The organism is Rhizobium leguminosarum, from assembly GCF_002953715.1.
Classification (GTDB): domain Bacteria; phylum Pseudomonadota; class Alphaproteobacteria; order Rhizobiales; family Rhizobiaceae; genus Rhizobium; species Rhizobium leguminosarum_V.
This window is the reverse complement of record NZ_CP025017.1, coordinates 1-55907: the sequence shown is the minus strand read 5'-3', so window position 1 is coordinate 55907 and position 55907 is coordinate 1. Positions and strand designations below refer to the sequence as shown.

The following is a 55907-nucleotide window of genomic DNA, read 5'->3' as shown; positions in this document are numbered from 1 at the left end:
CGCGCCCGGATTTGCCGAGGTGATCGTCGATCCCGCGCCGATTCCGTCCCTTTCGCCGGTTTCGGCCTATCATGATATCAACCAGGGACGCATTGAGGCCGGCTGGCATTGCGACGGCAACAAGGTCACCTATGTGCTGACGCTTCCGGAAGGCTGCATCGGCCGGTTCCGGCCCGGAAAACGGCATCAAAACCCGTCGCTCAACGGAGAGCCTGTCGTCGAGGAAGCCGTTCTTCCCCCTGGAACGCACCAGCTGGTCTTTTCCCTACCCAATTCTTGAGGAGCATACACGTCACACCGTTCAGAGGAGGAAGGTCATGACATATCGGATAAAACTCATTCTTGCGGGCGCGTCCGCGCTTTTGGCACTGGTCGCGGCTGGTCCGTCGCATGCAGGCACCACGCTGTCATTCCTGATCGACAACAACCCGGACACCGTCGCGGCGGCCGAGGCACTGGTTGCCGCCTATCAGGCAAAGGCACCCGACGTGACGATCGAAATCGAGCCGCGGGCCGGTGGCGGCGAAGGCGACAACATCATCAAGACGCGCCTGGCGACGGGGGAGATGTCCGATGTGTTTCTCTACAATTCCGGCTCGCTGCTACAGGCGCTGAAGCCGACACAGACGCTTGTCGACCTGAGCGACCTGTCGTCGCAAGCGAAGGTCGACGAAGGTTTCAAATCGGTCGTCCGTGCCGATGGCAAGGTCTATGGCGTGCCCTTCGGCACGGCGATGGCGGGCGGGATCCTCTACAACAGGAAAATCTACCAGGACCTCGGCCTCTCCGTCCCGAAGACATGGGCGGACTTCATGGCGAACAACGCGAAGGTCAATGCTGCCGGAAAGGTCGCCGTGGCACAGACCTATCGCGATACCTGGACCTCGCAGCTGTTCGTTCTGGCTGACTATTACAACCTGCACGCGGCCGTACCGAACTTCGCCGCAGACTATACCGCCAACAAGGCAAAATACGCAGAGACGCCTGCGGCCCTGAAGGGCTTCGAACGGCTGAAGGACGTTCACGACGCCGGTCTGATGAACGAAGATTTTGGCGCGGCAAGCTACGACGATGGCCTGAGAATGGTGGCAACCGGCGAGGCAGCGCATTATCCAATGCTGAGCTTCGCGGTCGGCGCGCTCAAACAGAATTATCCCGAAAACCTCAACGATGTCGGCTTTTTCGCGCAGCCGAGCGACGACGCCGCAACCAACGGTTTGACGGTCTGGATGCCGCCAGCCCTTTACATTCCGCTGACCAGCCAGCACGCTGAGGAAGCACGGAAATTCGTCGATTTCGCCGGAAGCGTCGAGGCCTGCAAGATCATGGTGGAAACCAATGCCGTTCAGGGGCCCTCCCTGATCGACGGCTGCGACCTGCCAGCCAACGTGCCGCCTGCGATAAAGGACATGCTCCCCTATTTCGAGGCCAAGGACAAAACGACCCCGGCGCTGGAATTCGTGTCGCCGATCAAGGGACCGGCTCTCGAGCAGATCACCGTCGAAGTCGGCTCCGGTATTCGCCAGCCGGCCGACGCGGCAAAGCTCTATGACGACGACGTGCGCAAGCAGGCCAAGCAGCTCGGCCTGCCCAACTGGTAGCGGCCTTTCGGGTCAATTAACCTCGCTCCTACAGGGGCGAGGTTCCACCCGATCGAAGAGGTAGTCATGACCGAGACACGCCCCCGCTCGCGCAAATCGCCCTACCCGCTGTGGTTTTTCATTCCGGCCGCAATCATCTACGGCGTGCTGTTTCTGGTTCCCACGGTATCCTCTCTCTGGTTCAGCCTCACACGCTGGGATCTTTCGACCGCCGAATTCATCGGGCTCGAAAATTTTCAGCAATTCTTTTCCGAACCATTCCTGGTCAAGGGATTGGTCAACACGCTGATCTATGCCGTGACTACATCCGGCCTGAAGACGGGCTGCGGGCTGCTGCTTGCCGTGCTCCTGACCAGCAATATCTTTGCCCGCGGCTTCCTGCGCACGCTGGTCTTCTTTCCCGTCCTGGTCTCGACGATCGGTATCGGCATCACCTTCACGGTGATGATGCATCCGACCAAGGGCATCATCAATGTCACGCTCGAGACGCTCGGCATTCCCGGCCCGGGATGGCTCACCAATCCGGCGCTGGCGCTATTTTCGGTGGCTTTGGTCGATGTCTGGAAGGGTGTCGGCCTCGCCACCTTGATCTTCATCGCCGGGCTTGCCGCGATCAGCCCCGATTATTATGAGGCCGCGCGGATTGACGGCGCCACGCGTCTCCAGCAATTTTTCCGGATCACCCTGCCGCTCGTGCGTCCCGCCACTGTCATCGTGGTGACATTGTCGTTGATCGGCGGGCTTCGATCCTTCGATCTGATATGGGCCATGACCCGCGGCGGGCCTGGTTTCTCCTCCGATGTGATCGCCTCGGTCATCTATAAGCAGTACCAGGCGGGTTTCTACGGCCTGTCGACGGCCGGAAACGTCATCCTGTTTGCGCTGATCGCCGTAATCATCCTGCCATTCACCCTTTGGTTCAACCGGCGCGAGGTCGAGGAATGAGAAACGTCCGCCCTTACGTGACCGGCGCGATAGCCCTTGCGGTGGCGGCCGTCATCTTCGTCATGCCCTTCGTTTTCGTCGCTCTCCAGGCGGTCAAATCGAAATCGGAAGCGTCTCGCCTCGATTTCGAATTGCCCGAACATTGGCTGTTCTGGGATAATCTGGTCGCCGTCTTCAAGGCGCGCGACTACCAGCTCGCGCTCGCCTATTTCAACTCCACGCTGATCACCGTGGCCTCCGTCACGATCCTGATCCTGCTGTCGGCAATGGTCGGATATGTGATGCAACGCCGCAAGACCGTCTGGAACAAGGTGGCCTCCATTGCCCTGTTCATGGGTCTGATGATGCCGCCAGCCGTCGTGCCCACCATCGGCCTCTTGCAGGAGATCGGTCTCTTCAAGACCATGACCGGGATGATCCTGATCCAGGTCGCCTATAATCTCTCGTTCTCGACATTGCTCTACCGGTCATTCATTTCGACCATACCACGCGACCTCGACGAGGCGGCGCTGATCGATGGCGCCAAGCCCCGACAGATTTTCTTCAGAGTGATCCTGCCGCTGCTGAAGCCGGTGACCGTCACCAATATCGTCGTGCAGTCGATCGCGATCTTCAACGATTTTACCAACCCGCTCTACTACCTTCCCGGCAAGGAGAACGTGACCGTGCAGCTGACGCTCTATAATTTCCAGAGCATGTATACGAGCCAGTACAATCTCCTCTTCATGAATATCCTCCTCGTGACGATCCCGCCTCTGGTCGTCTTCATCTTCTTCAACCGGCAGCTCGTCGCCGGCATGACGGCCGGCGCAGTAAAAGGGTAACCGAATGGCTGAGCTCACTCTCAAGCAAGTTCGCAAGAGCTTTGGCGCCCTTGAAGTCATCAAGGGAATAGATCTGGAGGTTGCTTCCGGCGAGTTCGTCGTTTTCGTCGGCCCGTCTGGATGCGGAAAATCGACGCTGCTGCGGATCATCGCCGGCCTGGAAGAAGCGACCTCAGGCGCGCTGACCATCGGCGGCAAGGACGTGACCTATGCTGAACCCTCCGAGCGCGGCATTGCCATGGTGTTCCAGAGCTACGCGCTCTACCCGCATATGACCGTTGCCGAGAATATCGGCTTCGGCCTTTCACTCGCCCGCCGCCCAAAGGCGGAAATCGCCGCCAAGGTCTCAGCGACGGCTGAAACGCTGCAGCTCACCCAGCTGCTGGAGAGAAAGCCGAAAGCACTCTCCGGCGGCCAGAGGCAGCGCGTCGCCATCGGCCGTGCGATCATCCGCGATCCCAAGGTCTTCCTGTTCGACGAGCCGCTCTCCAATCTCGACGCTTCGCTCAGAGCCCAGATGCGTCTTGAGATCGCCGATCTGCACGCCCGCCTGAAATCGACGATGATCTATGTCACCCACGACCAGGTCGAAGCGATGACGATGGCGGACAAGATCGTCGTCCTGAAGGGCGGCGCGGTCGAACAGATCGGCAGTCCAATGGAACTCTACCGCAATCCCGCGACACCATTCGTTGCCGGCTTCATCGGCAGCCCGAAGATGAACCTCTATGGCGGCGAGATAGCGCGGCGAATGAACTGCACGACCTACGGCATTCGCCCGGAACATATCAGGCTTTCGGAAGGTGCCGGGCAATGGCAGGGCAGGATCCGGCATGTCGAGCGGCTTGGCGCCGACGCCATCCTCTACCTCGACGTCCCCGAACTCGGCGAGATGGTGGTGCGCGCCGAAGGCGAGACGCCGTTTGCGCCTGGAATGACGGTCTGGGCAAATCCGGTCGAAGGAGCGGAACATCGGTTCTGAAGATGGCGAGCGCGCTATCAGCTCCACGCAGTGAACCATCACGCGATGGAATCGTTGCCGCTCGATCGATTCAGCATATTCATTGGACGCGTCGGCCGCCGTACGGGATTCTTGCGGCATGACCCAGGCAACCCATCCGACATTGCTTTTTCATGTAGATCCGGCGCGAAACATGGCGCGCTTCTATCTTCTGGCCGTCGAACCGACCCTGTTCGGCGGCAGCTCGCTCATGCGTTGCTGGGGACGCATGGGGACGAAGGGTCAGATGAAGATCGACCTGTTCGATACCGCGGTCGAAGCCAGGGAAGCATCCCGGACGCTGCTGCACGGCAAGCTCAAACGCGGATATCGGCGGAATGAGGAAAATTCATAGGCCGGTTCAGAACCGCTCGGGACGCAGCGACGTCAAATCGATAGCCGGTCTCTGTCCCGCAACCAGCTGGGAAACCAGATAACCGGTCAAAGCCGACAGCGTCAGGCCGAGATGGCCGTGGCCGAAGGCATAGGTGACGCTGGGCAAACGGCGGGAGCTGCCGATCACCGGCAGTGAATCCGGCATGGACGGGCGAAAACCCAGCCACTCGTCGCTGCCCTGTCCGGCGGCCGGCAGCAGCATTTTCACGCCGTCACGGATCATCGCGGTCCGCTTGAGGTTCAACGGAGCGGCAAGGCCGCCGAGTTCGACGGTTCCGGCCGCGCGCAATCCATCTGCCATCGGCACCATGTAGAAGCCGTGTTCGGGATAACAGACCGGGCGCGACAGCAGATTGCCCGCTTGCGGGAACAAGACGTGATAACCGCGCTCGGTGTCGAGCAGGACGCGATCGCCTATCGATGCGGTCAGCTTGCGCGAATGAGCGCCGGCGGCGACGACCGCATGGTCCGCAAGGATTTGCTTGCCCGCGATCCGCAGGCAGATGCCGTTGTCGCGCGGCTCGATCACCGAGACTTCGCCGCGGACGATCTCTCCTCCGCCGTTTACAACAGCTTGGGCGAGCGCGAAGGCGAGTTGCCTGGGGCTGGAAAACACATAGGCGTCCCGGAACAGCACGCCCTTGTGGTAAAGCGGCGCAAGATTAGGCTCCATGCTCTTGATATCGGCGCGGTCCAGCCGGTCCATGGCGACGCCATGGCGTTCACGCAGCCCGTTTTCGGCGTCAGCCGCCCGGAATTGCGCTTCGCTCTTGTAGAGATACAGGCAGCCGTCGTGCCGCTTCAGCCGTTCGGCACCGGCCGCAGTCACAAGCGGTTGCCAGGCGGCATCGGCGTGAGAAAGCAGCATCGCCAGTGTCCCGGCGATCCGCTCGACCTCGGCTTTCGTGCTCGACGCCAGGAAGGCGCGCAGCCACGGGACCAGTTGCGGCAGGTATCTCCAGACGATCGCCAGCGGACCGAGCGGATTGAGCAGCATGCCCGGCACATGCCAGATGACGCCTGACGTCGCGACGGGAACGACGCCGTGCGGCGCAAAGGTGCAGGCATTCCCGTAGGAACAGGCCTGCCTGTAGGATGCATCGCCCAAGGGCGGCGCCGGATCGATAATCGTGACCCGGTGCCCCATTCTTTGCAGCCAGAGGGCAGAGCAGAGGCCGACCAGTCCGGCACCGACAACGGCCACATGCCGGCGCTCGGCGTCGGGCAAGGGCTGAAGCTCCGGCAGCGGCTTGTTCATCGCCTAGACCAAGCCTGCCAGAGCGCGGGGACGATCGTTCAGCGTGGCGGCAATGATGCGCAGGGCCGTTGCAAGTTCGTCGCGCGACGATGCGCAGCCGACATTGACGCGAACGGCATGCTCCACCGGCTGGCGGTCACAGGCAAAGGCGGTGGCGGCCATGACGGCAACCCCATGGGCGCGCAGATTGGCGGCAAAATCCTCGCATCGCCATGGCGCCGGCAGCCGGAGCCAAAGAAACATGCAGCGCGGATCGGCGGAGAAGGAATGGCCGGCAAGGATCGTCGTGACGATCGCATGGCGCGCGCGCAGCTCCGCAAGCTGGGCCTTCAGGATCGCTTCGGCCGTGCCATCTTCCAGCCAGCGGGTCGCAAGCAGCAGCGGCAGCGGAGAGGGCATCCAGGCGGTCGTGCGGACCGCCTCGGCGGACAGCAGCGCCCGGCCGGGCGGGCACAAGAGATAGCCGACCCGCAGACCCGGTGCCAGCGCCTTGGAGAGTGCTGATATATGGTAGGTTCTGCTTGGAGCAAGCGTGATCAGGGCGCTTGCGCGGGTCCCGAGCATCGGTCCATAGACATCGTCCTCGATGATGACGAGATCGTGCTTTTCCGCGACGTCGACCAATTCCCGCCGGCGAGCCTCGCTCATGGTGACGACGGTCGGATTGTGCATCGAGGGAACCGTGAAGACGGCGCGCACGCTCTCCCGGCCGCAGATATCGTCAAGCTCCGCCGCCGACATGCCCTGATCGTCACTTCCGATGCCGATAATGCGGAAGCGGAACATCTGGGCAAGCGCGATCAGGCCATAATAGGTCAGCCGATCGCAGACGATGGTGTCGCCGGGCTCTATCAGGCTGCTGATCACCGCCAGCAAAGCATGCTGGGCGCCACTGGTGACGACGATATCGTCTTCGGACGGATCGAAGCCGTTGAGCGATATCCACTTTCTCGCGGCGTGGCGCGCCCAGGCAGGACCTTCCGGCGGCTGATACTCCTGCATCTGGCGGAAGCGCCGGTCCGATGAAAGGTCCGGCAGGGATTGGGCGAGGCGCTGCTGGAAATCGTCGACGGCCGGCCGGTTGACCGTCAGGTCTATGACACCGGACGGGTTCGCCGCTCGGTCGACCCGCGGCATGGCGCCGTCGCCCATGACGATCGTGCCGCGCCGGGTGCTGCCCATCACAAGATTGAGGTTCTGCAATTCGCGGTAGGCGCGCGTGACGGTGGAGACGTTGAGCGACCGCTCCCGCGCCAGGTCGCGCTGCGGCGGGAGCTGGCTGCCGGGAGGCAAGGCGCCCGAACGGATCTTCGCCTCGAGCTCGCTTGCGAGCTCCAGATAGGCCGGTATCCGCGTTTCCCGCTCCTGATTTGTCCGGGTCACTTCCGATCTTTCAGACATACAATTCCTGTAATAGGGTCCAACTTCCATATGCCAGGCGCAGCGCATTTAAGCACAGATCCCGCGATTCAGCATGGTTTCGTGCGACATAGCATGCTTTTCCGGTGTTTTCGAGATCTGCAGCCGCCACCATACAAAATTATTTGTGTGGCTTGACAAGCGGAAACAGACCGAGACAATATGACCTTGCATCGAGACAAAGAGGCAGGGACCCGGCCGATGCAAACAGGAGGACTTCATGAGCGAGCGCTTCATTGCTTTCGACGGCGTGCGTAAATCCTATGACGGCGTCAGCTATGTCGTGCGCGGCTTGGACCTCGACGTCGCCAAAGGCGAGTTTCTGACCCTTCTCGGCCCTTCCGGATCCGGCAAGACCACGACACTGATGATGCTGGCCGGTTTCGAGGCGCCGACCGACGGGACGATCACCCTTGCCGACAACAGGATCGACAGTGTCCCGCCGCATCGCCGCAATATCGGTGTCGTGTTCCAGAATTACGCGCTGTTCCCGCATATGACCGTCGGCGAGAATGTCGCTTTCCCGCTGAAAATGCGCCGGCTCGGCAAGGCTGAGATCACCGAGCGGGTGCGCCGCGCGCTCGACATGGTGCGCATGGCGAGCTTCGAAACGCGGCGGCCCAACCAGCTTTCCGGCGGACAGCAACAGCGCATCGCGCTTGCCCGCGCCCTCGTCTTCGAGCCGCAGCTTGTGCTGATGGACGAGCCGCTCGGTGCGCTCGACAAGCAGCTTCGCGAGCATATGCAGCTCGAGATCAAGCACCTGCATGCCCGCCTCGGCATCAACGTCGTCTACGTTACCCACGACCAGAGCGAGGCACTGACCATGTCCGATCGGGTCGGCGTGTTCAATGACGGCATCCTGCAGCAGATCGCGCCGCCGCATGAGCTCTACGAGACGCCGGCAAACCCCTTCGTCGCAACCTTTATCGGCGAGAACAATGCGATATCAGGCGAGGTCGTCGCGATCGAAAATGCGGTCTGCCGAATTCGCGCGCCCGATGGTTCGATCATTACCGGCCAGGCCGGAGAAGGATTGAAGGAAGGCGCACGGGCAACGCTGGTATTGCGGCCCGAGCGGATTCAGCTGGCGCCCGCAGCCGAGGTTCCGAACCGGTTTACGGCGACGCTCAAGGAAATCATCTATCACGGCGATCATGTCAGGTTGCGCGTCTCAGCCTGTGGCTGCGACGACGTCTTCATCAAAGTGGCAGCCGCCCAGGACATTCCGGTTCATGCGCCAGGCGCGAATACCGTCATCGGCTGGACGCCGGAGGATTGCCGCGTCCTCGCGCTCTCCTGACCGGACATTCATTCTTTCGCAAACGCAGCTACAAAAAGGGGAACCACCATGATGCGTTTAAACTGCATGCTTCTCAGTTCCGTCATGACTCTTGCCATCGCAGGAGCCGCATTTGCCGAGGACACGCTGACCGTCACATCCTGGGGCGGCGCCTATACGAAGAGCCAGGAGGAGGCCTTCTTCAAGCCCTTCGCCAAGGAAACCGGCACCAAGATCCTCCAGGATGAATGGGACGGCTCGACCGCCAAGCTGAAGGGCATGGTCGAAACCGGCCAGGTGACCTGGGATGTCGTCGATGTCGAACCCAGCCATGCGCTGCAAGGCTGCGACGAAGGCTGGCTCGAAACGATCGACTATTCGAAGCTCGGCGGCAAGGACGCCTTCATCGACGGCGCCGCGATGGATTGCGCGGTCGCGACGATCGTCTTCGGCACCATCTATGCCTATGATGCCGCCAAGTTCCCGAATGGCGGGCCAACGACCATGGCCGATCTGTTCGACACGACCAAGTTCCCCGGGCCGCGAGCCTTGCGCAAGTCGCCGAAGACTACGTTGGAATTCGCGCTGATTGCCGACGGCGTCAAACCCGCCGAAGTGTACAACGTGCTCGGAACGCCGGAGGGCGTCGACCGCGCCTTCAAGAAACTCGACACCATCAAGAAGGATGTGAAGGTCTGGTGGACGGCAGGCGCGCAGCCGCCGCAGCTTCTCGCCGACGGCGAAGTCGTGATGACCACCGCGTGGAACGGCCGCATCTACGATGCCGTCAAGAACAGCGGCAAGAACTTCAAGATCGTCTGGGACGGCCAGGGAATGGACTTCAATCTCTGGGCCGAGCCGAAAGGCTCGAAGAACAAGGAACTGGCGGACAAATTCGTCGCCTTCACCGTCAATCCCGACGTGATGGCGCAGCAGTCCAAATACATCTCCTATGGCCCGACCCTGAAAGCGGCCATCGCCAAGGTTCCGGCGGATATTCTCGTCGATCTGCCGACCGCGCCTGACAATACGAAGAACGCATTTGTCGTCTCCTCCGAGTTCTGGGCCGATCATGATGAGGAGTTGACCGAACGCTTCAACAAGTGGCTCGCACAGTAACCTCGTCGGGCGGACGAGTGCCCCCTGGCTTCGTCCGCCCCTTTCTCTACCGCAGGAAGGCATGAGCGATGGTGATCGCGACAATGAATGAAGGCGACGGCTCGATGATTGCCGCCCGCACGCGGGTGAAAAGCCTCGGCAGTGCGAAAAGCAAGGCGCAGCTGAGGGCGCTGCTGCTGGTCGCGCCGCTGTTGATCTTCCTACTGCTCGTCTTCGTCCTGCCCATTGTCCTGTTGTTGACGCGCGCGGTCGACAACAGGGCGGCTTCCGCCGCCCTGCCCTACACGATGTCGGCTCTTTCCGGCTGGGATGAACAATCTGCGCCCGACGAAGCGCTGTTTGCCGCCTTTGCCACCGATCTGAAACAATCGCCGCGCGACCAGATCGCCGAGGTGGCCAAGCGTCTCAACTATTACGAGACGGGCATGCGCTCGATGCTCTTGAAAACCGCCCGCACGATCCGCGACGCGAAGCCGCCCTACAAGGCCGCTTTTGTCGCCATCGATCCCAAGTGGGAGACGCCGCACTACTGGACGCTCATCAAGAACGCATCGCCGCCCTTCACCGACTATTACCTGCTCGCCTCGCTCGACCTGGAGCGCGACGCGTCAGGCGCCATCGGCAGGGTCTCAGCGGAGAATGCGGTGCATGTCGATGTCCTGATCCGCACATTCATCGTCAGCGCTTCGGTCACCGTGATCTGCCTGTTTCTCGGCTATCCCCTCGCCGCCCTGATTGCCCGGTCGAAAGGGGCGGTAGCCAATACGCTGCTGATCCTGGTGCTCCTGCCGTTCTGGACCTCGCTTCTGGTTCGCACCAGCGCCTGGGTCGTCCTGCTGCAGGGACGCGGCGTGATCAACTCGGCGCTCATCTGGCTCGGCCTGATCGACCCCGCGCATCCCCTCGACCTGATCTACAATCGCATCGGCGTGCTGATTGCCATGACCCATATTCTGCTGCCCTTCATGGTGCTGCCGATCTATAGCGTCATGAAGAGCATACCTCCAGTCTATCTGCGTGCCGCCTCGTCACTCGGCGCGCCGCCGATATCGGCCTTTCTCCGCATATACCTGCCGATGAGCATGCCTGGTGTCAGCGCCGGCGGGCTGCTCGTCTTCATCCTGGCGCTTGGCTATTACATCACCCCGGCTTTGGTCGGCGGGCCGGGAGACCAGATGGTGAGCTATTTCATCGCCTATTACTCCAATCAGGTCACCAACTGGGGCATGGCGGCGGCTTTGAGCACCATCCTGCTGGTGGCGGTGCTGATCCTCTACGCCGTCTACAATCGCATCGTCGGCATCGACCGGCTGAGGATAGGCTGATGACGAATTTCCTTTCTTTCCCGCGGCTGTTTTCGATCCTCTTGTGGCTGGTTGGCGGCCTCGTGATCCTCTTTCTGATCGCGCCGATCGTGGCGATCGTGCCGCTCTCCTTCAATGCCGAGCCGTTCTTCACCTATCCCATGCCCGGCCTGTCGCTCCGCTGGTATCGCGAATTCTTCGATTCCAACGTCTGGCAGCTGGCGCTGAAAAACAGCATCATCGTCGCCGTCTTCGCCACGCTTCTGTCGACCTTTCTCGGCACCCTTGCCGCGATCGGCCTCAGCCGGCCCTCCTGCCCGGCGCGTGCAGCGCTGACCGCCATTCTGATTTCGCCGATGATCGTACCGGTCATCGTTTCGGCGGTCGGCATCTACTATGCCTTCGCGGCCGTCGGGCTGCTCAACAGCCTGACCGGGCTGGTGCTGGCGCATACGGCGATCGGCGCCCCTTTCGTGGTGATCACCGTGACCGCGACGCTCGCAAGCTTCGATCACAATCTGATGCGGGCGGCATCCAGTCTCGGCGCAGCCCCTGTTGAAGCGACGTTGCGCATCATGCTGCCGGTCATTGCGCCGGGGGTGGCGTCCGGCGCCCTCTTCGCCTTCGTGACATCATTCGACGAAGTGGTGATTGCACTGTTCATCGCCGGTTCCGAAGAACGCACGCTGCCACGCCAGATGTGGAGCGGCGTGCGCGAAACGCTGAGCCCGACGATCGCCGCCGTCGCCACGCTCCTCATCCTGTTTTCGACGCTGTTCCTCGCCACGATCCAATGGCTGCAGCGACGCGCCGAACGCCAGAAGATTGCGCATAGGGATTAATTCAGGGGGTTGAGCATGCAGATCGAACGCTACGAAACCGGAAAGCGGATGAGCCAGGCCGTGACCTGTGGCGGCTTTGTCTTTCTCGCAGGCCAGGTCGCCATCGACGCGCCGGGCACCTCCGTCCGCGAACAGACGACCAACATCCTGGCGCGGATTACGCGGCTTCTGGAAGGCGCGGGCAGCAATCCGACACGGATCCTCAGCGCGACGATCTGGCTTGCTGACATGTCCGAGTTCGAAGAGATGAATATCGTCTGGGATGCCTGGGTGCCTTCGGGCCATGCGCCGGCGCGCGCCACCGTCGAAGCAAAGCTCGCCGGGCCGGAATTCACTGTCGAGATCGGCATCATCGCAGCGATCGGAAACTGATGGTTCGTGCCTCCGTCATCTTGCGGGACGGATAGGAATTCGGAAAACTCAAGCTCTCATTTGTGGCAATGCATCGCCGGCCAATGATAGAAGCGGCGCATAGTCGGCTTCGGAAAGCACTGAAAAATCAACGAGCCCGAGTGTAGCGCGCATAGCGGCCAGCGATGGCTCCTTGATCGCGGCGCTAAGCGCATTTCGCAGGAACAGGACTCTGTCGTCCGATGCATCGCCTGAGGTGATGAATGGCAGACCCGGGCCTTTGGGCGTTTCGGCAATGATGCGGATCGCGTGGAGATGGCCGGGATCGAAGCGGCGAATATTCGCATAGGTGACGCAATCGATGGCCGCACTCTCCGCCCTGCCTTCGACAACGGCAGCAATGCTGCCGCGATGGCTGCCCGTTTCGATAATCCGGCCAAAGAAACGGCCGCTGTCGGCAAGCGGCGCGACCGCCGCGCGAAAGAAATTGCTGCCGGAATTGCTGTCAGGGCTATTGATCGCAGCCGTGGTGCCCCGCAAATCCTCGGGCGAGCAAACGGGAGAATCCTTGGCGACGACAATGAAGCTGCGCATCAACGGGCCGTCGCAGCCGGGATGGTCATAGATCGGCGTCGCCACCAGGCGGACCCTGCCGCGCAGGCTCTTCGCAAAGGGATAGCCGCATGCCTGCGACAGAAGCAGATCCGGCCGCAGCCAGGCTTCATCGTAGGGAACCGTCTGATCGAGCCTTTCAGGCAAGTCCTTGAGGCCGGCATTCGAGAGATAATGCCGGAGGAACGACCACAGCTCGGCCGTCGCATCCGCGAGCGGCTTCGATGTGACATACATGGCGATGCTGACGAGAGGCATCCGGTCTTCCCTGCGACGAGGCGCAAGCATCGACCAGATCAGGCAATGCCGCCGAGGCATACATATTTGAGCTCGGTATATTCGTCCAATCCGTGCCTCGACCCTTCGCGACCGAGACCCGACATTTTCACACCGCCGAACGGAGCCTCGGCCGTGGAGACAAGACCGGTATTGACGCCGACCATCCCATATTCGAGGGCTTCGGCCACGCGAAATACCCGCGACAGATCGCGGGCGTAAAAATACGAAGCGAGCCCGAACTCGGTGTCGTTTGCCTGTTCGATGACGTCCTCTTCGTCGCGGAAACGGAAAAGCGGTGCAAGCGGCCCGAAGGTTTCCTCGCGGGCGACCTGCATGCCGGCAGCAACATCGCGCAGGATCGTCGGCTCGAAGAAATGGCCGCCGAGCGCGTGGCGTTTGCCGCCTAAGACGATCCCGGCACCCTTTGAAACGGCATCGCTGATATGGCTTTCGACCTTGGCGACGGCATTGTCGTCGATCAGCGGGCCAAGCACGACGTCACGGTCGAGACCGTTGCCGACTTTCAAGCCCGAAACGGCCGCGGCGAGCTTGGCGGCAAACGCCTCGTAGACGCCGTCCTGGACATAAAGCCTATTAGCGCAGACGCAGGTCTGGCCGTTGTTGCGGAACTTGGCGATGAGCGCGCCTTCGACGGCAGCATCGAGATCAGCGTCGTCGAAGACGATGAAGGGTGCATTGCCGCCAAGCTCGAGGCCGAGCTTTTTGATCGTCGGCGCGCATTGCCGGTAAAGCAGTTCGCCAGTCCGAGTGGAGCCCGTGAATGTCAGAACCCGAACGTCGCGGCTTGCCGTCAGCGCCCCGCCAATTGCCGCTGCATCACCCGTGACGATGTTGAGAAGCCCAGGCGGTAGGCCGGCGCGCTCAGCGAGAACGGCGATCGCAATGGCGGAGAATGGCGTCTGTAGCGCCGGCTTGAGAACCACGGCACAGCCGGCGGCAAGCGCGGGGCCAATCTTGCGGGTGATCATCGCGTTCGGAAAGTTCCAGGGCGTGATCGCGGCCACTACGCCTGCGGGCTGGCGCAGCACGAGGATCCGCTTGTCAGGCTGATGTCCCGGTACGACCTCGCCGTTGATGCGTCTCGCCTCTTCGGCGAACCATTCGATGAAGCTCGCACCATAGGTGATCTCCCCCTTGGCCTCGGCCAGGGGTTTTCCCTGTTCCAGCGTCAGGATCATCGCCAGATCATCGCGGTTTTCGATCATCAGCCGGTGCCATGCCTTGAGAACGGCGGCGCGCTCACCGGCGGTCTTCTTCGCCCAAAGCTTCTGGGCGATGACCGCGGCGCGGATGGCATCTTCCGTTTCCGCGGCGCCGAGGTCGGGGACCACCCCCAGCGGCTCGCCTGTCGCCGGATTGCGGACCGTCGCCGCCTTGCGGCCTTCCGCTTCGATCCAGCGATCGGCAATGGGGCATGCCTGACGGAACAGCGAGGGATCATTGAGCTTCATATGACAACTTTCAACAGAATACGTGAGCGGCACCGGGATCGAAATTCAGATGGACTATATCGCCACGGCTGAGCCCGGCGATAGCCTCGTGACCGAACGGCAGGCGAACCGCCAGTGCCTCGCCCGTCACCGTCTCGGTCGAGACGTGAATATTGTTGCCGAGGAAGGTAATGTCGCTGACCGTTGCGGCAAGACCCGCTCCCGCCGCCTGGTTTCGCGACAACCGAATGCGCTCTGGCCTCAGCATCAGGGCTGCCCTCGTCCCGGAGGTTCCTTTTCCATGCACCGGAATATGATTGAAGACGCTCCCGCCGCCAAGCGAAATGGTGGCCTGCCCATCGGAGGATGACAGCAGGTCGCATGAAATGAAGTCGCTGTCGCCGATGAATTCGGCAACGAAGCGGGTCCGAGGATTGGCGTAGAGTTCCGGCCCCGTCCCGATCTGGTCGATGACGCCCTTGGAAAAGACGGCGATGCGGTCGGAGAGCCGCAGCGCCTCCTCCTGGTCGTGCGTGACATAGAGGATCGTTACTTCGGTCTGCTGATGGATCCGGCGTATCTCATGCTGGATTTCCTCGCGCAGCTTCTTGTCGAGCGCCGACAGCGGCTCGTCCATCAGAAGCACCGGCGGATCATAGGCAAGGGCTCTGGCAAGGGCGACGCGCTGCTGCTGGCCGCCGGACATTTGTGCGGGCTTGCGATCCTCGAAGCCTTCGAGCCTGACGAGACGCAGCATCTCCTTCACCTTGCTGTCGACCTCGGCTTTGGACTTGCGCCGGACCTTCAGCGGGAATGCGATGTTTTCGCCCACCGTCAGGTGCGGAAACAGGGTGTAGCGCTGGAACACCATGCCGATGTTGCGCTTGTGCGACGGCGTGTCGAGCAGGGTCTTGCCCTCCAGTGTGATGTCGCCTTTCGTCGGAGTTTCAAAACCGGCGAGGATGTAGAGCGTCGTGCTTTTCCCGGATCCGGACGGTCCGAGAAAGGTCAGGAATTCCCCGCGCCGAACGTCGAGATTGACGTCGTGGACGGCGACCACCGGGCCGTATTCCTTGCGTATTCCGCGGATCTGAAGGAATGGTTCTTTCATTGTTTCAGTACCTTACGCACGACAGCAACCAGCGCCATCAAGATGATCGTCAAAAGGATGAGAAGGGTCGACGCCGCAGCGACAACCGGTGTCAGGTCTTGCCGCAGCGTCGCCCATACTTTTACCGGCAGCGTCTGCAGGGTCGGGCTGGACATGAAGATCGCCACCACCACCTCGTCCCAGGATGTCAGGAACGAAAAGACGGCCGCCGAAAACAGCCCATGGCTGATCGCAGGCAGGGTGACCCTGATCTTTGCTTCCAGAGGCGAAGCCCCGCACAGAACCGCCGCATCCTCGATCGACTTGTCGAAGCCCTCCAGCGCACTTGAGATGGAGAGGATCGAGAAGGGCAGCGCAAGAACGAGGTGCGAAATGACGAAGCCTACCAACGTGCCGCCAAGGCCGATCCTCAGGAAGAAGGCATAAAGGGCAACCGCAAGGACCACGACGGGAAGGATCATCGGCGTCAGGAACAGCGCTTTCAGCGCATCGCGGAACAGGAACGAACCGCGCACCAGCCCGAAGGAGGTCACGAGCCCGAGCAGCACCGACAGGATCGTCACGATGACCGCGATCTTGAAGCTCGTCCAGGCCGATTCCAGCCAGCGCGGATCGGCAAAGAGCTCGCTGTACCATTGAAACGTCCAGCCCGGCGGCGGAAAGATCAGCCACTGCGAGGAGCCGAAGGACAGGGCGGCGATAAAGACGATCGGCAGCAGCAGGAAGGCCGCAGTCAGAACCGTTATCGTCAGCAGGATGTATTTCCACCAGCCGAGGCGGTCGAAATTGAGCAACATGTCAACGTCCTCCCGGGTTCTGGTTGCCGACGAAGCGTAGTTGCACGGCATAAAGCGACAGGGTGACCACGAGGAGAACCAGCGCCGCAGCACCTCCCATTCCCCAGTTGACCAGCGACTGCACGAATTGCGCGATCAGCTCTGCGAGCATCATGTTCGCGGTGCCGCCGAGAAGCGACGGCGTGACGAAATAACCAAGGGACATGACGAAGACCATGAGGGCACCAGCCGCCATGCCCGGCATGGCCAAGGGCAGCAGGACACGGGTCAGGCACTGCCACCGGTTGGCGCCGCAAAGTGCTGCCGCCTGCAGGGTCGACGGGTCGATCTTCTTGATCACGCCGTAGAGCGGCAGGATGATGAAGGGCAGCATGATATAGGTCATGCCGATCGTCACCCCGGTCAGGTTGTTGACGAGGGCCAAGGGCTTGTCGATCAGCCCCATTCCGATCAGCATCTTATTAATGAGCCCCGTCCGCTGCAAAAGCACCATCCAGGCATAGGTGCGGGCAAGCAGGTTGGTCCACATTGACAGGAGCAGGATCGCAAAGATCACCGACGTCAGGCGCCCGGGCATGATTGCCAGCGCCCAGGCAACGGGAAATCCGATCAGCAGCGAAATCACCGTGACGAGACCCGAGACGATGAAGGTATTGGCGAAGATCTTGAGATAGGTCGCGGACCCGATCAGCTGCGCATAGTTTCCAAAGCCCGGCACGGGTTCCAGAACGCTTCGCAACAAGAGCACCGCTACCGGCGCGATGAAAAAGATCGTCACGAAGGCGAGAGCCGGAAGGACCCCGCCGAACCCTGTTGCCCTGCGCACCTTTGGCAGGGGCGCAATTGCGCCGGAGGCATCGCTATATGTCGACATGACAGTCCTTCCCACCCGTCAAATTCCGCAGGGGCCGAGGTCCAACAAACGGGCACCGACGCTGCGGGGGCACGGCGAACCGCCGCCGTGCCCGTTCTCAAGTTTCAGGCTACTTCGCCTGCCAGGCGTACCACTTCTCGCCGATGGCATCGCGATTGTCCGCCCAGTAGTTCATGTCGGCATTCACCTGGCTGGCCGTCTGCTGATCCGGCAGGGTCTTGGCCGTCTCCGGATCCATCAGCTTGGCCGAGTCAACGTTGATTGGTGCATAACCGGTCGCTTTTGCAAGGGCGGCCTGCGGTTCGGCCGAAGTCGCCATTGCAATGAACTTCATCGCGGCTTCCGCGTTCGGCGAACCCTTCGGCACGACGAGCGAATCCGCAGCGGTGATGTTCTGTTCCCATGAGGTCTCTGTCTTGATACCGCTCGCCGCAAGCGCGGTCATGCGGCCATTCCAGACACTGCCGAAGGGAGCCTCGGCGGATGCGAGAAGCTGCTGCGACTGTGCACCGCCCGACCACCAGACGATATCCGATTTGATCGTATCGAGCTTCTTGAAGGCGCGGTCGAGATCAAGCGGATAGAGCTTGTCGGCGGCCACGCCGTCGGCAAGCAGCGCCGCTTCGATCACGCCGGGAGCCGACCACTTGTAGAATGTGCGCTTTCCCGGAAACTTAGTTGTGTCGAACAGGTCCGCCCAGGTCTTCGGGCAGGCGCTGACGGCATCGGCATTGCAGCCGATCACGAAGGAATAATAGAAACTACCGACCGAATAATCGGTCACGAAGCGCGGATCGAGCTTGGATTTGTCGATGACGGAGAAATCGAGTTTCTCGAGCTGGCCATTCTTGCCGGCCTGGGCGGCATAGTCGCCTTCGACGTCGACAACGTCCCAGGTGACCTGGCCAGCCTCGACCATCGCCTTGAGCTTGCCGTAATCCGTCGGCCCGTCCTGTACAACGGTGATACCGGTCTTCTCCGTGAACGGGCTGGCCCATGCAGCCTTCTGCGCGTCCTGGGTCGTTCCCCCCCAGCTCGAGAAGACCATGTTGTCGGCGTGCGCCGGTACGGACACAGCCACGAATGCGGCAACCGCCGCGAAAGCAAATGTTGTTTTCATGTTCCCTTATCCTTGTTCTGGTTTGTCCTACGGGTATGCCTTATGCCGTCAGTGCGCCTCGCTCCTGGGAGAAAAGTTAGCTGGCTTCATAATCTTGTTTTCCGCCACCTCGATGAGATCGCGGATCTTGGGCAGGAAGGCCTGCCACCGGGGATCGGCCAAAAGCCTCTGGCGCCTCGCCTCCCGGTCGTCCAGGCTCGCAAAGGCCCAGATGTGAACGATTTCGTTGATCGTCCCAATCTCCGAAAAGAAGTAACCGACGAGCATGCCGAGATGGCTCTTCTGGATCTCGATCCCCTCTTCCTCGACGACCTTGAGATATTGCGGGATCGTGCCGTTCTTCAGCCGATAGGTGCGGATCTCGTAAAACATCGGCGCTACCTCATCACAAAGGGATCGGGGATCGGATCGTCCGATGTCCTGAGCCAGATCGTCTTGGTACGGGTATAGTCGAGAGCCGCGGCCATGCCGCCTTCCCTGCCATGGCCAGACAGGCCGAAACCACCGAACGGCGCGATCGGTGATACCACGCGGTAGGTGTTGACCCAGACGATCCCGGCACGGAGCCCCTTCATCAGCCGGTGCGCCCGGGTCAGGTTCTGGGTGAAGACGCCGGAAGCCAGGCCATAACGGGTATCGTTGGCGAGCTGCAGCGCCTCGGCCTCCGTCTCGAATGACACGACGGACAGGACCGGCCCGAAGAATTCCTCGATCAGCGACGGCGAGGCGACATCGTCGCAATCGAGAATCGTCGGCGGGAAGTAATAGCCGTCGCCGTCGATCTTGCGTCCTCCCGTGACGAGGCGGGCGCCACTTTCAATCGACCTGGCGACGAGGGCGCCGATATTGTCCTGCTGGCGCTTGGTGGCAAGCGGGCCGACTTCGGTTGCCATATCGAGCGGCGTACCGATCCGGATCGCCTCCGCCTTCTCACGCAGCATGGCGACGAACTTGTCCTTGATGCTGCGTTCGACGATCAGCCGCGATCCGGCAACGCAGCTCTGCCCTGTCGCGGCGAAGATGCCCGCGACCTGGGCGTTGGCAGCGCTCTCGAGATCCGCGTCGGCAAAGACGATGAATGGCGACTTGCCGCCAAGTTCAAGCGAAGTGGAGGCGAGGTTTTCGGCCGAGTTGCGAACGACGTGCCGGGCGGTTTCGGGTCCGCCGGTGAAGGCGACGTGCGCGACCTTCGGATGGCGGCCGAGGGCGGCGCCACAGGAGGCGCCGAAACCCGTGATGATGTTGACCACGCCGGAGGGAAAGCCTGCCTCGTGCACGAGCCGTGCAAATTCGAGAAGCGGCGCTGGCCCGTCTTCCGAGGCCTTGACCACCATCGTGCAGCCGGCCGCGAGCGCCGGGCCGATCTTCACCGCGGACAGGAAGAGCTGGCTGTTCCACGGCACGACCATCGCAACGACGCCGATCGGCTCGCGGCGAAGCCAGACATCCATGTCGGGCTTGTCGATCGGCAGGTAGGCGCCTTCGATCTTGTCGGCGATGCCGGCATAGTAGCGATAGTATTCGGCGACATAAGCGATCTGCGCCGATGTCTCACGGATGATCTTGCCGGTGTCGCGGGTCTCCAGTTCTGCGAGGATCTGCGCGTTGGCGGCAACCAGGTCGGCCAGCTTGTAGAGCAGCTTGCCGCGTTGCGTGGCCGTCAGTTTCGACCAGGGGCCCTCGTAAAGCGCCCTGTCGGCCGCGTTGACAGCCCGATCGACATCCCCTTCGCGCGCTTCGGGCATATCAGCCCAGACCGCGCCGGAGGCTGGATCGATGCTCGGATAGCTGGCCTCGCCATCCGAGAATTCGCCGTCGATGTAATGCTGGAAACGCCGCATGGCCTCACTCCTGAAATGCTGGCATGACCTCGGTGATGAAGCGTTCGAGCGACGCCTTCTTGCGCTCGAAGCTCATCCCGGTGTCGATCCAGAAGGAATATTCGTCGTAGCCGAGCGCTTCATACGCCTTGAGCCGGTCGATGACAGTCTCAGCGTCGCCAACGACATTGTTGGTGCGCATGACCTGATCCGACAGCATCGCGTTTGCTCTGATCTGTTCGTCCGGGATCCGTTCGATCAGACCCTGGGTAACCGGCTTCTCATTTTTGAACCAGGCAAAGAAATAATTGTAGTAGGTGCTCAGTTCATGGGCCGCCTGGGCGACATCGTCCTCCGACGAGCCGACATAGGTATGGCGCAGCAACATGATCTTGGGCCGCTCGATATCGGGATTCTTCGCGCAGGCGTCGTTGAAGCGCTCCATCAACGACTGAACCTCGTCGTCGCCCTGCCATAGCGGCGTCACCTGAACGTTGCAGCCGTTGGCAACGGCAAATTCGTGCGAGTTTGGATCGCGCGCCGCCACCCATATGGGCGGGTTCGGCTGCTGCAGCGGTTTCGGCGCCGACGTGGTCGACGGAAACTTGAAGAATTCCCCGTCATGCGCGTAATCGCCGGCCCATATGCCCTTGACCGCCGGGATGAGCTCGCGCATGCGCTGGCCAGCACCCCAGGCATCGAGTCCGGGCAGCAGACGCTCGTATTCGAAGGAATAGGCCCCGCGCGCGATACCGATGTCGAGTCGTCCATCGCAGATGATATCGGCCATGGCCGCCTCGCCGGCAAGCTTGATCGGATGCCAGAAGGGGGCGATCACCGTCCCTGTCCCAAGCCGTGCGCGCGATGTGCGGCGCGCAAGATCGGCAATGGTCACGAAAGGGTTGGGCGCAATGGTGAAATCCATGCCATGGTGCTCGCCCGTCCAGATCGCATGCATGCCGCCCTTGTCGGCGATCTCGCAGAGCGCGACGAACTCCTCGTAGAGGCTCTTGTGGCTTTGGCTGGCGTCAAGCCGTTCCATATGGACGAAGAGGGAGAACTTCATGCTTTTGCGTCCTTGGCTGGAATTGGGTGAACAGTGCCGCCGGTCTCGTCGCCGAAATAGACGCCGAAATTTCCTATCGAGCTTTCCATCGCAAAACGGTTGACGATATCGGCAGTCGAACTGGTCTTGAACTTTGCCGCAACCAATGCGTCAGGCTTCAGGAACCTGCCACCGGCAGGCTCGCCCTCTCCGGCAACGGCGTGATAGACAATGTGCTGCTTGCCGTCGCTCTTGCCCTCATAAACCGAATAGAGAAAGCCGATGCTGACCTTCAGCCCGGTGAGCGCCTCCACGTATTTTTGCAGTGCCTCGGTCGGGCTGCCGTCATGGGCGTCGACACTTGGCAGGGAGAGCACATCCTCGCCGAGCAGCAGAACTTCCCCGCGCCGCTCGACAACGGCCGCAAGTTCCATATTGCCTTCGCTTGCCGCGGACACTGCCTTGCTTGCGAGCGTCGGCGTGAAATAACCGCCACGCGCATAGCCGAGACCGTTGCGGCCGCTATTGTCGAAAGCTTCGATGCGCCCCATCAAGATGACGTGGTCGCCAGCCTCGATGACCTGCTCCATGGCACATTCGAACCAGGCCGCCACGCTTGAGAATATCGGGCAGCCTGCCGATCCCCTCGCCCACTCGACCGCCGCGAATCTATCCTCGACCGGTCGAGCAAAGGTGTTCGACACGTCTTTCTGCGTTTCCGAAAGCACGTTGATCGCAAAATGCTGCGCACCGGTCATGATGGCGAAATTGCGTGACGTCTTGGCAAGGCAGACGAGGAGAAGCGGTGGATTGAGCGAGACGGAGGTGAAGGAGTTCGCCGTGAATCCGATCGGATTTCCATCCCCGTCACAGGCGGTGACGACAGTCACCCCGGTCGGAAAAGCTCCGAATGCATCTCGCAGCGCTCTTGGGTCGACAGTCTGGATTGTCATCGTTCATCCTCCCCGAACGACAGCCACTCAGCGAGCAGCGAATTTACGATATCAGGCGCGGTCAGGTTCACCATATGACGATGGCCTTCGACGATGCGAGCGTAGCCCCGCGGCGCGAGCTCTGCCATTTGCGTTGCCATCAAGGGCGTCGAGTTCGGATCATCGGACCCCGTCAGAAACAGGGCCGGGCCAGACACGTCTTTCCAGCCGTCAGCATAGGTCTCGTCTCCTCCCGCGAAGGCGGCGTAGGCAACGGCATATCCCTGGGGATCAATGAGGTTCAGCCATTTTCGCGTCAATTCACGCGCAGTCACGCTGTCTGCATCATCGCCGAACCAGCGGGCCAGAGGACCTTCCTTGTCGACGCCCGATACCGGAATGGCCGCGGCGCGCGAAAGCACGGCGGCCTTTGCTTCAGGGTCACGCCTGTAGACGCCGTTGAGGTAGGCGACACGGCTGATACGCTCGCCAAAGGTCGCGGCCGCCCCTCCTGAAACCAGTGCGCCCATCGAGTGCCCGGCAACATTTGCGGTGTCTATTGCCATCTCGTCGAGAAAGCGTCCAAACCAGGCGACGAACTCCTCGAGCCGACTGCCCACCGGCAGCTTTGCGCTCTCCCCATGTCCCGGCATGTCAACAGCGATGACGCGATGGCCTGCAGACAGGAATGCGATCTGCGGAGCCCAGGCCTCAAGCCGCATGCCGACGCCGTGAATGAGTACCAGCGGTTCACCGCTGCCGGCCTCATGATAGGCCGTTCCACTTGCCGTCGTCTTTCGGGGCAAGGCACCGGCGGCGTTTGTTGCTGCAGCGGTGCGTGTGGTCGATCCGGCTGTCAGCATCTCAGAGCGCTCCTTCAAACGCCCGCAGGATTGGCAACGTCCTGCCCCAGGTCTTTCAGATCCTGGTAGCGGTCGCCGATACGGTGATGCGGGCGCCCGCCTATCGAAGCCCCGAGAGCCACGACGATCTCGTCGGCAGCGGGCGCATCGGGGATCGACGTCTGGATGGTCAGGTAGTGCGAACGGCGGCCCTCATCGTTCTTGTCCATCAGCGGGATCATGATCGGCGCATTGGCGGGACCGCGTGTGTTGCAGAAGGCGAGATAGGACTTGGCGCCGACGGCCTGGCGATAAAAATTGCCGAAGCGCAGCGTGTGGATGAGCGCGGACCCGTGTTCGATTTCGCCGTCCAGGCCGACGACAGCGGACTTTCCATATCCTTCGACAGCATCGCCGGACCCGACCGCATCGATGATCATCTTGGTCAGCAACTCGCCGAGCACCGGAGCGCCTGCGTGAATTTCGGGCTTGAGGTCGTCGACAAAGCCGCGGCCCGCCCAGGGATTCTTCACGACCGCGAAGGCGGTAAACAGCTTCAACGGAACCGCCGCGGCCTTGCCGCCTTCGATCAGCGTCGTTTCGATCTGCAGTCCCGTCTTGCGAATTTGAATGGCCATCGAACACCTCATTTCTCAATTATGTATTATGGTATACCATAATACATGAGTGTCAAGTCGGCTTTCCGACGGCAGATTCTGGCCGAGGCGGTGGCGCCTACGCTCTCGACGCTCCGCGCAGCGCTTTCGTCCTTCAGTGCGTTGTCAACTGACAAACAACCCGGCGAGGCCCCAGGCGCAGGCCGAATCCGGAAGTCATGACCATTCCAGTTCATATGATACCGCCCATATTATTTAATATGGAATACCATCACATTGAGCAAAGTTGGGTGTCAAGCTTGGAGTGCGGGGGCTGCTGAATTCCTGGGAATGTGATTGCGCCTGCTGGCGTGACATCGGCAGATGCTCGGTGCCGGCGCTTTGCCATCCACCGCTGACGAAGACCGCAGCAGTCTCCGCCGCGCCTAGAACAGGATGTCATCCGAAAGCCGCTTACACGTTTCGGCATCATGCTCTAGTCAAAACACCGCAGGGCGACTATTATAGTTGGATTGCTCTTGATACGAATTCATCTCTACCAAAATTCGGAAATTTCTTGCTTCATTTCATCAACATCTTAGGAATACTTCTTCGCCGCGCCATCCTATTGGTAGCGTGATCCGTGGCCTCGCTTAGTCGATCGACCGGGTTTATCGCATCGATACTCAGAGGGGGAACACGAATGGCCTTATGAGCCGTATAGCTCCAGATGTGGCGAGATGTTGGTTTGCCCCCTGCATGACTGTTTACCGAAGTGCTATTTAAATTTTCATTCGTACCAAGAGGGAATTTTCGAAGGAAAGGAACTATGACAAGCGACCTCGCCGAGCGGCCTTCGCGGTCCTACTCCTTCGGGCCGTTCATGCTGATTCCCGAGCGCCAACTGCTCTTGCAAGGCGAGGCGCCCGTTCGGATAGGAGGCCGCGCGCTGGATATCCTGACGGCACTAGTTGAGCGGCCTGGCGAACTTGTAAGCAAACGCGAGTTAATGGCTCGCGCTTGGCCAAACATCATCGTTGACGAAGGTAACCTCAAGGTCAACATGGCGGCGTTGCGGCGAACGCTTGGGGACGGACCCGGCGCCGCGAAATATATCGCGACCGTGACAGGGCGCGGATATCAGTTCACTTCTCCCGTCCAGAGACATGGATCATCGGGCCTTGCGGCGCCCTTTCGTTCGCCAACACCACGCAATCACAATTTGCCGATTGCGACGTCGACGATCTTTGGAAGGGCAGATACGATTGATGCTATTCGACGGGATCTAGGAGAATCCCGCCTGGTGTCGGTCGTTGGCGCCGGCGGTATCGGAAAGACGACAGTGGCGCTCGCTGTCGCCGAGCACGAACTTAAGGCGTTTAAGGATGGCGTCTGGTTTGTTGATCTGGCGCTTCTGCAGGACCCGGCCCTAACGCCCAACGCCATAGCGACGGCGCTCGGCCTGGCGGTCCATTCTGCAGACGCCTTTGCCAGCCTGTGTGAATCCTTGCGCGATCGCGAGGTGTTGCTCGTGCTCGACAGTTGCGAACACATCATTGACGCTGCGGCGTCCTGCGCAGACCGCCTCCTGGCTGAAGTTGCCGGCGTGAGGATCCTCGCCACCAGCCGAGAACCACTTCGAGTGAAAGGGGAACGCGTGCGAAGGCTGCCGGGATTAGGCGCGCCGCCGCGCTCGTCTCGGCTGAGCGCCGCCGAAGCACTGTCATTCCCTGCCATTGAGCTTTTTGTGGACCGAGCAACCGACAGCTTCGAACTGTTTGAGTTGCATGACGTCGATGCGCCGGCCGCTGCCGAGATATGCCGGAGACTTGATGGTCTGGCGCTTGCAATAGAACTTGCCGCGACACGCATCGATGCATTCGGAGTCGGCGGTCTGTTGAAGCAACTCGATGATCGATTCCGCCTTCTTGTCGGGCGGCGGGCGGGGCCGGAGCGGCATCGCACCCTGATTGAAACGCTCGACTGGAGCTACGGCCTGCTGACGGAAAGCGAGACCGCGCTGCTACGCGCTGTATCCGTTTTCGCAGGTCTTTTCGATATCGAAGGCGCTTCGGCAGTGTCGAACGTCGCTCTCGCCGAAACGGCGGACGCCGTGGCACAGCTTGCGGCGAAGTCTTTGCTTGCGTTTGATGTCGACACCGACGGCGTCGCTTATCGTCTCCTTGAAACAACGCGAGCTTATTGTCTCGAACGACTGCGGGTCAGCGGCGAGGATCAGATAATTCGCCAACGCCACGCGGAGCATGTGTGCACGGTGCTCGAGCGGGCCACGGCCGAATGGGCTGAGCGCCCTGCCCGTGAATGGGAAGCCGCCTATGGGCGTGTACTCGACGATTTGCGTGGTGCGTTAGCGTGGGCATCTCAGGATACAGTGAACCGGTCTCTGCGCATCCGGCTGACCGTCGCTGGACTCCTGCTCTGGAACCATCTGTCGCTCACCGAAGAATGCCGCGTTCATGTTTCGCAGGCGATTGAAGAACTTGGCCCGGCGGGACTCGCCGGCAGCGTGTTTGAGATGCAGCTTCAGGTGTGGCTTGGTGGCGCTACCATGTTCACGCAGGGCCTTATGCCTCAGGCGAGAGACGCCATGCAACGGGCGTTGGACATCGCCGTTCAGATTGGCGACACCGATTGCCGTGTTCGTTGCCTTCGGTTGATCGGAGTGTTTGAACTTTTCAGCGGCGAGAACGACGCCGCGGTCCGCACGCTTGAGACCTTCGCCTCGGTTGCAGCCGCGGAGGTCCCTTCCGCCGTGTTGGAGGCGGAAGTGGCCCTCGGGATCGGCAAACTCTTCATCGGCCAGCTCCACGACGTCCGGCAACGCTTCGAACGTCGTCACCTGCTCAATCTGGAAGACATCAGCGATACCCAACGCTTAAGGCGGCACGTGCGATACCTCTCCGATAGGATTGTCGATGTGACGAATCTATTGTCGCATGCACAATGGTTGACGGGTTCACCAGACATCGCTCTGGACACCGCGCGGGCAACGGTCGACTACGCGTCCAAGACCAAGCATCACCTTTCACTGGGCAATGCGCTCTCATGGGTCTGTCCGGTATTCTATTGGGCAGGACATTATGACGAGTGTGGTCGTTATGTCACCATGCTCGATGACCAAGCGAGGCGGCACGGATTCGACGTCCGGCGTCCAGTCGCGATGTTCTATCGTGCGGCGCTAGCATGCGCGCAAGGCGACGATGCGGCCCAACGTATTGACGACCTCGAGCGGGCCATTGCGGAATTCCACTCCACGAGGCACCTAGCGCGATTGCCCTTCTACCTAAGCGTCCTCGCAGACTTCCAAGCCCGGCGTGGGCGTCTTGGCGACGCGGAGACTACGATCCGAGCCGCGCTTGACCGAGCAGATGCGAAAAATGACCTGTGGTGCCTGCCCGAGGTCTCGCAAGTCCAAGCCTCCATTCTGCTTGCCCAAGGCCAGGCGGACAGGGCTGAGATGCAACTCAAAAAGTCAATGACACTTGCGCAGGCAATCGGTGCCTCGTCATGGCGATTGCGTACGGCCCTCGACCTCGCACGCCTCTGGTGCGCTCAGTCGAGGGCCGACGATGCTTATCAGATGCTATTGCCTATATTCAGCGAATTCACGGAGGGGTTCGAGACGCGCGACCTTGTTGCCGCCGCCGACATCCTCGGCTCGCTCAGCACTCCCCAGAGAAATCGAGGCCACTCTTAAGAACTCGGCCGTGATCCGACCTTCGAGCGGCCTGCCTTCGATTCCCTGCTAAAGAATTTCCCCGAGCCGGCGCAAAAGCAGAGCATCGGCGTCGGCTTAACGACGCGCAAGCGCCGCAGCGATCGACGGCTCATATTGTCCGTCTATTTGAATGAACAACATGCGGCACATTTTGCCAGAGCGGTTCGCCCACGCGTGGTTGGTGCCGCGCTGGATTACGACACTGTAAGGCTTGAGCAGCACTTCGGAATCGTCGAGCATCAGCGTCATCTCACCCTCGATAACGATGCCATAGTCAATGGCCTCGCTCCGGTGCATCATCGGGTGCGGCGAATCTGACTTTACAGTCAAACCGCCGGGGTCATTGACCTCATTAAACAGCTCTCTGCAATGTGCCATCGGCAAGGTATTCGGCGTCTGGCGGCATGTCGACGAAGCGGATGCGGGTGCCGTGCTTCGGCGGCTGGTGCATCAGCGCACCGGTGGTCGGATCGGCACCATTGTCCACTTGCGCCGGTGTGCCGCGCGTTTCCCAAACCTCGTGGAAGATCATCCCGGGAATAGCATTCAATTCGACGACTGTTGGCAGCGGGCCGTTGATCGCGACAATAGATTTGCCATCGGCATCATGTCCGGTGACGACGCGGTGGATTCCCGGAAAGGACATGGATATGCTCCTTGAGAATAGGTGGTGGTCCTGTAGTGCGACATAGTAGCGAAGAGAGGTCCCGTATTTCTAGAGTCGCGATGTGACCCAGCGATATTTAGGCGGTTACTTCTTCCTTGCCCAAGTCATTGAACGGCTCGTGAAGGAGCTCTCCGCAGATCATTAACGTCTTATCTTTCGATCCAGACTGATCCATTGATCGTCCTTCACCTGCGCGCTTCATTCTCGAACTCCTAGCAGCCCTTACGACCTAGAAAATCCCTGATCAGCGCTGCGATTTCCGGTCCGTCAGTCTCCAGGGCAAAGTGCCCCGTATCGAAGAGATGAATCTCGGCGTCGGGAACATCGTTGCGGAAGGCATGTGCGCCAGCCGGGGCGAAGAAGGGATCTCCGTTTCCCCAAACGGCTAGAACAGGCGGCCTCGCCGCCCGCAGATACTCTTGCCAGCGTGGATAGAGAGCGATGTTCGACTTATAGTCGCCGAACAAGTCGAGTTGCACTTCCGGATCGCGGTCGAGAATAGCCTGATCGTGCGCAACCGCGTCGGGGCTGACGAGTTCGAGTTTGTCCTCGGGCACGCCATGTGTGTACTGAAACCGTGTGGCGTCTACGGTGAGGAACGAACGCAGCGCATCGCGATTCGCTGGGCTGGGATTTTCCCAATAGTCCCGCATGGGCCGTATGTTGGCCTCCCTTAATCCCACTTCGTAGACATTGCCGTTTTGCGTGATGATGGCGGAAATTCGGTTCGGATATGCCGCGGCTAAACGAAAACCGACGGGCGCGCCATAATCGAAAACCATCAGTCCGAACCGTTCAAGCTTCAGCGTGTCCACCAACGCCAAGACGGCCTTATAAAGATTGCCGAACGTGTAGGCGTATGCACCACGCGCGGGTGCCTTTGTTGATCCAAACCCTGGAAGGTCCGGCGCTACTATCCTGTGTCTTTCCGCGAGTTGGAGAATGAGATCGCGGTACATGTGGCTTGACGTTGGGAAGCCGTGAAGCAGCAGCAGAACAGGCGCTGCTTCAGCACCTACCTCGCGATAAAACATTTCCACCTCACCGAGATTGACCTTCTTATATCGCACCCGGTGCCAGCTCATCGCTTGTTCCCCATAGCATAGTGGCTAACATTCTCATTCTCAGGTATCGGAGATCGAGCGTGAGATTAAGCATGCGTTTGCCCTGTTACGCCTCTGGAAGGCTCGTCCCGATCTCGCAAATATAGTGTTAAACACGCGCATGCCCGACCTCGATCGGACTCAACACCAACGCGGTGCGGTCTGCTAAGTCACCGATCTGCGCGAGATAGTTCTTATAGTGGTGGGTCTCACGGTGTGCTGCGACGGCTGCGCCATCCACATACAGTTCATCGAGAACATACCGGTCGGGACGAGACTGGTCCTGCCAAATATCCCATCGCAGATTGCCCGGCTCTGCTCGGCAGTCCGTCGCCATTCCGAGAAGCAGTGCCTGCAGCTTCTCTGCCTTGTCTGGCCGAGAGGTAAGGATTGCTGTGATCTTAACGTGCGATGACATGGACTAAGCCTTTCAATCTCCGACATAAGCCAATCAAGGCTGTGGCAGTTGATACCGAGCCCCCAGTTGGCCAGCGTCCAAAGCGAGCGGAAGTGTTGCAGTGTCCGCCTGAAATGAGCGCCGGGGCGTGGCCAATGACTCCCGATTAACGCCTTGCGACTTTTCGATCGAGGAAATCGTGAATGAGCGGCGCCATCTCATCCAGCTTGTCTTCAAGGGCGAAATGGCCTGTGTCGAGGAGGTGCATTTCAGCGTCTGGAAGATCACGCGGGTAAGGATGTGCGCCGTGCTCCGGGAAGATCTTGTCATTCTTACCCCAGACGATCAGCGTCGGCGGCTTGCGTTCGCGGAAGAAGGCCTGGAACTGCGGGTAGAGCGGGACGTTCGTGCCGTAATCGTGGAAGAGATCGAGCTGGATATCCTTGTTGCCCGGCCGGTCGAGCAAGGCCTGATCGTGAACCCAGTTGTCGGGGCTGATGCGGGTGAGGTCCTTGACGCCGTCCGTGTACTGGAACTTGGTGGTCTCGAGGACCACCAGATTGGAGAGCGCCTCGCGCCTCTCTTTCGAATCGTCGGCCCAGTAGGCCTTGATCGGATCCCAGAACTCGCGCAGGCCTTCTTCATAGGCATTGCCGTTCTGGACGATCAACCCGCTCACCCGTTCCGGGTGCTTGAGAGCCAGACGGTAGCCGACCGGTGCGCCGTAATCCATGAGATACATCGCATATTTCTTGGCGCCGAGTTGGGTCATCAGCGTATCGACCATGTCTGCATAGTGGCCGAAGGTGTAGGCGAACTTGGTGTGATCGGGTGCATCACTCTGACCGAAGCCCGGATAGTCGGGTGCGATGACGTGATAGCGATCTGCCAGCAGCGGAATGAGGTTGCGGAACATGTGCGAGGATGTCGGGAAGCCGTGCAGAAGCAGCACGACCGGGCCCTCGGCCGGGCCGGCTTCACGATAGAACATGTCGACGCCATCGATCTTGGTCGAACGATAGAAGACGGTGATTGGCGTCCGGGGACTGGCCGCTGAGTTCTGAGCCGGAGCGGCGAACGCCTCAGGAACCTGCGCCAGGCTGACGGTAGCAAGCACCAGGGAAATGATCAGTCGGTTCATTTTCATCTCCATAATTAGTTGCAGCTGAGCGCGAGGTCGATTCCAATATTTAGAAGGAAATCTCCACGCAGTGAGCCAAGACGGCCGTCTTGCTTCACTCGTCGCGGCACGGCGGCAGTAGTCCGGGCACCATAGCTACTTTGGCCCGGCCGCAGCGCTAGTGATGAAGTCGACGACATCCTTGGGATGCGATAGCATCACCGCATGGCTGCTCTGGATTTCGATAACCTTCGCGCCAGCCCTCGCGGCCATGGAGCGCTGTCGGCTCGGTGGAACCATGCGATCCAGCGCAGTCACCATGAAATAGCTCGGCTTCTGCTTCCAGGCTGGGCTTGTTATCTTGGTCTGAACGGCCTCGAGCCCCCAAGGCACCTGAGCTGCAGTCATAAACCGCGTCGTCGAGATATCGACGTCGGCGGCGAAAGCGGCGGGAAACTTCGCTGGATCGACAAGGATGAAACCGTCGCTCGGCGGTAGCAGCGGAGCCCCTTCTTCGCCTGGCGTCGGCGCAGTCGCCAGATCAAACACCGACTCTCCCGCCGCCGGTGCAAAGGCAGCGATATAGACAAGGCTCCTGACCTTTGCGTCTGCGCCGGCCTCGGTAATTACAGCCCCGCCGTAGGAGTGGCCGACAAGCACTACCGGATGCTTGGCATTCGCGATGACCCTCTTGGTCGCCGCGACATCACCATCCAAGGTGATCGTGGGGTTCTGGACAACCAGGACTTCATATCCGTCCGCTGACAGCATGTTGTAGACAAGCTGCCAGCCGGAGGCGTCGACGAACGCTCCATGCACAAGCGCAATCGAGACTGGCTTCTCCGCGGCGGCGGAGGCGACCGGAGCAAGAGCGATCATGGCAGCGAGTAATCTCCAAATTGACCGTTTCATCAGTGTCTCCATCAATCTCTGAGTTGAGCCGCCTATTCGGCCGCGGCGAGGAGTTTTTCGACTGTCCCGTCGGTGCTCCACCACCATTGGCCATAAAGCGGTAGTTGATGAGCGCGGCGAGATAGCCATCGCCGTCGGGGAGCTTCGAGGCGGCCACGCGCCACTGCCGTGTCACGCTGCAGCGCGCTTCCGGTCCAACGCAGCGATCAGGGCCACGGCAATCGGATGATCCGAACGGGGATTCTGCCCGGTGATCAATTCGCGATCCTCGATCACATAGGGGTCGAAGTCGACGGGCGTGGTGCTCACGATGCCGCCCGCAAGGTTTAGCGCGAGCGGCATGTCGAAATAGATCTTGGCGTGCAGGATGGTGTCCTCGATGACCTTCTCCTCGGTCGCCGAAAAGACCGTCATCTTGTAGCCCGCATATTGCCAGCCCTTGGCCCATTCCTTCGCCTTCTCGGGATCGCCGGCGATCAGCGCCGCGCGGAACTCGCGCGCATAGGGCATTGCCGCAACGGCAGAGATCGGGCCGTGGCATAGCATCGCGGTGGGCTTAGAATGCTCGTGGAAGTGGCGCAGGATCTCGCCGATCTCCTGGTCCTGCATCAGGTCGACGATCGGCGCCTGGCCGCCGGGAATGTGCAGGCCGACATAGCTGTCCAGTCCTTCATCGAGTACCGAGCGCAGGGTGCGCGCCTTCATCGACGGGTCGTTTGCGTAGTAGTCCTTCGCGCGGGCATAAGCCGCCTCGTCTCCGCCGAAATGTGCGGCTGCGTCCGACGCCCGGTCGATCGTCGGCGGTGTTCCGTCCGGCGTCGCAAGCACCACCTCATAGCCGGCTTCGATCAGGGCCATCGCCGGCACGACCGTCTCATTGAGATACTGGCCGGTGACGCCCCAATAACCGCCCTTCGTCTCGATCCGGGTCGCGTTCGACCCAAGAACCACGACTTTTCCCTTACTCATGACTTCCTCCGTGCCTTGCATTACGAGTGCAGCGATGGAGTAAGTCTTATACTTTTCTCCCCTAGATGGGGGTTAGGTGCGGTTAAATCCGGTAAGGTGCTTTTACGGCCCTTGATCCGGTGAAAGTTGTTCTCCGGCACCGGCGGCGTACCAGGGCCGAGACGAGGCGGACCACACCCTTGAGCACGCGTTACACTGCCTCTGCGAGGCGCCAGTGGGCGTCGAGCGGCGCATCGGAGATGCTGGAAGCACCTGAAGTTCGAGGCTCGCGCCGCTTACCGACGCGGGGCTAACGCGCCAGGGACTGTTGGTTCGAGCCTTCCAGAGGACTGCCTCAAGAAAGAGACGGTTGTTGCCGCCGCTGCGACCGGGGTCGGTGTCCTTGCCATGGCAACGGGGAGCTATCTTCTCCCACTGCCTATCCGGCAAATCTGTGCGAATCATCCTCAAACTCTTCAAAAGGAGCTTGAATCATGATGCGTCCATCGGTGAAACCCTGAATCTCAACAGACCCTAGTCGGCAGGCTTCTTCGCCGACAGCACGGCTTCGGCGATCGCGCTCGCGGCGGCGACGTGATCCATCGCCGCCCGGTAAGCCCCCTCGCCGTCGCCGCGGCGGATGGCGTCGACGATCTTCGACATCTGCAGCGGCCCTTCGATGCTGCGCCGCTCCGTCTTGATCGTCATCGAGCGCAGGTGGTTTATGCGCACGGTGAGGAGATTGACGACACCCCAGGCAACGTTCCTGTCAACCATGGTGAACAGCGTATGATAGAAGGAAGAGGTGTTCGTCAGCACAGCCGCCATATCGTTGTCGCGGTAACTGTTGCGGATCCCGGCCAGAGATTCCTCCAGCGCAGCGACGATCTCCGGGCTGCGGCGCTCCGCGCACAGCCGCGCCGCCATGCCTTCCAGCGCGCCACGGATCTCATAGATCTGTTTGGCTTCGTCGATGTCGAGCTGCGCAACGATCGGCCCCTTGTTCGGCAGATTGGCGACAAGCCCTTCCGATTCCAAATGTCTCAGAACCTCGCGCACAACTGTTCGGCTGACGCCGAGCTGGGCGCAGAGGTCACGCTCGACAAGGCGATCTCCGGGACGGAAATATCCGTTGACGATGGCTTCGCGGACCTTGTCTAGCGCCAATTCCCGCAAGGTCTTTGCAGGACGCTCAACTCTAATTGCGTCCTTCAGAGCACCGCTCATTCTCTACCTCAGTGTTGGACTTTGCACGCTCAACTTCCGCCGCGGCAGCCGAATGCAAGAATCGTATTATGGCGTACCAGATACTGTAGCTGTCGGCCGCCGGCAATTCAACAAGCGCTGTGCCGACCTATAGCGCCGCGCGTCCTTTCAGACGGGAGCTAGCCTCTTGAAACAATCTCCTCGACCACGGCCTTGGCCTGCACCCGTATATCCGGAACGGCGGTGATCTCCCAGAATTGTCCCGCCGTCAGGGCGCCGACCGCAAACAGTCGGGCAGGTGATATCCGGGACGGGGCTATCACCTCGGAAGCGGCATCCACCTGGATTCCGAGGCCAAGAGGATCGGGGACGATCAACTCAAAGCGGCTCATTTCCTTCAAAAGCGGTGAATGACTGATCCCGGCCCGCTCCATTCCCGTGCAGTTGACGAGCCAGTCCGTCCGGATCTCGGCGATCTCGCGCGTCGCTCTGACCCTGTGGCTGGCAGCGAGCCGCCCCTCCTCGGCCCCGAGCGATTTCAGGAAGCCCGCGTGGAAACGAACGGTTCCGTCTAAGACCAGCTTCTCAAACCTGTCGAACACGTCGGGCGCGACCCGGTGACGATGGATGTTCCACCAGGGAAGCGCATGCCTGAGGAATCGTGCCCGCTCCTTGGTCGAAAGCCGTTGCCAGAGAGCCTGCGTTGCCGGCCTCAGACCGTCCATCACGGCTCGCCAGTCGGCAACCGTCCTGCTCTTTCCCCGCAGGGTCTTCAATATGCCGCTGATCGTATCCGGAAACGTGTGAACGTCGATCGGCAGAGGCGCCGGCGGCTTCAACGCGTGTCCGAGCGGTGCGAGACCGCGCCGCGAAAGCACATCGATCTTGCCGCTGTGGCCATGGGCGCGAAGCGCGAGAACCTGATCGATCATCGTCAGGCCGGATCCGAGGATACACACCGCATCGGATGGTGCAACGCGCCTCAGCCACGAAAGCCGCCACGGGTTCTCGATGATCCGCGATCGCAGCGATGATGGGACTCCGTCCGGAGCGACCGGCAGGGTCGCGTTCCCGACCCCGAGGCAGAGCACCACGTTCTTCCCGGCAATCTCGTCACCATTGCCGAGATGGAAGGCCAGCGTGCTGCTGTAACGTTCCACGCATCCCGCCGCCTTGGCCTTGATGAAATCGACCCGGCAACGGCCATCCCGCTTTCGAAGCAGCCGTGCAAGCGTATCGCGGACATAAAGACCGTAATCGCTGCGCGAGGCGAAATCGCCTGCCTCCAGCTGGCGGCCATGGCTTTTCAGCCAGTCGACAAAGTCGTCGGGTTGATGAGGCAGCAGGCTCATGCGGCCGGCGGGAACATTGAGGCGATGGAGATAGAGCTCCGTCCGGTACGCCGTCCCGCGGCCGAAGCCAGGATCGTCGCCGACGACGGCGACCTTCGCCGAAGCGGGAAGCTGCTCAATGAGATTGCAGGTAACCGCGATCGCTGAAAAACCGGAACCGACCACGATAACATCATATATCAAATGCATTCTCCCTGAAGCTCAGAACGTCATCGAGACATTTCGTCATTCAAGTTCCGTATCGCTCGCCGGTCCTTGCGGATCGCACGAGCGGCAGAATCACGAAAACAATTATCTCTATAGTCTATAAATATAGTTTGTTATTTCTCCCGCTAGCCCCCTCCCAACCATTACGCTTTTAAGGGTGAGATCAAGGGCCCAGCCGGCCCTGAACAAAGGGGCTCAAGATGAATTTCAGAAATTTGGTTGCCGCAATCGCCGTCGGCGTCGGCACTCTTGCAACGGCTGTTGTCGCTGAAGCGGCGGACAAGAAGGTCGTCGTCGCCTATCAAACCGATGCCTTGCCGTCTTCCGTGGCGATCGCCAATGGCGAATTCGCCAAGGAAACGGGATACGACATCGACTTCCGCAGGTTTAACTCGGGCGCCGAAATCTTTGCGGCCATTGCATCCGGCGATGTCCAGGTGGGCTATGTCGGCTCCAGCCCGTTTGCGGCTGCGGTATCACGCGGGCTCGAGGTCAAGGCCTTTTACCTCGCCTCCATCTCGGGCATCGACGAGGCTCTCGTCGTCCGCAACGGTTCCGGCATCGAAAGCCTGAATGATCTGAAGGGCAAGAAGCTTGCTGCTGCGCCAGTGTCGACGGACCACTATCAGCTCCTGGCGCTCATCAAATCGCTGGGCCTGACCGAAAAAGACGTTCAGGTCTTCGCCATCCCCCAGCCCGAAATCGTCGCCAGCTATAACCGCGGCGATATCGATGGCGGCTTCGTCTGGGATCCGGCACTCACCGAACTGAAAAAGAACGGGAAGGTTCTGGTGACCTCCAAAGAGGTGGCAGACAAGGGTGCGCCGACATTCTCGGCATGGGTCGCGACCTCGACGTTTGCCGCCGACAACCCGGCATTTCTGAAGGGCTTCGCTTCGGTCATCAACAAATACTACGCATCCTTCGCATCGGACAAATCCGCCTGGGGTCCCGACAGCGACAACGCCAAGTCGCTTGCCAAGCTTCTCGGCGGAACAGCCGACCAGCAGGCGTCGGCCCTGAAGAACCTCACGCTGCTGACGCCTGAGGTTCAGGCATCGGATGCCTGGCTTGGCGGCGGCGAAAAGGCGGGTGCCGGCAAGATCCTCAAGGACACGGCATCGTTCCTGAAGGAACAGGGCAAGGTTTCCGACGTGCTGGCGAATTACGGCGCCTTCGTCACCGCAGACGCGCTCACCGGCGTCAGCAACTGATCCTCCCCAGCGCCGGCGCGGCTTGCCGCGCCGGCGTCGAACCTGCGAGCGGCAACATGCTTAAAGTCGATCACGCCAGCGTTTTCTTCGCAGCCCGCGACGGGCGGACCGTTCACGCGCTCGATCGCGTTTCCTTCGATATTCCCGAACGGGGCTTCGTCGTCGCACTCGGGGCGTCAGGATGCGGCAAATCAACCCTCCTCAACGCGATTGCCGGTTTCCTTCCGCTTTCGGATGGCCGGATCACGCTCGATGGCCGCGCGGTCGAACGACCCGGCGCGGACCGTGGCGTCGTTTTTCAGAAAGACTCGCTGCTACCCTGGAAATCCGTTGTCGACAATGTTGCGCTCGGTTTGAAATTCGCCGGGGTCAAGCGCAAGGAGCGCGAGGCGCGCGCCCTGGAGCTGCTCCGGCTCGTCGGCCTCGATGAATTCGCCGGCGCTTTTCCCTATGAATTGTCGGGCGGCATGCGGCAGCGTGTCGGCATCGCACGGGCTCTGGCGACAAATCCCGACATCCTGCTGATGGACGAGCCGTTCGGCGCGCTCGACAGCCTGACGCGCGAGCAGATGCAAGAACTGCTGGTTTCCATCTGGGATAAAACGGCAAAAAAGGTCTTCTTCATCACGCACTCGATCGAAGAGGCCTTGTTCCTGGGCACGCAGGTCCTGGTCATGTCACCTCGACCGGGACGCGTCGTGGCACGCTTCGATCTGGATTTCGTTCGCCGCTTCGCAGAGACCGGCGACGCCCGATCGATCAAGGCGTCGCCGCAATTTGCCGAGCTGCGCGAGGAGATCCGCGCCATTCTCCATAGCACCGAAGACCTCAGGAGCGCCGCATGAGCGACATAGTGCAGGCCCCGCCGATTGCGGCGGGTAGAGAGGACCGCCAGGTCAAGCTCGTAAAGATGGCAAGCTTCGGCGCCGGCGAGAAATCGACGGTGGCCATCAGTGTTGCAACGGCGCTGGCCATACTGCTGCTGTGGTGGCTGGTATCGGCGCTCGGTGTCGTTCCACACTTGTTTCTGCCGCGTCCGGACGAGGTGCTGACACAGATCGGCGCCATTTATCGCGACGGTTACGCCGGAGCGTCGCTGTCCGAACATGTTTTTGCGAGCCTGTTCCGCATAGTGGTCGCCGCCCTCATCGCCGTCTCGGCCGGCATTCCGCTCGGATTGCTCATGGGCCTGAACCGCTGGGCAAAAGGGGTGCTCGACGCGCCGATCGAGTTCTACTGGCCGCTTCCGCCGCTCTCCTACCTGCCGCTGATGATCATCTGGCTCGGTATCGGCGAGACGTCGAAGATCACGCTGCTGGTGCTTGCGATGTTCGCACCGATCTGCCTTTCAGCCCAGGCCGGCGTCCGTTCGCTGCCGATCGAGCGCGTCAATGCCGCGCGTTCGCTGGGCGCGAGCCGGCTGCAGCTCTTTCTGGACATCGTCCTGCCGTCCGCCCTGCCGGAGATCCTTACCGGCATCCGGATTGCACTCGGTGTCGGCTGGGGCACGCTGGTTGCGGCTGAATTGATCGCGTCCACGCGCGGGATCGGTTTCATGATCATGTCGGCTTCACAGTTCCTGGCGACCGACGTCGTCTTCGTCGGCATCGGCATCATCGCGATCTGCGCGTTCACCTTCTCGGCCGCCATCCGGTTTCTGGAGGCGTTCCTCGTGCCCTGGAAGGGCAAGCTCTGACCAGATGGCGGCAAGGGGCCTTATTCAATGGCTTCCTGCCGCCGCGTTCAGCCCGTGTATGGCGACAAGCTCGGCTGCAACCAGCTTCTGAAGCCGCCATAAATTGCGGTCCCGGATGCCGCGTTCCTCCAGATGCTTCACCGTCAGATACAGATATTCGGCGCAGGAGCCCATGTGTCCGCAGGCTCTCGCAAGCACCTGCGCCACCGTCTCCAGCGGCAATTTGCGGGAAACGCGCTCGCCCTTCGGGCCAGCCCAAAAGACCAGCGCGCGCACCAGCCCATGTGCGGTCGCGACCGGGATCCAGCGAACCGTCGCAGCGTCTTCGATGGAGCCGACTTCACGGCGGATCAACCGCCGAATCTGGCCAAGGCGGTCATCATCGGCAAGCCTGAAGACGACGCCGTTGCAACGTCCACCGCGGTCAAGTGCCATCATCAGTCCCGGCTGGGACTGCGTTCCCCGCCAGCGGGTCATCTGCAGGCAAAAGGAGCGATGCCACCCTCTTGTTGAGCCATGCTGCGATTCGACGGCGTCGAAGTCCGGCTTCCATATCAATGATCCATAGGCGAAGATCCAAAGCGGGGCGCCGGTAGACTCGTGGAAAAGCCGGTTGGCGAGCATCTCCACCTCCGCTTCGGTCAGCGGTTTTCGGTGTGGATCGGGGCCGACATCGATCGCGGGGCGAAGGCTCAACGATACGAGCTCGTCCGTCAGAGCCATTGTTGATCCGGTCAGCAAAAATTTGCTTCCCCGGACCGCAGACTGTTTATGCTCCCGAATATCCGTCATGCGTCAGTGCACCGTAAATCTGGCCGCATCGGCTTGGCGCCGCTGCAGGCTGCGTATCAGCATCGCGGCCTCCCTGACGATTGCCGAAAACGTCGCATCATCGGCCTCTGCGATCCTTCCCGTCATCTCGCGGATGATCGTCGTCAGATGAATGATGGAATGGCGATGCTGCGGATCTTCCGATCCTATTTCGGTATCGGCCATGGCGAGCAGCGTCTGTACCAGCCGCTCCATGGTTTGGCGGCGCCTGGTCCTCGGGTCGGCATTCGGATCTTCGCTAAGGCGCAGCAGGTCGGCGACAATGTCGGACATTGCGATTCCACTCACATTGCAAAAGCCGGCGGTATGGAAACGACATGCCTTCGACCGCGCGTTTGCGTCTTCAAACCCTCCAGCAATCGGTAGCCGTTGCGCCAGCGGCCAAAGCCGCTGGCGACATTGATGTGCCCGGCAAGGCCGATATTCCTGGTTTCGGCGTTCCACAGGCGGCCGAACAGGGCCAACCGATCGACCGTCATGTAGGCATCGTTCATGCTGCCGACGACGATGCTCGGAAAAGGCAAAGGCGCCGTCGGCATAGCACCAAACGAGATATGCCCGGGATGCAGGTTTTCCGTGGCCGGCAAATCGCATGGAGCAACGAGTAATGCTCCTTTGACGCGCCGCGCTGCACTTCGCCCGGCCAAGCGGGCGGCAAGCAGGCATCCGAGACTATGGGCAACCAGATAGGCCTCGCCGGCCTCTTCAAGCGCGCCTTCCAATCGCAGCAGCCAGTTGTCAAGGTTCGGATAATCCCAGTCGTCCTGAGCGACGCAACGACTGCCCGGCTGATCCTGCAGCCAGTGCTGTTGCCAATGCCCCTCTCCCGAGCCGAAAAGTCCGGGAAGAATAAGTACATCGATCATCTGACGGCATCCTCTCTGAAGCTGCACGCCGGTCTCTTTCCCGATCGGGGCAAACATCGGACATCACTCATCAGATCCACCCGATCACCAGGGCGAACAGGAATGTAAAGGAGCTGACGATCGTGCAGATTCCGGCCGCATGCCTGAAATGCGACATGACGCTGCCTTCCGCTCTTCTCGCACCGTGCCGACGCAGGCCAGTCTCAACGACAATCGCCATCACGCCGTTCTCCTCAATACCAAAGGCCGGGCATGGTGCCCCAATAATGGAGTTCGTATTCGCGCGCGGACCGGTCACGCTCGTCGTCCCGCGCGAACAATCCGTTTACAGGCTCCCGTGCAGCGGGCGGCTTCAGGCCGAGGAACCGGCCGATCGAAAGCTTCAGCCAGAACTGAAAATCAAGCTTCATGCAAACCTCCTGTCAGGAACCGGTATTCTTCGGCTAGAGCATTTCCGTTTTTCTTCGAATCACGGAAGTGCTCTATCTCTTTGTTTTCATGCAATTCCGGACGCAAAACCGCTGCGCACTTTTGCTGGAATTGCTCTACGAAATCAGCGAATGACGTTGTGCATTGGCGAGAAGAACGTGAAGCGACGCCGTCGGTCCGTAGAGCATCAGCAGGCGGTTCTCCTCGCGTTTGGCGAGACGATAGCGTCGGGCGAATTCGAAGACGCTCCACAATTGCTCGTTTGGCCCCGGCCTTTCCGCATCGGTGATCGTTGCTTCCTGAGATCGAGCCATGGTGACGATCCTTACTCGGCTGCCGCCAGGGCCGGGTTTGCGCCCGGAAAGAAGGCCGCCAATTCGCCGATCACTTCGTTGATGCGGGCCAAAAGCGCATCGGATGAAACCGCATAGTCTGTGAAATCGCGGTCGGACGCATAAACGGCGGTCGGCAAGGTATGGGCCATGAAAAACCCAAACAGCGGCCGAAGCTGATGCTCGACCATCAACGCATGCCGGTCACCGCCGCCGGTCGCCGTGATGATGATCGGCTTGCCCCGAAGTTCGTGGGGGTCGATCAGGTCGATGAGGTGCTTGAAATGGCCGGGATAAGAGCCCTTGTAGGTTGGCGAGCCGATGATCAGGGCATCGGCCTGCACGATCTCGTCAACGACATGCTTGGCCTGCGCGTCGAGATCCTTGCGCCACAAGGCGCTGCCCAGCGACGGACCGACATCATGCAGATCATAGCTCTTGCTCGTAAATCCGTAGCGAATGCTCGCACGTTCGGAGACGTGCCGCACGAGTGCCAAAGTCTTCGATGGACGGTTGAAGCTGCCAGCGATGCCGACGAGTTTGAAACCTGACATGGTTTTTCCTCTCTTTGCGTTGCCTCAACTATTGTCTACAAAATTGATAGATTAAAGGAACGTGCATCTCTCCTTCTTCGCCTGGTTGAAAAAAACGTTCACCGCCGCTTCGTGACGTATAAGTTGCATGTCGATCGTCATCGACATCTGCGACCTCGGACACTGCAATTCATTGCGACCGAATTGCTTTCCAAACCTAAGGCTTGTCGCCGTGAAGATGGCGTTCGAGGAAGGGCAAATTGTCCTGTCCCCAATAGATCTCGCCCTCAAAGACATAGGTGGGAAAGCCGAAGACGCCGCTGTCGCGCGCATGCACGCGGTCTGCCGACCATTTGTTCTGGACATCGTCGTCGGCTTGTCGTCTGAGGAGTGCTGCGCCATCGAAACCCGCTGATGTCACGATCGCCTCGCGCACGTCGGGCTTGCCGATATCCCTCACCTCGCTCCAAAAGGCATGCTGCAGGGCGCGGGCAACGCCGATCCAATCCTGTCCGTCGAGATAGGCCGCAATCACGAAGAGGGACGCCGGCGTCGGATCACTCAAATCAGGGCGATGTTCGAGCCGCAGTTCCTTGCCGCGTACGCGCGCCCACCGCTTGAGGTCCCGCGTCCAGTAGGCGCGCCGGATCTCCGGGCGGTTGCGCGAAAAGATACCACCATTTTCCTCGACCACCGTCGTCAGATAGGGCGTGATGACGACGTCGTTCTTCGCCGCAAGTTCGGCGAAGGCGTCGAAGCCGATGTAGGACCAGGGCGAGCCGATCGAAAAGAAGTATTCTACCGATTTGGTCACTGATGCATGTTCCCTGCGAGGTGATTGTTCTGGCGTCGAATGGGCTTACAGCGCCGCGTCTTTTCAGACGCGCAAAGGACGCTGTAACACTTTGAATTGCTGCTCGATGGTGCTTCAGGAAGCGGCCCGAATGTCGGATGGCGCTTTCCATCCGAGCTCCGGTGCGATTGTTGTCACGAAGTCGTGGAGAATCTGGCGATATTCCTCGTGCTCGAACTCGTAAGGGAGCTCCAGCCTCAACTCGCCGACCTCGGGCAGGATCGGATCGGCAAAAAGGTCCTCCAATATCTCGTCCGATGTGCCGACGACATCACGGGCGAACAGGGTGCGCCGCTCGCCCTGCGGTGAAAGGGTTCGCTCGTGGCGGCCATCGGCATAGTCTCGATACCGGCGCCGCGTTGCGGCATCGGCGCTATCGAAAGGCACGATGACGCGGCCCAGCGCGACCCGGCGCTGCGTGCCGGCGGCGCGATAGGTTTCGATCAGCCGCGATTGTGCGGTGAAGAAATCATCGGTCCCCTCGCCGGTTATCACATTGCCGGTCAACAGGTTGAAGCCATTGCGGCCGGCCCATTCGGCCGAGCGCTGCGACCCTCCGCCATACCAGATCCGGTCGATCAAGCCCTTGGCATAAGGCTGCAGCCGCGGCCGCTGCGGGCCGAAGGGCGTCTTGATCAAGGTCTGCTCGTCGCCGAGATAAGTGCCGCGCAGATTGTCGGCAAAGCGCCGCACGCGATCATGCGAGAAATCGTAACCCGTCCAGTCGCCGTCGAAGACGAGCGGAGCGATCAGCTCGGCATGCAGCGGCCGGCCGGCGCTGACGCCGATGTTCAGCCGCCCGCGCGACAGAACATCGACGGTGGCGAGGTCTTCGGCCAGCCGGTAAGGGCTCTCATAACCGATCGGAATGACCGCGGTTCCAAGCTCGATCCGGCTGGTGCGCTGCGTCGCCGCCGCCAGGAAGGCGCTCGCGGAAGAGATACCCGGCTCCAGGTGCCGCTGGCGGACCCAGGCACTGTCGAAGCCCAGATCTTCGCCATATTGCAGCTGCTCAAGCGTCTGCTCCAATCCCGACAACGGATCGCCGTCGGGATAATTGCCGGGGGTGAGGAAGCCGATATGGCTGATGGATATGTTGCCCACTCGTGCCATCCGATGATCAGTATTTCGGCAGGCCGGGCGGGTTGGTCTCGGATGCCGGCAAGGCTTCCTCGGAGAGATGCCAGTGGTCGAGGATTTTTGCGTAGGTGCCATCCTTGATCAGGCCGTTGGTGGCGACAGTCAGCGCATCGGCCAGCCCGCTCCCCTTGCGGGTGGTGATCGCGACATCCGAGCGATCCGGCCAGCCGGCGCTCAGCGTGCCCACGCGCTTGATGTTCTTGTCGCGCGCGGCGATGAAGACGAGCTGTGCATGCGGCTGGACGATGACATCGGCCCGGCCGGACCGCAGCGCGAGAAGGCTTGCCGCCTCGTCGTCGTAATATTGCAGCTCGATCGGCTTCAGGCCCGCGGCAACATCTTCCTCGCTCCACTTCACCAAGATGCGCTCCTGGTTGGTGCCGGCCCCGACAATGATCCTGAGGCCGGCCGCATCCTTGGGCTCCTTGATCGAGGTGACAGGACTGTCGGATTTCACGAAGAAACCGTGCAGGCCCTGGCGATAGGTGGAGAAATCGAACTTTTCCTTGCGCTGCTCGGTGACCCCGACATTGGAGATGACGGCATCATACTTGCCCGAGACGAGGCCGAGCGGCCAGTCGATCCAGGCGACAGGCACGATCTCCAGCGTCAGCCCGAGGCTGTCGGCGATGGCATAGGCATAATCGGGATCTGCCCCGACCACGGTCTTGGCGTCGGTGGCATAGGTGGCAAGCGGCGGGCCGCCGGGGCTGACGGCGATGGTGAATTTGCCTGACGTGACGAACTTGAAATCCTTCGGGATCGCAGCGATAGCCGCATCGTTCCTGGCGGCGTGAAGCCGGCCCGGCTGCTCTGGGCTGAGGTCGAAATCCTCGGCTGCATGGGTTGCGCCAAAGGAAAGGGCCGACGCCATGGCGGCGATCAGCAGGGTCCGGAATGCCGGAAGGACAATCATCGTCTTTAATCTCCAAACTGTCAGGCAGGGTAGCCGGCGGCAATGCCGCCGGCCTATAGGAACTGATCAGGAACCGCTCTTTGGCAGGCCTGGCGGGTTGGTCTGGGCCTTGTCGATCGCCTCAGGACCGAGGTTCCACGTATCGAGAATCTTCCGATAGGCGCCGCTCGCGATCAGGTCATTGACGACATCGGTCAAGGGAGCAGCCAGACCGCTGCCCTTGCGCGTGGTGACGGCAATTTCTGCCGTGATCGGCCAACCGCCGCTGACAGTGCCGACAAGCTTGGTCTTGCCGTTTATCCCCGCCGAATAGGCCTGCGTCGCGTTCACGCTGAAGACGGTGTCTGCTCTGCCGGACTGAACGGCGAGATCCTTGACTGCGTCGTCGTCATAATATTGCACCTCAATCGGCTTCAGGCCGGCGGCGACGTTCTCACGATCCCATTCCAGCAGGATCTTCTCCTGGTTGGTGCCCGCATCGGTGATCACCTTCAGGCCGGCAATATCCTTCGGCTGCTTGATCGAGGTGATCGGGCTGTCGGCCTTGACGTAGAAGCCAAGCTCATCCTTGCGATACGTCGAAAAGTCGAATTTCTCCTTGCGCTCTTCGGTGACGGTCACGTTGGAGATCACCGCGTCAAACTTTCCGGAGGTCAGCCCCAGCGGCCAATCGGCCCAGGCAACGGAAACGAGTTCAAGTTTCAGACCCAGGCTGTCGGCGATGGCCTGCGCCAGATCGACGTCATAACCGATGACGGTCCTGGAATCGGAGGCATAATCATGCAGCGGCAGATTGCCGCTCGAGCTGATGCCGACGGTGAAGACACCGTTTTCGACGAACTTGAAGTCCTTGACTTCGGCAATGCGCTTCTCGTTCTTTTCCACCCGCAGCCGGTTCGGCTGCTCGGGGCTGAGATCGAACTTCTGCTGCGCCTGCGCTGAACCGAAACCGATCGCGGCCATGGTGACGGCTCCCGCTATCAGTAGTCTTGCCCTATCTGTAAATGTCATGCCCCTTCTCCATTTCATCTTTAGGTTGTGGTTATTGTAATTCGGCCGGAACAGCCCGTCGCGGCCCGGCATTTCGCCAGCGCTATCAGGCGCTAGAGAACCTTGGCGAGGAATTCCCGCGTACGGGGATGTTCCGCTTGTGCGAAGATGCGGGCCGGCGGGCCAGCCTCCAGGATGCGGCCGCTGTCCATGAAGACGACCGTGTCGGCGACTTCGCGGGCAAAACCGACCTCATGGGTGACGATGACGAGCGTCGTGCCGGTGCGGGCAAGTTCCTTGATGACGTCGAGCACTTCGCCGACGAGCTCGGGATCAAGCGCCGAGGTCGGCTCGTCGAAGAGCAGCACCTTCGGGCGGAGCGCCAGTGCGCGGGCGATCGCGACACGCTGCTGCTGGCCGCCGGAAAGCTGGCGCGGATAGGCATTGATCTTGTCGCTGAGGCCGATGCGTGCCAGCAGCTCCTGCGCCAGCTGCACCGCCTCCTCGCGGCCGATGCCGCGAACCTGGATCGGTGCCTCGACGAGGTTTTCGAGCACGGTCAGATGTGGGAAGAGATTGAAGCTCTGGAAGACCATGCCGATATCGGCGCGGCGTTTGAGGATATCCTTCTCCTTGAGCTCGTAGAGCGTGTCGCCCTTCCTGCTGTAGCCGACGAAATCGCCGTCGACCGAGATGAAACCCTCATCGACACGCTCCAGATGGTTGATGGCGCGCAGAAGCGTCGACTTGCCGGAGCCGGACGGACCGAGGATGGCGGTCACGCTGCCGGCGGGAAGGCTGAGCTCGACATCATCGAGCACCTTCAGCGAGCCGAAGCTTTTGGAAATGCCGTGAATGCGCACCGCGCCGCCTGCGGCCCGCAGCGTTGCCGCATCCTGGAAACCGATCTTGCGCACGGTGTCGGTCGCCGTATCGAGGACAGGCAGCGGACGGCGGAAACGCTCGAAAAATGCCTGGAAGGGCAATGGCGTCGGGTTGCGCACGGCACCCTTGGAGAAGTAGCGCTCGATATAGCGCTGAGCGATCGACAGCACCGTCATGATGATCAGATACCAGACGGTCGCGACCATTAGCAGCGGAATGACTTCGAGATTGCGGCGGTAAATCACCTGGACCGTATAGAAGAGCTCCGGTAGCGCCAGCACGTAGACCATGGAGGTGCTCTTGGCCAGTCCGATGAGTTCGTTGAAGCCGGTCGGCAGGATCGAGCGCATGGCCTGCGGCAGCACGATGCGGAAGGCCTGGCGACGGCGTGGCAGACCGAGTGCGGCGGCGGCCTCCAGCTGTCCGTGATCCACCGAGAGAATACCGCCGCGCACGATCTCGGCGAAGAAGGCCGACTGGTTGAGCGTCAGGCCGAGAAAGGCGGCGGCAAAGGGCGTCAGCAACTGCACTGTGGGATAGTGGAGGAAAACGGTATCGGTGAAGGGAATGCCAATCTTGATCGTCTCGTAGAGATAGCCGAGATTGTTCAGGATCAGCAGCAGCACGATGACCGGAATCGAGCGCAGCAGCCAGATATAGCCCCAGGAAAGACCGGAGAGCAGCGGCGACTTGGAAACGCGGGCGAGCGCCAGAGCCGTTCCGAGGATGGAACCGGATATGGCGGCAAGCACGGTCAAAAGCAGCGTCCTGCCGAGACCGACGAGCACTGGTTCGGCAAAGAACCATTCAGCAAAGACGCCCCAACCCCAGCGCGGATTGGTGAAGATGGAATAGAGCACGGCGACGATGACGAGCGCGGCAAAGATCGTGCCTGCCAGGCGGCCGGGATGGCGCGCCGGCACGATGCGGTAACGGGAATGATCCTTCGACCCTGCCGTCCTGCTGCCGGGATCGATGCCGGCGAAATCCGTCGTCAGTGCCATTGTGCTTCCCTTTTATGATTGTCGGTCTTTGCCGTTTTCAGAAATTTGCACCGGCCACGCGCAGGCGCGGTTCGGCATCTTCGTGAGCAGGCTCAGCGAGATGGGTAATGTCCTTCTCGAAGGGCAGGCTCTTGTAGATCTCGGGATCGGCTGAGGTGTCGAAGAGAGCGCTGTAGCCGTAGTTCAGATAGAGGCCGACGGCTTCGGGCTGGCGAAAGCCGGTCGTCAGGTAGATGCGGGAATAGCCTTGGCGGGCGGCCTGGGTCTCCAGTTCCACCAGCACCTTGCGGGCAAGGCCCTGCCGGCGCAGATCAGAGCGCGTCCAGATGCGTTTGAACTCGGCCGTGCGTTCGTCATAGTTCTTGAAGGCGCCGCCGCCGATGGTTTCGCCATCACGGATCAACAGGAGAAAATTGCCGTCAGGCGGCGCAAAGGCTTCAGGAGGATAGCGGTTTAGCTCGGCCGCAGCGCCTTCGGCATTGAAATGGTTGCCGTAGCGGCTGTCATATTCGTAGATCAATTCATCGATCAGCGGTTTGGTGCGCGGGTCGAGAGGGCTGGTATAGAGAAACGTATCGCTCATATCGTTCATCACCCGTTGTCATCAGTGAGGAAGGTTTCGGCGAGCCGCACCCAGTAGCGGGCGGCCGGCGCGATGATCGCGTCGTTGAAATTATAGTGGGCGCTGTGGAGAGGAGCGCTGTCGCCATTCCCGACGAAGAGGTAGCTCCCGGGATTTGCCTGCAGCATGAAGGCAAAATCCTCGCTCGCGGTTCTCGGCCGGAAATCCTTCTCGATCGCCGCAGGGCCGAGTGCGTCATCGGCGACGTCGCGGGCAAAGGCCGTCTCCGCCGCATGGTTGATCAGTGCCGGAAAGCCGAGGCGGTAATTCACATCCGCCTCGGCGCCGAAGCTTTCGGCCTGGGCGCGGGCAAGTGCCGGAATGCGCTCTCGCAACAGCTGGCGGACCGTCTCGTTATAGGCCCGCATGGTCAGCTGCATCTCGACGCTTTCCGGGATGACGTTCGAGGCGGAGCCGGCATGGATCGAGCCGACGGTGACGACCGCCATCTCCTGCGGATCGACATTGCGCGAGACGACGCTCTGCAGCGCGGTGATGAAGGAGGCCGAAGCGAGCACCGGATCGACGGTCCGGTGCGGTTCGGCGCCATGGCCGCCCTTGCCGATGATCTTGATGATCGCCTTGTCGACCGAAGCCATGGCCGGGCCGGCGACGAAGCCAAATTGGCCCGTCGGCACACCCGGCCAATTGTGCAGCCCGAAGACCGCATCGACAGGAAAACGTTCGAACAGGCCTTCCGAGATCATCTTGCGGGCGCCAGCGCCGATTTCCTCGGCCGGCTGGAAGATCAGCCGCAACGTGCCGCTGAAATTGCCGCTTTCGGCGAGATAACGGGCAGCGGCGAGCAGGATCGACGTATGTCCGTCATGGCCGCAGGCATGCATGACGCCAGGATTGCTGCTGGCATAGGCAAGCCCGGTTGCCTCCTCGATCGGCAGCGCGTCCATGTCGGCGCGGATGCCGATCTGCTTCTTGCCTTCGCCGCGCGCGAGGGTGGCGACGATGCCGGTGCCGGCAATGCCCGTCGCCACCTCATAGCCCCAGGAGGAAAGGTGGAATGCCACAAGCTTGCTGGTTCTGAGCTCCTGAAACGCGAGCTCAGGATATTGATGCAGGTCGTGGCGAAGCGCGATGATCTCATCGAGATAGGCGGCGATGCCCTTGTCGACCGGATCGTTGCTGCGTGGGTTCTGAGCGATGATGTTCATGACGGTTCGTCGGCGCTTCAGGCACCGACAGCCTTTCCGCGTTCGACCTGATCGGCGCCCGCCGTATAGCGGCTTTCGCGGAAGGGCAGACCCAGATGGTCGCGCAGCGTCTCGCCCTTCAGAACCGGGTCGAAATAGCCGCGCTCCGTGAGGATCGGCAGAACGTATGTGGAGAAATCATCGAAGCCCTCGGCGATGACAGGGAAACCGAGGATGAAGCCGTCGGCGGCGCCATGGTCCACCCATCGGATGATTTCGTCGGCGATATGCTTGGCCGTGCCGATGAAGGCCGTGCGCGCCGTTGCGGAATCAAGCGCGACCTGGCGGAGCGTCAAGCCCTTCTCCCGCGCCGTCTTCTTGATGCGGTCGGTGGTGGCGCGGAAATTGTTCCTGCCGATATCGCCGAGTTCGGGGAACGGCTCGTCGAGCGGATAGACGCTGAAATCATGATGATCGAAGAAGCGGCCGAGATAGAGCAGTGCCTCCTCTGTCGTGACGAGGTTGCGGATCGCCTGATACTTGGCTTCCGCCTCTTCCTGCGTCGCTCCGACGATCGGTCCGATACCAGGATAGATACCGACTTCCGAGGCACTGCGGCCATGGGCGATCACGCTGTCTTTGAGCTGTCGGTAGAAGGCCTGCGCCTCCTCGAACGGCCCGCCATTGGTGAAGACCGCGTCGGCATGTTTGCCGGCGAGCCTGATGCCGGAATCCGAGGCGCCAGCCTGGAAAACGACGGGTTGGCCCTGCTTGGAACGGCCGATATTGAGCGGTCCCTCAACGCGGAAGAAGCGGCCCTTGTGGTTGAGGCGATGCATCTTTGTCTTGTCGACAAAGACGCCGGTCTCACGATTGCGGACGAAGGCGTCGTCGTCCCAGGAATCCCACAGGCCTTTGATCGCATCGATATAATCCTCGGCGATCTCGTAGCGCAGTTCGTGCTCGGGATGTTCGCGGCTGTAATTGCGGCCGGAACCCTCGAGCGGCGAGGTCACTGCATTCCACCCTGCCCTGCCGCCGCTGATGAGATCGATCGAGGCGAACTGGCGGGCGATGGTGAAGGGATCGCTGTAGGAGGTCGAAACCGTGCCGACGAGGCCGATTTTCGAGGTCGAGGCGGCGAGCGCCGAGAGAATGGCGATCGGCTCGAACCGATTGAGGAAATGCGGAATGGACTGCTCGTTGATATAGAGCCCGTCGGCAACGAAGGCGAAAGCGATGCCGGCCGCCTCAGCCTTGCGCGCCGTCTTGACGAAGAAGTCGAAATTGACGCTGGCATCGGCCGGTCCGCTTGGATGCTTCCACGCATTCATGTGACCGCCGGGACCCTGCAACATGATGCCGAACGTGACGTGTTTTTGAGCCATGGGATCAATCCTCCTTGGAAACGGTCAGGCGACGAGGGAAAGCCGCTCCTTGGCGAGCAGCTCGATGGAAGCCAGGCGCTCGGCAACCGAAAGCGCCGGCGTGTCCAGCACGAACTCCTTGACCCCATAGCGGCGGTGAAGTTCGTCCAGCTCCTTGCGGATCTGTTCCGCCGTGCCATGCAGCACGCTCGGCACCTTTTCCTCGATGCGGTAATCGGTGACGCCGGCCTGGCGGGCAAATTCGGCCGCCTGCTCCTCGCTGCCGACATTGACGGTCTGGCCGTTTGGCAGGAACACCTTGACGATGCGCAGCTTGCCGACGCGCTCGCGGGCATAATCCTCGCTTTCGGCGGCGAAGGCTGCGAGCGCCAGGATCGGACGCTTGCCGCCGGACGCCCGCTCATAGGCCTCGAAGGTCCTGCGCAGATTGTCCGGATCGCCGTTCAAATGACCGGCGAAAACAAGTTCCCAGCCCTTCTCGGCAGCGAGCTCGGCGCTTTCGACGCTGGCGCCCAGCAGGAAACGCTCAGGCGCAGTCGGCGGGAAAGGCGTCGCCTGCGCCCCGTCGTAATTCGGGTCGGCGGCGAGATAGATGTTGAGATCGGAAAGCTGGCTCGCGAAATCCGGCTTCCTGGCCGGATCGACGGCAAGCTGCAGGGCGCGCGTCGAGAGCGGAAATCCGCCCGGCGCCTTGCCGACACCGAGATCGACGCGGCCGGGCGCAAGCGATGCCAGAAGATTGAAGGTCTCGGCAACCTTATAGGCGCTGTAGTGCTGCAGCATGACGCCGCCGGAGCCGATGCGGATCCTCGAGGTCCTGGCGAGAAGATAGGCGATCAGCGCCTCCGGCGCGGAGCTCGCCAGATTGGAAATATTATGATGCTCGGCGACCCAGAAACGGTGATAACCGAGTTCCTCGGCCCGGGCGGCAATCTTTACCGTCGCTCGCAGTGCATCCGCGGCCGTTAGACCCTGTTCGATCGGGCTTTTGTCGAGAAGACTGAGGAGGTAGGTCATGGCACCACGATCCGATCCTTGGTTGCAAAGTTTAGTCTATAAAATCAGTAGACAAACTTCATTATAAGAAATGGCATTCTCTTTCGAACACGCAGAGTGAAAAAAACCGGCCGCACTCAAGATGGAAAATCGGATGCCGGGAATGTGTGTCGCCGGCATCGAAAGGCTACTTTCAATCGACCACTTTGTGGTCTATATTCTGGTCGAAATGGAGTAACCGCATGAAGCTGTCAGAACAGGTCAAGCCGATCAGCTATCTCAAGGCGCACGCGCCGGAGATCATCCGGACACTGAAGGATAACCCGCAGCCGGTCGTCATCACGCTTCACGGCGAGGCGAAAGCCATCCTTCAGGACGTCGGCCAATACGAAGAAACACAGGAGACGCTGGCGCTCCTGAAGGTGCTGGCGCTCACCAACCGGCAGGTCGAGGAGGGCAAACTGCGCCCGGCTGCGGAATCCTTCGCGCACATCCGCAAACGTCTGGCGGACAGCCGATCCTGATGCCATATCGTGTTCTTTTCGCTGAGGATGCGGAACGCGACATCGAGGATCTCTATCGCTTCATCGCTAGCCGCGACGGCGCCGAGACGGCAGAGCGCATCCTGACGGAAATCGAGAGTGCCTGCGCCGAGCTTGAAGAATTCCCCGCCCGCGGAAATATTCCGAAGGAGTTGGCGGGGATCGGAATTTCCGAATATCGCGAACTGCATCATAAGCCGTGGCGCATGATCTATCGGATCCTGGGCACGGATGTCGTCGTCTACTGCGTCGTAGACGGACGTCGCGACATGCAGAGTTTTCTCGAGCGAAGGCTTATCCGCGCTTAGCCACACCCTGCCCACACGAAGGTTGAACACTATCCAACTTTCCGCCCGGCCGGCGCATTTGCCCGCAGGAGCGCCATCAGCATCGGGCCGATCGCGAATTCGCCCTTTTCGCTTCGCCGCGTTAGCCCACGAAGATAGCCACCGGCCGAATTGATGTGGCCGCCGCGCTCCAGGATGCATGCCATCACCGTCGCGGCGTTTTCCGGACCCATCACATTGGCCGCCTCTTCGTAGGCCGACGGACTGACGCCCAGCATCGATCGAACGATGACGGCTGCGGCCATCAGATCGCGCCAGTTGCGGATCACGCCATCCGGCCCATAGGCAAAAATTTCCGGGCAGGCCTGCAGAACCAGGCCGAGTGGGAAGGATTTCAGTCCGCCACCGTCATTGCGGACCTCCGGCCGTCGACTTTGCTCTTCCTCCTTCTTCTGCCCGCTTGGATGGGCGGCTTCACCCCTCCCCTTCTCCGGCGTCACGGCCCCTCGGTCGTTGTCTTGCTCAGCTATCGCGCCCTGCTTCGTGTCGAAGCTTGGTTCAACTTCAATGATGGATTCGGGGTTTGAATTCTGTATGTGACGCTCGATATAATCGGCATTGCCGCACTGTTTTGTTGATTTAACCCGAATTTCCAGCTGGTTAAGAATATCTGTGCGCAGGGCCGTCAATTCATCCAGCAGCAGTTCAAGGTGCGCTGTCGTCGGCGATCGCGGCAGGCCTTCGATCAGGTCCCTGAATTCACGGTATAGGCCTTGCCAATCCCCAGGGATCTCTTCTTCAACAGCCGCTTCGATCAGTTTTGCAATGTCACGGCGGCAAAGGGTGATGCGTTCACGCAGACGCTGGACATGCAGCCGCTCAGCCATCACCGCGGCGGCGAGCTGTTCGATCTCCTCGGCACGCGCAAGCAGCGGCGCCAGCGAGAAGCCAAACGCTTCGTCGACCTCCCCTGCCCTGTCCCTGCGGACGTAACGCTTGCCGTTGGGGCTATCCTTGCGCACCAGAAGACCTGCCTCGACGAGCGCGGCGAGATGACGCCGCACAGTCTGTTCGGCCATGCCATGCGTTCTGAGCGAAAGCTGGATATTCGACGGGAAGACGATCAAACCGTTTCCCTGGGCCAGCTCATTCTTCGGATAAAAGCTCAAAAGAGCGTTGAGCACGGCAAGCGCCCGATCGCCGATGCCGAGCAGCGGCTTTGCTTCGCACAGCGCGCGAAACAATTTCCACTTATCGACCGACTGATCCGGCTTGATCTCCCCGGCCATGACCTGGCTTGCGAGCATGCCAAGCGTCATCGACCGCCGCCCGAAGGGCGTCGTCACACTTCCGGTTTCCATATCTTCCACCTCAACGAGGCAAAAGAAATCCGCTCACCAAAACGGCGCCAAAAACTCTTGACAGCGATTCTCGGAAGTGCGATTCTCGGAGGTGTTCAAGACTACGAGGAAAGCTTCCGTGACGGTGACGTTCGGGGGCTTTTTTCTTTTGCGCGTTATCTCCTATCCGGATTGTCAGCTGACAACCGGTCTAACTGCCTCATTTTCCCACATTTTCCTCTTCGAACTCGGCGGCGAGGCCTACCAACCGCTGAGTCAGGAATTCCGAAAACGCCGCCGATTTGACGGTGATGCGAAAGGTTTTGCCGGAGCGGGCCACCAAAGCAAGCGGCGCGCCGCCTTGGGTCCGGAGCGTCTGCTCGGCCCGCTGCGGCGCACTCTTCTCCTCCACCGCCTTCCAGATGACGTCGAAGCGGCTGTTGGTCTCCAACATCGCGAAACCAGCGGCACTGATGGTAGCCTGCGCTTTTTTCTGCCCGCCCGTCTCCCTGAATTTCTCGGCAAACGCCAGCCAACGTGGACGGCCGACCTTGGGGGCCGGCCCGATGGCAAGAATGATCTCGGGGTCGATCGTCTGAGCCACCTGCAGCAGCCTTGACGTTTCCGGCTTGTCTGTCGCCAGCGCCTTTGCAATCATGTCGCGGCTGAAGCCATGTTCATCCATGCGGCGTGCAAACAGTGCCCGCTCAATAAAACTCAAGTCGACGCGGAGGCCATTTTCCTGACCCTGTGCGAGGATCAGCTCTTCATCTGTGAGCTTTCGCACGACGGCCTTAACAGGAATCCCGATCTCCGCTGCCGCTCGCAGCCGCCTGTGGCCATAGGCGGCCTGGTAGTGCCCGGCCCTTGCCGGGTCCGGCCGCACCAGAATTGGAACCTGCTGTCCGCTTTCCTGGATGGACTGCTTCAATCGCTCGAACTCGGCATCCTTGTCGACCGGGATACGGTCGCGGATGAAGGACATTTCGATGGCAGCCGGATCGATCTCCAGCACCTTGTCACCGGACGCCAGCGATTCGCGCAGTGCCTTGGCGGCGGCTGCTTCCTCTCCCAGCCGTCCAAGCGACAGGTTCATCGCCTTGACCGCTCCCGATGGCCGATGCGGCTGTTGCACGCTTGGCACCTCCGGCCGTGTCGGCTCGACGGCACCGACCATGCTCTTCAGGATGTCGCGTCCTTTTGGGCTCATGTCCTGCTCCATGCACTGCGAATGAGTTGCTCGACCTCGGCATTGACGCTGTCGACGGATTCCACCCCGCGGTCATAGGTCTGGCGATGCATCGTCTCGCGTCCCGCCTCGTAGATTGTCTGCTTCGACAGGCCCGCATCCGAGACCGCTGTCGACTTGACCATCATCGATGTCAGCACGCGCTCGCCGAACAGACTGCGCAGGAAGGCGACGATCTGCGCCTGCGGTCCATCATTGGCCTCATAGCGGGTGATCAGATAGCGCATCCAGTCATAATCGAGATTGCCGCCTGCCTGCTTGACGACGGCCAGCAGGTCGGAGGTCATCGTCAGGAACTGGTTCATCGACGCCACATCGAGCATCTGCGGATGGACGGTGATGAGGACGGAGGTGGCAGCGCAGAGAGCAGACAGTGTCAGGAAGCCGAGCGTCGGCGGGCAATCGATAATGACGACATCGTAGCTCTGCTCCAGCGAATGCAGCGCATTGCCGACCCGCATGAAGAACATGTCCTTGTCGTCGCGGTTGGTGTCGGCAAGCGCCTTTGGAGTGTCGTGCTCGAACTCGTGCAGTTCGAGATTGCCGGGAATGAGATCGAGCCCCGGAAAATAGGTCTGGCGGACGATGTCGGCTACATCGCGTCGCGTTTCGTCATATTTGATGGCACCGTAAAGCGTCTCGTTTTCGCCGACGTCGAATTCCGGCTGATATCCGAGCATCGCCGACATCGAGGCCTGCGGATCAAGGTCGACGGCGAGCACACGGTAGCCGCGAAGAGCCAGGAACTGCGCCAGGTGGATGGATGTCGTCGTTTTGCCGGAGCCACCTTTGAAATTGGTGACGGCGATCACCTGGAGATGGTCGCCCGGCCGGCGCATCGGCAGATAGGATGGTTTGGTGCGCCCGAGATGGTGGCGCATTGCATGGATTTCCTCAAGCGAGAACACCCGTCGCCCGGCCGCCGTCTTTTCCGGATTGATGCTTTCCACCTGGGCGGCGAGGTGGCGAACATAGCTGTCGGTAACGCCGAGCAGCTTGGCAGTCTCGGTGCTGCTGAACCGCCGTAGTGATTTGCGGGCATCGGGCGAAAACAACCGCTCGAACAGCACCTGCAATTGGCTGCTGAGCATCGTCGAGTCCTGCGCGATCGTCTCGTCGATCGAAACTCGACTCGCTCTCTTGGCTTTCTCAACAATCGCGGCCTTGGTCGGCAT

The 55907-nt window shown here is 60.8% G+C and carries 57 protein-coding genes and 2 pseudogenes (1 of these 59 running past the window's edge); 17 read left to right on the top strand and 42 right to left on the bottom strand.

Annotation, left to right across the window (positions count from 1 at the left end; genetic code table 11):
* From CUJ84_RS36775 to CUJ84_RS36750, 6 genes are all read left to right on the top strand, one after another.
* Positions 1-280: the final stretch of an alpha-L-rhamnosidase gene (locus CUJ84_RS36775; protein WP_105010343.1), read on the top strand. The gene continues 2042 nt to the left of window position 1, outside the view; 280 of the gene's 2322 nt are visible here — the last part of the coding sequence; the start codon falls outside the window, past its left edge; the stop codon is at positions 278-280.
* Between the two features lie 37 nt (positions 281-317).
* Entirely contained in the window at positions 318-1601 is a 1284-nt protein-coding gene (locus CUJ84_RS36770; protein ID WP_105010342.1) for an ABC transporter substrate-binding protein, read from the top strand.
* 66 nt (positions 1602-1667) lie between these two features.
* Positions 1668-2546, top strand: coding sequence for a carbohydrate ABC transporter permease (locus CUJ84_RS36765; RefSeq protein WP_105010341.1), 879 nt, complete (start codon positions 1668-1670; stop codon positions 2544-2546).
* Complete coding sequence (locus CUJ84_RS36760) at positions 2543-3370, top strand: carbohydrate ABC transporter permease (protein ID WP_105010340.1); 828 nt, start codon at positions 2543-2545, stop codon at positions 3368-3370. Before CUJ84_RS36765 ends, CUJ84_RS36760 begins: the two co-directional genes overlap by 4 nt.
* Before the next feature lie 4 nt (positions 3371-3374).
* Positions 3375-4352, top strand: a complete 978-nt coding sequence (locus CUJ84_RS36755) for an ABC transporter ATP-binding protein (RefSeq protein ID WP_105010339.1) — start codon at positions 3375-3377, stop codon at positions 4350-4352.
* A 118-nt stretch (positions 4353-4470) separates the two neighbouring features.
* Positions 4471-4725: a WGR domain-containing protein gene (locus tag CUJ84_RS36750; protein WP_105010338.1), complete on the top strand. Its 255-nt coding sequence runs from the start codon at positions 4471-4473 to the stop codon at positions 4723-4725.
* A gap of 6 nt (positions 4726-4731) precedes the next feature.
* On the opposite strand, the gene CUJ84_RS36745 is transcribed toward CUJ84_RS36750, so the two are convergent.
* Both CUJ84_RS36745 and CUJ84_RS36740 read right to left on the bottom strand, forming a co-directional pair.
* Positions 4732-6024 carry an NAD(P)/FAD-dependent oxidoreductase gene (locus tag CUJ84_RS36745; protein WP_105010337.1) on the bottom strand — a complete coding sequence of 431 codons (1293 nt, stop codon included), beginning with the start codon at positions 6022-6024 and terminating at the stop codon, positions 4732-4734.
* Positions 6025-6027: 3 nt separating this feature from the next.
* Complete coding sequence (locus CUJ84_RS36740; RefSeq protein WP_105010336.1) at positions 6028-7425, bottom strand: PLP-dependent aminotransferase family protein; 1398 nt, start codon at positions 7423-7425, stop codon at positions 6028-6030.
* Positions 7426-7663: 238 nt separating this feature from the next.
* Here CUJ84_RS36740 and CUJ84_RS36735 point away from each other — a divergent pair, with 238 nt between their 5' ends.
* From CUJ84_RS36735 to CUJ84_RS36715, 5 genes are all read left to right on the top strand, one after another.
* Positions 7664-8746 (top strand): ABC transporter ATP-binding protein, encoded by a 1083-nt coding sequence (locus tag CUJ84_RS36735; protein ID WP_105010335.1) that lies wholly within the window; start codon positions 7664-7666, stop codon positions 8744-8746.
* 48 nt (positions 8747-8794) lie between these two features.
* Positions 8795-9844: an ABC transporter substrate-binding protein gene (locus tag CUJ84_RS36730; protein ID WP_105010334.1), complete on the top strand. Its 1050-nt coding sequence runs from the start codon at positions 8795-8797 to the stop codon at positions 9842-9844.
* Between the two features lie 68 nt (positions 9845-9912).
* Positions 9913-11169 carry an ABC transporter permease gene (locus tag CUJ84_RS36725; RefSeq protein WP_105010333.1) on the top strand — a complete coding sequence of 419 codons (1257 nt, stop codon included), beginning with the start codon at positions 9913-9915 and terminating at the stop codon, positions 11167-11169.
* Positions 11169-11990 (top strand): ABC transporter permease, encoded by an 822-nt coding sequence (locus CUJ84_RS36720; protein WP_105010332.1) that lies wholly within the window; start codon positions 11169-11171, stop codon positions 11988-11990. The genes CUJ84_RS36725 and CUJ84_RS36720 overlap by 1 nt, the downstream gene beginning before the upstream one ends.
* A gap of 15 nt (positions 11991-12005) precedes the next feature.
* Positions 12006-12362 carry a RidA family protein gene (locus tag CUJ84_RS36715; protein ID WP_105010331.1) on the top strand — a complete coding sequence of 119 codons (357 nt, stop codon included), beginning with the start codon at positions 12006-12008 and terminating at the stop codon, positions 12360-12362.
* 48 nt (positions 12363-12410) lie between these two features.
* Here the strand turns inward: CUJ84_RS36715 and CUJ84_RS36710 are convergent, their stop codons facing one another.
* From CUJ84_RS36710 to CUJ84_RS36655, 12 genes are all read right to left on the bottom strand, one after another.
* Complete coding sequence (locus tag CUJ84_RS36710; RefSeq protein ID WP_105010330.1) at positions 12411-13211, bottom strand: phosphate/phosphite/phosphonate ABC transporter substrate-binding protein; 801 nt, start codon at positions 13209-13211, stop codon at positions 12411-12413.
* 38 nt (positions 13212-13249) lie between these two features.
* Positions 13250-14704, bottom strand: a complete 1455-nt coding sequence (locus CUJ84_RS36705; RefSeq protein ID WP_105010329.1) for an NAD-dependent succinate-semialdehyde dehydrogenase — start codon at positions 14702-14704, stop codon at positions 13250-13252.
* A 10-nt stretch (positions 14705-14714) separates the two neighbouring features.
* On the bottom strand, positions 14715-15794 hold the full coding sequence (locus CUJ84_RS36700) for an ABC transporter ATP-binding protein (protein WP_105010328.1): 1080 nt from the start codon (positions 15792-15794) through the stop codon (positions 14715-14717).
* Positions 15791-16591, bottom strand: a complete 801-nt coding sequence (locus CUJ84_RS36695) for an ABC transporter permease (RefSeq protein ID WP_072381793.1) — start codon at positions 16589-16591, stop codon at positions 15791-15793. The genes CUJ84_RS36700 and CUJ84_RS36695 overlap by 4 nt, the downstream gene beginning before the upstream one ends.
* Before the next feature lies 1 nt (position 16592).
* A complete protein-coding gene (locus tag CUJ84_RS36690) occupies positions 16593-17465 on the bottom strand; it encodes an ABC transporter permease (RefSeq protein WP_105010327.1) in 873 nt (290 codons plus the stop codon).
* 109 nt (positions 17466-17574) lie between these two features.
* Complete coding sequence (locus CUJ84_RS36685; protein WP_105010326.1) at positions 17575-18585, bottom strand: polyamine ABC transporter substrate-binding protein; 1011 nt, start codon at positions 18583-18585, stop codon at positions 17575-17577.
* Between the two features lie 48 nt (positions 18586-18633).
* Entirely contained in the window at positions 18634-18957 is a 324-nt protein-coding gene (locus CUJ84_RS36680) for an NIPSNAP family protein (RefSeq protein WP_105010325.1), read from the bottom strand.
* A 5-nt stretch (positions 18958-18962) separates the two neighbouring features.
* Positions 18963-20426 carry an aldehyde dehydrogenase gene (locus CUJ84_RS36675; RefSeq protein WP_105010324.1) on the bottom strand — a complete coding sequence of 488 codons (1464 nt, stop codon included), beginning with the start codon at positions 20424-20426 and terminating at the stop codon, positions 18963-18965.
* A 4-nt stretch (positions 20427-20430) separates the two neighbouring features.
* Entirely contained in the window at positions 20431-21471 is a 1041-nt protein-coding gene (locus CUJ84_RS36670) for an LLM class flavin-dependent oxidoreductase (protein ID WP_105010323.1), read from the bottom strand.
* Positions 21468-22403: a flavin reductase gene (locus tag CUJ84_RS36665; protein WP_105010322.1), complete on the bottom strand. Its 936-nt coding sequence runs from the start codon at positions 22401-22403 to the stop codon at positions 21468-21470. The genes CUJ84_RS36670 and CUJ84_RS36665 overlap by 4 nt, the downstream gene beginning before the upstream one ends.
* A complete protein-coding gene (locus CUJ84_RS36660) occupies positions 22400-23245 on the bottom strand; it encodes an alpha/beta fold hydrolase (protein WP_105010321.1) in 846 nt (281 codons plus the stop codon). The genes CUJ84_RS36665 and CUJ84_RS36660 overlap by 4 nt, the downstream gene beginning before the upstream one ends.
* Positions 23246-23259: 14 nt before the next feature.
* Complete coding sequence (locus CUJ84_RS36655; RefSeq protein WP_011654276.1) at positions 23260-23862, bottom strand: amino acid synthesis family protein; 603 nt, start codon at positions 23860-23862, stop codon at positions 23260-23262.
* An 841-nt stretch (positions 23863-24703) separates the two neighbouring features.
* Between CUJ84_RS36655 and CUJ84_RS36650 the strand changes: the two genes are divergently transcribed.
* Positions 24704-27538, top strand: a complete 2835-nt coding sequence (locus CUJ84_RS36650; RefSeq protein WP_245457673.1) for an ATP-binding protein — start codon at positions 24704-24706, stop codon at positions 27536-27538.
* 96 nt (positions 27539-27634) lie between these two features.
* Here CUJ84_RS36650 and CUJ84_RS36645 read toward each other — a convergent pair.
* The 9 genes and pseudogenes from CUJ84_RS36645 to CUJ84_RS36605 all read right to left on the bottom strand — a co-directional run bounded on the left by CUJ84_RS36645 (position 27635) and on the right by CUJ84_RS36605 (position 35453).
* Positions 27635-28205: pseudogene (locus tag CUJ84_RS36645) on the bottom strand (cupin domain-containing protein).
* A 233-nt stretch (positions 28206-28438) separates the two neighbouring features.
* Positions 28439-29311 (bottom strand): alpha/beta fold hydrolase, encoded by an 873-nt coding sequence (locus tag CUJ84_RS36640; protein WP_105010319.1) that lies wholly within the window; start codon positions 29309-29311, stop codon positions 28439-28441.
* Between the two features lie 127 nt (positions 29312-29438).
* Positions 29439-29747: a putative quinol monooxygenase gene (locus CUJ84_RS36635; RefSeq protein WP_105010318.1), complete on the bottom strand. Its 309-nt coding sequence runs from the start codon at positions 29745-29747 to the stop codon at positions 29439-29441.
* Between the two features lie 145 nt (positions 29748-29892).
* The gene (locus CUJ84_RS36630) at positions 29893-30867 is read right to left on the bottom strand and encodes an alpha/beta fold hydrolase (protein ID WP_105010317.1); all 975 of its coding nucleotides are present in this window, start codon (positions 30865-30867) and stop codon (positions 29893-29895) included.
* 135 nt (positions 30868-31002) lie between these two features.
* Positions 31003-31758, bottom strand: coding sequence for an alpha/beta hydrolase (locus tag CUJ84_RS36625; RefSeq protein ID WP_432444943.1), 756 nt, complete (start codon positions 31756-31758; stop codon positions 31003-31005).
* A gap of 171 nt (positions 31759-31929) precedes the next feature.
* Positions 31930-32727, bottom strand: a complete 798-nt coding sequence (locus CUJ84_RS36620) for a DJ-1/PfpI family protein (protein ID WP_105010503.1) — start codon at positions 32725-32727, stop codon at positions 31930-31932.
* 285 nt (positions 32728-33012) lie between these two features.
* Positions 33013-33171 (bottom strand): annotated as a pseudogene (locus CUJ84_RS39140) (transposase); the annotation flags it as partial.
* A 69-nt stretch (positions 33172-33240) separates the two neighbouring features.
* Positions 33241-33933 (bottom strand): GntR family transcriptional regulator, encoded by a 693-nt coding sequence (locus CUJ84_RS36610; RefSeq protein ID WP_105010315.1) that lies wholly within the window; start codon positions 33931-33933, stop codon positions 33241-33243.
* Between the two features lie 158 nt (positions 33934-34091).
* The gene (locus tag CUJ84_RS36605) at positions 34092-35453 is read right to left on the bottom strand and encodes an FAD/NAD(P)-binding protein (RefSeq protein ID WP_105010314.1); all 1362 of its coding nucleotides are present in this window, start codon (positions 35451-35453) and stop codon (positions 34092-34094) included.
* Positions 35454-35671: 218 nt separating this feature from the next.
* Here CUJ84_RS36605 and tauA point away from each other — a divergent pair, with 218 nt between their 5' ends.
* From tauA to CUJ84_RS36590, 3 genes are read left to right on the top strand one after another with little or no spacing between them, the layout of a single operon-like run.
* Positions 35672-36685 carry a taurine ABC transporter substrate-binding protein gene (gene tauA / locus CUJ84_RS36600; RefSeq protein ID WP_105010313.1) on the top strand — a complete coding sequence of 338 codons (1014 nt, stop codon included), beginning with the start codon at positions 35672-35674 and terminating at the stop codon, positions 36683-36685.
* Positions 36686-36741: 56 nt separating this feature from the next.
* The gene (locus tag CUJ84_RS36595) at positions 36742-37530 is read left to right on the top strand and encodes a taurine ABC transporter ATP-binding protein (RefSeq protein ID WP_062944783.1); all 789 of its coding nucleotides are present in this window, start codon (positions 36742-36744) and stop codon (positions 37528-37530) included.
* A complete protein-coding gene (locus CUJ84_RS36590) occupies positions 37527-38381 on the top strand; it encodes an ABC transporter permease subunit (RefSeq protein WP_105010312.1) in 855 nt (284 codons plus the stop codon). Before CUJ84_RS36595 ends, CUJ84_RS36590 begins: the two co-directional genes overlap by 4 nt.
* A 24-nt stretch (positions 38382-38405) precedes the next feature.
* Here CUJ84_RS36590 and CUJ84_RS36585 read toward each other — a convergent pair whose 3' ends face one another.
* The 16 genes from CUJ84_RS36585 to CUJ84_RS36520 all read right to left on the bottom strand — a co-directional run bounded on the left by CUJ84_RS36585 (position 38406) and on the right by CUJ84_RS36520 (position 51335).
* On the bottom strand, positions 38406-39173 hold the full coding sequence (locus tag CUJ84_RS36585) for a gamma-glutamylcyclotransferase (RefSeq protein ID WP_105010311.1): 768 nt from the start codon (positions 39171-39173) through the stop codon (positions 38406-38408).
* 3 nt (positions 39174-39176) lie between these two features.
* Positions 39177-39485, bottom strand: a complete 309-nt coding sequence (locus CUJ84_RS36580; RefSeq protein WP_105010310.1) for a hypothetical protein — start codon at positions 39483-39485, stop codon at positions 39177-39179.
* Between the two features lie 11 nt (positions 39486-39496).
* A complete protein-coding gene (locus CUJ84_RS36575; protein WP_105010502.1) occupies positions 39497-40078 on the bottom strand; it encodes an RBBP9/YdeN family alpha/beta hydrolase in 582 nt (193 codons plus the stop codon).
* A 70-nt stretch (positions 40079-40148) separates the two neighbouring features.
* Positions 40149-40301 carry a hypothetical protein gene (locus CUJ84_RS38175; RefSeq protein WP_158687013.1) on the bottom strand — a complete coding sequence of 51 codons (153 nt, stop codon included), beginning with the start codon at positions 40299-40301 and terminating at the stop codon, positions 40149-40151.
* 10 nt (positions 40302-40311) lie between these two features.
* A complete protein-coding gene (locus CUJ84_RS38560; protein ID WP_017997704.1) occupies positions 40312-40488 on the bottom strand; it encodes a hypothetical protein in 177 nt (58 codons plus the stop codon).
* A gap of 135 nt (positions 40489-40623) precedes the next feature.
* Complete coding sequence (locus tag CUJ84_RS36570) at positions 40624-40821, bottom strand: hypothetical protein (RefSeq protein ID WP_105010309.1); 198 nt, start codon at positions 40819-40821, stop codon at positions 40624-40626.
* An 11-nt stretch (positions 40822-40832) separates the two neighbouring features.
* Entirely contained in the window at positions 40833-41393 is a 561-nt protein-coding gene (gene msuE, locus CUJ84_RS36565; RefSeq protein ID WP_105010308.1) for an FMN reductase, read from the bottom strand.
* 196 nt (positions 41394-41589) lie between these two features.
* A complete protein-coding gene (locus tag CUJ84_RS36560) occupies positions 41590-42186 on the bottom strand; it encodes a 2-hydroxychromene-2-carboxylate isomerase (RefSeq protein WP_105010307.1) in 597 nt (198 codons plus the stop codon).
* A 114-nt stretch (positions 42187-42300) separates the two neighbouring features.
* The gene (locus CUJ84_RS36555) at positions 42301-43338 is read right to left on the bottom strand and encodes an LLM class flavin-dependent oxidoreductase (RefSeq protein WP_105010306.1); all 1038 of its coding nucleotides are present in this window, start codon (positions 43336-43338) and stop codon (positions 42301-42303) included.
* Positions 43339-43345: 7 nt separating this feature from the next.
* Positions 43346-44281: an ABC transporter substrate-binding protein gene (locus CUJ84_RS36550; protein ID WP_105010305.1), complete on the bottom strand. Its 936-nt coding sequence runs from the start codon at positions 44279-44281 to the stop codon at positions 43346-43348.
* Positions 44282-44347: 66 nt separating this feature from the next.
* Positions 44348-45292 carry an ABC transporter substrate-binding protein gene (locus CUJ84_RS36545; RefSeq protein WP_105010304.1) on the bottom strand — a complete coding sequence of 315 codons (945 nt, stop codon included), beginning with the start codon at positions 45290-45292 and terminating at the stop codon, positions 44348-44350.
* 92 nt (positions 45293-45384) lie between these two features.
* The gene (locus tag CUJ84_RS39235) at positions 45385-47160 is read right to left on the bottom strand and encodes an amino acid ABC transporter permease/ATP-binding protein (RefSeq protein WP_105010303.1); all 1776 of its coding nucleotides are present in this window, start codon (positions 47158-47160) and stop codon (positions 45385-45387) included.
* Between the two features lie 37 nt (positions 47161-47197).
* Positions 47198-47755, bottom strand: coding sequence for a GNAT family N-acetyltransferase (locus CUJ84_RS36535; protein WP_105010302.1), 558 nt, complete (start codon positions 47753-47755; stop codon positions 47198-47200).
* Positions 47752-48951: a M20 aminoacylase family protein gene (locus tag CUJ84_RS36530; RefSeq protein WP_105010301.1), complete on the bottom strand. Its 1200-nt coding sequence runs from the start codon at positions 48949-48951 to the stop codon at positions 47752-47754. The genes CUJ84_RS36535 and CUJ84_RS36530 overlap by 4 nt, the downstream gene beginning before the upstream one ends.
* A 17-nt stretch (positions 48952-48968) precedes the next feature.
* The gene (locus CUJ84_RS36525) at positions 48969-50318 is read right to left on the bottom strand and encodes an LLM class flavin-dependent oxidoreductase (RefSeq protein WP_105010300.1); all 1350 of its coding nucleotides are present in this window, start codon (positions 50316-50318) and stop codon (positions 48969-48971) included.
* Between the two features lie 24 nt (positions 50319-50342).
* Positions 50343-51335, bottom strand: a complete 993-nt coding sequence (locus tag CUJ84_RS36520) for an LLM class flavin-dependent oxidoreductase (RefSeq protein ID WP_105010299.1) — start codon at positions 51333-51335, stop codon at positions 50343-50345.
* Positions 51336-51556: 221 nt separating this feature from the next.
* On the opposite strand from CUJ84_RS36520, the gene CUJ84_RS36515 reads away from it, so the two are divergent.
* Together CUJ84_RS36515 and CUJ84_RS36510 are read left to right on the top strand one after the other, a co-directional pair.
* Positions 51557-51838, top strand: coding sequence for a type II toxin-antitoxin system Phd/YefM family antitoxin (locus CUJ84_RS36515; RefSeq protein WP_105010298.1), 282 nt, complete (start codon positions 51557-51559; stop codon positions 51836-51838).
* A complete protein-coding gene (locus CUJ84_RS36510) occupies positions 51838-52164 on the top strand; it encodes a type II toxin-antitoxin system RelE/ParE family toxin (protein ID WP_027682968.1) in 327 nt (108 codons plus the stop codon). Before CUJ84_RS36515 ends, CUJ84_RS36510 begins: the two co-directional genes overlap by 1 nt.
* A 29-nt stretch (positions 52165-52193) precedes the next feature.
* On the opposite strand, the gene repC is transcribed toward CUJ84_RS36510, so the two are convergent.
* From repC to repA, 3 genes are all read right to left on the bottom strand, one after another.
* Positions 52194-53504 (bottom strand): plasmid replication protein RepC, encoded by a 1311-nt coding sequence (gene repC, locus CUJ84_RS36505; RefSeq protein ID WP_105010297.1) that lies wholly within the window; start codon positions 53502-53504, stop codon positions 52194-52196.
* A gap of 199 nt (positions 53505-53703) precedes the next feature.
* Positions 53704-54693 (bottom strand): plasmid partitioning protein RepB, encoded by a 990-nt coding sequence (gene repB / locus CUJ84_RS36500; protein WP_105010296.1) that lies wholly within the window; start codon positions 54691-54693, stop codon positions 53704-53706.
* A complete protein-coding gene (gene repA, locus CUJ84_RS36495; protein ID WP_017958286.1) occupies positions 54690-55907 on the bottom strand; it encodes a plasmid partitioning protein RepA in 1218 nt (405 codons plus the stop codon). The genes repB and repA overlap by 4 nt, the downstream gene beginning before the upstream one ends.

Coding starts and splice junctions, on each gene's coding strand:
- CUJ84_RS36770 (WP_105010342.1), top strand. CDS start 318: ATGACATATCGGATAAAACTCATTCTTGCGGGCGCGTCCGCGCTTTTG.
- CUJ84_RS36765 (WP_105010341.1), top strand. CDS start 1,668: ATGACCGAGACACGCCCCCGCTCGCGCAAATCGCCCTACCCGCTGTGG.
- CUJ84_RS36760 (WP_105010340.1), top strand. CDS start 2,543: ATGAGAAACGTCCGCCCTTACGTGACCGGCGCGATAGCCCTTGCGGTG.
- CUJ84_RS36755 (WP_105010339.1), top strand. CDS start 3,375: ATGGCTGAGCTCACTCTCAAGCAAGTTCGCAAGAGCTTTGGCGCCCTT.
- CUJ84_RS36750 (WP_105010338.1), top strand. CDS start 4,471: ATGACCCAGGCAACCCATCCGACATTGCTTTTTCATGTAGATCCGGCG.
- CUJ84_RS36745 (WP_105010337.1), bottom strand. CDS start 6,024: ATGAACAAGCCGCTGCCGGAGCTTCAGCCCTTGCCCGACGCCGAGCGC.
- CUJ84_RS36740 (WP_105010336.1), bottom strand. CDS start 7,425: ATGTCTGAAAGATCGGAAGTGACCCGGACAAATCAGGAGCGGGAAACG.
- CUJ84_RS36735 (WP_105010335.1), top strand. CDS start 7,664: ATGAGCGAGCGCTTCATTGCTTTCGACGGCGTGCGTAAATCCTATGAC.
- CUJ84_RS36730 (WP_105010334.1), top strand. CDS start 8,795: ATGATGCGTTTAAACTGCATGCTTCTCAGTTCCGTCATGACTCTTGCC.
- CUJ84_RS36725 (WP_105010333.1), top strand. CDS start 9,913: ATGGTGATCGCGACAATGAATGAAGGCGACGGCTCGATGATTGCCGCC.
- CUJ84_RS36720 (WP_105010332.1), top strand. CDS start 11,169: ATGACGAATTTCCTTTCTTTCCCGCGGCTGTTTTCGATCCTCTTGTGG.
- CUJ84_RS36715 (WP_105010331.1), top strand. CDS start 12,006: ATGCAGATCGAACGCTACGAAACCGGAAAGCGGATGAGCCAGGCCGTG.
- CUJ84_RS36710 (WP_105010330.1), bottom strand. CDS start 13,211: ATGCCTCTCGTCAGCATCGCCATGTATGTCACATCGAAGCCGCTCGCG.
- CUJ84_RS36705 (WP_105010329.1), bottom strand. CDS start 14,704: ATGAAGCTCAATGATCCCTCGCTGTTCCGTCAGGCATGCCCCATTGCC.
- CUJ84_RS36700 (WP_105010328.1), bottom strand. CDS start 15,794: ATGAAAGAACCATTCCTTCAGATCCGCGGAATACGCAAGGAATACGGC.
- CUJ84_RS36695 (WP_072381793.1), bottom strand. CDS start 16,591: ATGTTGCTCAATTTCGACCGCCTCGGCTGGTGGAAATACATCCTGCTG.
- CUJ84_RS36690 (WP_105010327.1), bottom strand. CDS start 17,465: ATGTCGACATATAGCGATGCCTCCGGCGCAATTGCGCCCCTGCCAAAG.
- CUJ84_RS36685 (WP_105010326.1), bottom strand. CDS start 18,585: ATGAAAACAACATTTGCTTTCGCGGCGGTTGCCGCATTCGTGGCTGTG.
- CUJ84_RS36680 (WP_105010325.1), bottom strand. CDS start 18,957: ATGTTTTACGAGATCCGCACCTATCGGCTGAAGAACGGCACGATCCCG.
- CUJ84_RS36675 (WP_105010324.1), bottom strand. CDS start 20,426: ATGCGGCGTTTCCAGCATTACATCGACGGCGAATTCTCGGATGGCGAG.
- CUJ84_RS36670 (WP_105010323.1), bottom strand. CDS start 21,471: ATGAAGTTCTCCCTCTTCGTCCATATGGAACGGCTTGACGCCAGCCAA.
- CUJ84_RS36665 (WP_105010322.1), bottom strand. CDS start 22,403: ATGACAATCCAGACTGTCGACCCAAGAGCGCTGCGAGATGCATTCGGA.
- CUJ84_RS36660 (WP_105010321.1), bottom strand. CDS start 23,245: ATGCTGACAGCCGGATCGACCACACGCACCGCTGCAGCAACAAACGCC.
- CUJ84_RS36655 (WP_011654276.1), bottom strand. CDS start 23,862: ATGGCCATTCAAATTCGCAAGACGGGACTGCAGATCGAAACGACGCTG.
- CUJ84_RS36650 (WP_245457673.1), top strand. CDS start 24,704: ATGCTGATTCCCGAGCGCCAACTGCTCTTGCAAGGCGAGGCGCCCGTT.
- CUJ84_RS36640 (WP_105010319.1), bottom strand. CDS start 29,311: ATGAGCTGGCACCGGGTGCGATATAAGAAGGTCAATCTCGGTGAGGTG.
- CUJ84_RS36635 (WP_105010318.1), bottom strand. CDS start 29,747: ATGTCATCGCACGTTAAGATCACAGCAATCCTTACCTCTCGGCCAGAC.
- CUJ84_RS36630 (WP_105010317.1), bottom strand. CDS start 30,867: ATGAACCGACTGATCATTTCCCTGGTGCTTGCTACCGTCAGCCTGGCG.
- CUJ84_RS36625 (WP_432444943.1), bottom strand. CDS start 31,758: ATGAAACGGTCAATTTGGAGATTACTCGCTGCCATGATCGCTCTTGCT.
- CUJ84_RS36620 (WP_105010503.1), bottom strand. CDS start 32,727: ATGAGTAAGGGAAAAGTCGTGGTTCTTGGGTCGAACGCGACCCGGATC.
- CUJ84_RS36610 (WP_105010315.1), bottom strand. CDS start 33,933: ATGAGCGGTGCTCTGAAGGACGCAATTAGAGTTGAGCGTCCTGCAAAG.
- CUJ84_RS36605 (WP_105010314.1), bottom strand. CDS start 35,453: ATGCATTTGATATATGATGTTATCGTGGTCGGTTCCGGTTTTTCAGCG.
- tauA (WP_105010313.1), top strand. CDS start 35,672: ATGAATTTCAGAAATTTGGTTGCCGCAATCGCCGTCGGCGTCGGCACT.
- CUJ84_RS36595 (WP_062944783.1), top strand. CDS start 36,742: ATGCTTAAAGTCGATCACGCCAGCGTTTTCTTCGCAGCCCGCGACGGG.
- CUJ84_RS36590 (WP_105010312.1), top strand. CDS start 37,527: ATGAGCGACATAGTGCAGGCCCCGCCGATTGCGGCGGGTAGAGAGGAC.
- CUJ84_RS36585 (WP_105010311.1), bottom strand. CDS start 39,173: ATGACGGATATTCGGGAGCATAAACAGTCTGCGGTCCGGGGAAGCAAA.
- CUJ84_RS36580 (WP_105010310.1), bottom strand. CDS start 39,485: ATGTCCGACATTGTCGCCGACCTGCTGCGCCTTAGCGAAGATCCGAAT.
- CUJ84_RS36575 (WP_105010502.1), bottom strand. CDS start 40,078: ATGATCGATGTACTTATTCTTCCCGGACTTTTCGGCTCGGGAGAGGGG.
- CUJ84_RS38560 (WP_017997704.1), bottom strand. CDS start 40,488: ATGAAGCTTGATTTTCAGTTCTGGCTGAAGCTTTCGATCGGCCGGTTC.
- CUJ84_RS36570 (WP_105010309.1), bottom strand. CDS start 40,821: ATGGCTCGATCTCAGGAAGCAACGATCACCGATGCGGAAAGGCCGGGG.
- msuE (WP_105010308.1), bottom strand. CDS start 41,393: ATGTCAGGTTTCAAACTCGTCGGCATCGCTGGCAGCTTCAACCGTCCA.
- CUJ84_RS36555 (WP_105010306.1), bottom strand. CDS start 43,338: ATGGCACGAGTGGGCAACATATCCATCAGCCATATCGGCTTCCTCACC.
- CUJ84_RS36550 (WP_105010305.1), bottom strand. CDS start 44,281: ATGATTGTCCTTCCGGCATTCCGGACCCTGCTGATCGCCGCCATGGCG.
- CUJ84_RS36545 (WP_105010304.1), bottom strand. CDS start 45,292: ATGACATTTACAGATAGGGCAAGACTACTGATAGCGGGAGCCGTCACC.
- CUJ84_RS39235 (WP_105010303.1), bottom strand. CDS start 47,160: ATGGCACTGACGACGGATTTCGCCGGCATCGATCCCGGCAGCAGGACG.
- CUJ84_RS36530 (WP_105010301.1), bottom strand. CDS start 48,951: ATGAACATCATCGCTCAGAACCCACGCAGCAACGATCCGGTCGACAAG.
- CUJ84_RS36525 (WP_105010300.1), bottom strand. CDS start 50,318: ATGGCTCAAAAACACGTCACGTTCGGCATCATGTTGCAGGGTCCCGGC.
- CUJ84_RS36520 (WP_105010299.1), bottom strand. CDS start 51,335: ATGACCTACCTCCTCAGTCTTCTCGACAAAAGCCCGATCGAACAGGGT.
- CUJ84_RS36515 (WP_105010298.1), top strand. CDS start 51,557: ATGAAGCTGTCAGAACAGGTCAAGCCGATCAGCTATCTCAAGGCGCAC.
- CUJ84_RS36510 (WP_027682968.1), top strand. CDS start 51,838: ATGCCATATCGTGTTCTTTTCGCTGAGGATGCGGAACGCGACATCGAG.
- repC (WP_105010297.1), bottom strand. CDS start 53,504: ATGGAAACCGGAAGTGTGACGACGCCCTTCGGGCGGCGGTCGATGACG.
- repB (WP_105010296.1), bottom strand. CDS start 54,693: ATGAGCCCAAAAGGACGCGACATCCTGAAGAGCATGGTCGGTGCCGTC.
- repA (WP_017958286.1), bottom strand. CDS start 55,907: ATGCCGACCAAGGCCGCGATTGTTGAGAAAGCCAAGAGAGCGAGTCGA.